The 43382-nt window shown below is 74.2% G+C and carries 35 protein-coding genes; 13 read left to right on the top strand and 22 right to left on the bottom strand.

Annotation, left to right across the window (positions count from 1 at the left end; genetic code table 11):
- The first annotated feature begins 305 nt into the window (after window positions 1-305).
- Entirely contained in the window at window positions 306-590 is a 285-nt protein-coding gene (locus tag ACVUH9_RS21300) for a DUF2277 domain-containing protein (protein ID WP_475760688.1), read from the top strand.
- Window positions 591-635: 45 nt separating this feature from the next.
- Here ACVUH9_RS21300 and ACVUH9_RS21295 read toward each other — a convergent pair whose 3' ends face one another.
- Window positions 636-1292 (bottom strand): phosphoribosyltransferase, encoded by a 657-nt coding sequence (locus tag ACVUH9_RS21295; protein ID WP_475760687.1) that lies wholly within the window; start codon window positions 1290-1292, stop codon window positions 636-638.
- Window positions 1293-1611: 319 nt separating this feature from the next.
- Between ACVUH9_RS21295 and ACVUH9_RS21290 the strand changes: the two genes are divergently transcribed.
- Window positions 1612-1788 (top strand): hypothetical protein, encoded by a 177-nt coding sequence (locus ACVUH9_RS21290; RefSeq protein ID WP_475760685.1) that lies wholly within the window; start codon window positions 1612-1614, stop codon window positions 1786-1788.
- Between the two features lie 63 nt (window positions 1789-1851).
- Here the strand turns inward: ACVUH9_RS21290 and ACVUH9_RS21285 are convergent, their stop codons facing one another.
- Window positions 1852-2703: an alpha/beta hydrolase gene (locus ACVUH9_RS21285; RefSeq protein WP_475760683.1), complete on the bottom strand. Its 852-nt coding sequence runs from the start codon at window positions 2701-2703 to the stop codon at window positions 1852-1854.
- A 32-nt stretch (window positions 2704-2735) separates the two neighbouring features.
- On the bottom strand, window positions 2736-4280 hold the full coding sequence (locus tag ACVUH9_RS21280) for an ABC1 kinase family protein (protein WP_475760681.1): 1545 nt from the start codon (window positions 4278-4280) through the stop codon (window positions 2736-2738).
- A gap of 99 nt (window positions 4281-4379) precedes the next feature.
- Between ACVUH9_RS21280 and ACVUH9_RS21275 the strand changes: the two genes are divergently transcribed.
- Window positions 4380-6227: an ABC-F family ATP-binding cassette domain-containing protein gene (locus ACVUH9_RS21275; RefSeq protein WP_475760679.1), complete on the top strand. Its 1848-nt coding sequence runs from the start codon at window positions 4380-4382 to the stop codon at window positions 6225-6227.
- An 82-nt stretch (window positions 6228-6309) separates the two neighbouring features.
- Here the strand turns inward: ACVUH9_RS21275 and ACVUH9_RS21270 are convergent, their stop codons facing one another.
- Together ACVUH9_RS21270 and ACVUH9_RS21265 are read right to left on the bottom strand one after the other, a co-directional pair.
- Window positions 6310-6546 carry a hypothetical protein gene (locus ACVUH9_RS21270; RefSeq protein WP_475760677.1) on the bottom strand — a complete coding sequence of 79 codons (237 nt, stop codon included), beginning with the start codon at window positions 6544-6546 and terminating at the stop codon, window positions 6310-6312.
- Between the two features lie 117 nt (window positions 6547-6663).
- The gene (locus ACVUH9_RS21265) at window positions 6664-7191 is read right to left on the bottom strand and encodes a cupin domain-containing protein (RefSeq protein ID WP_475760675.1); all 528 of its coding nucleotides are present in this window, start codon (window positions 7189-7191) and stop codon (window positions 6664-6666) included.
- A 72-nt stretch (window positions 7192-7263) separates the two neighbouring features.
- On the opposite strand from ACVUH9_RS21265, the gene ACVUH9_RS21260 reads away from it, so the two are divergent.
- Together ACVUH9_RS21260 and ACVUH9_RS21255 are read left to right on the top strand one after the other, a co-directional pair.
- Window positions 7264-8028 carry a TetR/AcrR family transcriptional regulator gene (locus ACVUH9_RS21260; protein WP_475760673.1) on the top strand — a complete coding sequence of 255 codons (765 nt, stop codon included), beginning with the start codon at window positions 7264-7266 and terminating at the stop codon, window positions 8026-8028.
- A 343-nt stretch (window positions 8029-8371) separates the two neighbouring features.
- On the top strand, window positions 8372-8935 hold the full coding sequence (locus ACVUH9_RS21255; RefSeq protein ID WP_475760671.1) for a PadR family transcriptional regulator: 564 nt from the start codon (window positions 8372-8374) through the stop codon (window positions 8933-8935).
- 51 nt (window positions 8936-8986) lie between these two features.
- Here the strand turns inward: ACVUH9_RS21255 and ACVUH9_RS21250 are convergent, their stop codons facing one another.
- The 4 genes from ACVUH9_RS21250 to ACVUH9_RS21235 all read right to left on the bottom strand — a co-directional run bounded on the left by ACVUH9_RS21250 (window position 8987) and on the right by ACVUH9_RS21235 (window position 17724).
- A complete protein-coding gene (locus ACVUH9_RS21250) occupies window positions 8987-9592 on the bottom strand; it encodes a class II aldolase/adducin family protein (protein WP_475760669.1) in 606 nt (201 codons plus the stop codon).
- A 293-nt stretch (window positions 9593-9885) separates the two neighbouring features.
- Window positions 9886-12075, bottom strand: coding sequence for a PKD domain-containing protein (locus tag ACVUH9_RS21245; protein WP_475760667.1), 2190 nt, complete (start codon window positions 12073-12075; stop codon window positions 9886-9888).
- Window positions 12076-12391: 316 nt separating this feature from the next.
- On the bottom strand, window positions 12392-15370 hold the full coding sequence (locus ACVUH9_RS21240; RefSeq protein ID WP_475760665.1) for a hypothetical protein: 2979 nt from the start codon (window positions 15368-15370) through the stop codon (window positions 12392-12394).
- Entirely contained in the window at window positions 15367-17724 is a 2358-nt protein-coding gene (locus tag ACVUH9_RS21235; RefSeq protein WP_475760663.1) for a hypothetical protein, read from the bottom strand. The genes ACVUH9_RS21240 and ACVUH9_RS21235 overlap by 4 nt, the downstream gene beginning before the upstream one ends.
- Window positions 17725-18353: 629 nt before the next feature.
- On the opposite strand from ACVUH9_RS21235, the gene ACVUH9_RS21230 reads away from it, so the two are divergent.
- Window positions 18354-19259 carry a dipeptidase gene (locus ACVUH9_RS21230; protein WP_475760661.1) on the top strand — a complete coding sequence of 302 codons (906 nt, stop codon included), beginning with the start codon at window positions 18354-18356 and terminating at the stop codon, window positions 19257-19259.
- Window positions 19260-19396: 137 nt separating this feature from the next.
- Window positions 19397-19705, top strand: a complete 309-nt coding sequence (locus ACVUH9_RS21225) for a hypothetical protein (RefSeq protein ID WP_475760659.1) — start codon at window positions 19397-19399, stop codon at window positions 19703-19705.
- An 89-nt stretch (window positions 19706-19794) separates the two neighbouring features.
- Here ACVUH9_RS21225 and ACVUH9_RS21220 read toward each other — a convergent pair whose 3' ends face one another.
- The gene (locus ACVUH9_RS21220) at window positions 19795-21312 is read right to left on the bottom strand and encodes an APC family permease (protein WP_475760657.1); all 1518 of its coding nucleotides are present in this window, start codon (window positions 21310-21312) and stop codon (window positions 19795-19797) included.
- A gap of 4 nt (window positions 21313-21316) precedes the next feature.
- Window positions 21317-22957, bottom strand: a complete 1641-nt coding sequence (locus tag ACVUH9_RS21215) for an amidohydrolase (RefSeq protein WP_475760655.1) — start codon at window positions 22955-22957, stop codon at window positions 21317-21319.
- Window positions 22958-23052: 95 nt separating this feature from the next.
- Here ACVUH9_RS21215 and ACVUH9_RS21210 point away from each other — a divergent pair, with 95 nt between their 5' ends.
- Window positions 23053-24081, top strand: coding sequence for a LacI family DNA-binding transcriptional regulator (locus ACVUH9_RS21210; protein ID WP_475760653.1), 1029 nt, complete (start codon window positions 23053-23055; stop codon window positions 24079-24081).
- Window positions 24082-24543: 462 nt separating this feature from the next.
- On the opposite strand, the gene ACVUH9_RS21205 is transcribed toward ACVUH9_RS21210, so the two are convergent.
- From ACVUH9_RS21205 to ACVUH9_RS21165, 9 genes are all read right to left on the bottom strand, one after another.
- The gene (locus tag ACVUH9_RS21205; protein ID WP_475760651.1) at window positions 24544-25218 is read right to left on the bottom strand and encodes a response regulator; all 675 of its coding nucleotides are present in this window, start codon (window positions 25216-25218) and stop codon (window positions 24544-24546) included.
- Entirely contained in the window at window positions 25215-26405 is a 1191-nt protein-coding gene (locus tag ACVUH9_RS21200) for a sensor histidine kinase (protein ID WP_475760649.1), read from the bottom strand. Before ACVUH9_RS21200 ends, ACVUH9_RS21205 begins: the two co-directional genes overlap by 4 nt.
- Window positions 26406-26455: 50 nt before the next feature.
- Window positions 26456-27298 (bottom strand): ABC transporter permease, encoded by an 843-nt coding sequence (locus tag ACVUH9_RS21195; RefSeq protein ID WP_475760647.1) that lies wholly within the window; start codon window positions 27296-27298, stop codon window positions 26456-26458.
- Window positions 27295-28239 (bottom strand): ATP-binding cassette domain-containing protein, encoded by a 945-nt coding sequence (locus tag ACVUH9_RS21190; RefSeq protein WP_475760645.1) that lies wholly within the window; start codon window positions 28237-28239, stop codon window positions 27295-27297. Before ACVUH9_RS21190 ends, ACVUH9_RS21195 begins: the two co-directional genes overlap by 4 nt.
- A 118-nt stretch (window positions 28240-28357) precedes the next feature.
- Complete coding sequence (locus ACVUH9_RS21185) at window positions 28358-29164, bottom strand: family 1 encapsulin nanocompartment shell protein (RefSeq protein WP_475760643.1); 807 nt, start codon at window positions 29162-29164, stop codon at window positions 28358-28360.
- A complete protein-coding gene (locus ACVUH9_RS21180; protein WP_475760641.1) occupies window positions 29164-29595 on the bottom strand; it encodes a ferritin family protein in 432 nt (143 codons plus the stop codon). The genes ACVUH9_RS21185 and ACVUH9_RS21180 overlap by 1 nt, the downstream gene beginning before the upstream one ends.
- A 188-nt stretch (window positions 29596-29783) precedes the next feature.
- Window positions 29784-31400, bottom strand: a complete 1617-nt coding sequence (locus ACVUH9_RS21175) for a purine-cytosine permease family protein (protein WP_475760639.1) — start codon at window positions 31398-31400, stop codon at window positions 29784-29786.
- Window positions 31401-31769: 369 nt separating this feature from the next.
- The gene (locus ACVUH9_RS21170; protein WP_475760637.1) at window positions 31770-33794 is read right to left on the bottom strand and encodes a hydantoinase B/oxoprolinase family protein; all 2025 of its coding nucleotides are present in this window, start codon (window positions 33792-33794) and stop codon (window positions 31770-31772) included.
- A 1-nt stretch (window position 33795) separates the two neighbouring features.
- Window positions 33796-35853 carry a hydantoinase/oxoprolinase family protein gene (locus ACVUH9_RS21165; protein ID WP_475760635.1) on the bottom strand — a complete coding sequence of 686 codons (2058 nt, stop codon included), beginning with the start codon at window positions 35851-35853 and terminating at the stop codon, window positions 33796-33798.
- Window positions 35854-36100: 247 nt separating this feature from the next.
- Here ACVUH9_RS21165 and ACVUH9_RS21160 point away from each other — a divergent pair, with 247 nt between their 5' ends.
- On the top strand, window positions 36101-37687 hold the full coding sequence (locus tag ACVUH9_RS21160; RefSeq protein ID WP_475760633.1) for a helix-turn-helix domain-containing protein: 1587 nt from the start codon (window positions 36101-36103) through the stop codon (window positions 37685-37687).
- Here ACVUH9_RS21160 and ACVUH9_RS21155 read toward each other — a convergent pair.
- The gene (locus tag ACVUH9_RS21155; protein ID WP_475760631.1) at window positions 37684-38481 is read right to left on the bottom strand and encodes an ABC transporter ATP-binding protein; all 798 of its coding nucleotides are present in this window, start codon (window positions 38479-38481) and stop codon (window positions 37684-37686) included. The two genes, ACVUH9_RS21160 and ACVUH9_RS21155, sit on opposite strands and share 4 nt — an antisense overlap.
- Window positions 38478-39608, bottom strand: coding sequence for a FecCD family ABC transporter permease (locus ACVUH9_RS21150; RefSeq protein WP_475760629.1), 1131 nt, complete (start codon window positions 39606-39608; stop codon window positions 38478-38480). The genes ACVUH9_RS21155 and ACVUH9_RS21150 overlap by 4 nt, the downstream gene beginning before the upstream one ends.
- 52 nt (window positions 39609-39660) lie before the next feature.
- Between ACVUH9_RS21150 and ACVUH9_RS21145 the strand changes: the two genes are divergently transcribed.
- The 4 genes from ACVUH9_RS21145 (at window position 39661) to ybaK (ending at window position 43213) form a co-directional block, all read left to right on the top strand.
- The gene (locus ACVUH9_RS21145; protein WP_475760627.1) at window positions 39661-40908 is read left to right on the top strand and encodes an MFS transporter; all 1248 of its coding nucleotides are present in this window, start codon (window positions 39661-39663) and stop codon (window positions 40906-40908) included.
- 104 nt (window positions 40909-41012) lie between these two features.
- On the top strand, window positions 41013-42113 hold the full coding sequence (locus tag ACVUH9_RS21140; protein ID WP_475760625.1) for an ABC transporter substrate-binding protein: 1101 nt from the start codon (window positions 41013-41015) through the stop codon (window positions 42111-42113).
- 149 nt (window positions 42114-42262) lie between these two features.
- The gene (locus ACVUH9_RS21135; RefSeq protein WP_475760623.1) at window positions 42263-42745 is read left to right on the top strand and encodes a YflT domain-containing protein; all 483 of its coding nucleotides are present in this window, start codon (window positions 42263-42265) and stop codon (window positions 42743-42745) included.
- 3 nt (window positions 42746-42748) lie between these two features.
- A complete protein-coding gene (gene ybaK / locus ACVUH9_RS21130) occupies window positions 42749-43213 on the top strand; it encodes a Cys-tRNA(Pro) deacylase (protein WP_475760621.1) in 465 nt (154 codons plus the stop codon).
- The last annotated feature ends 169 nt before the right edge of the window (window positions 43214-43382 follow it).

Raw genomic sequence — 43382 nt, 5'->3', positions numbered from 1 at the left:
GCGGCAAGCACGGCATCATCGCCACCACGACCCCGCTCTGCGGGGCCAAGCTGACCGGCAAGGTCACCTTCGCCGGCCAGAACGGCGCGGCCACGAAGGCCAGCAACAAGATCACCACGGCCTGCATCCCGGGCACCAAGCCCAAGAAGGCCAGCAGCAAGAAGTAGCCCGGCCCGGACCTCGAGCTCGCCGACGCGGCGAGCTCGGGGACCGGCCCCCGGCCGCCCCGAAGCCGGCTATCGGCACCGACACGGCGATCGGGACGACGGGTGGCGCGGCCCGACCGTCGGGCGTACGCTCGGAGCATGTGCCGCAACATCCGCACGCTGTACAACTTCGAGCCGCCCGCCAGCGAGGAGGAGATCCACGCCGCGGCGCTGCAGTACGTCCGCAAGGTCAGCGGCTCGACCAAGCCCTCGCAGGCCAACGCCGCGGCGTTCGAGCAGGCAGTCGTGGAGGTCGCCGCGATCACCGCCGAGCTGCTCGACCGACTGGTCACGAACGCCCCGCCGAAGGACCGCGAGGTCGAAGCGGCCAAGGCTCGCGAGCGGACCGCCAAGCGCTACGCCACGACGCCCTCCGCCGCCTGACCGGGCGGCCGGAGCGGAGGACCGCAGGCGACCCGACCGCGCTGGTCAGTCGGCCGGCCGCCGGTCGGCCTCCGCCAGCAGTGCGATGACCTCCTCGTCCTCGGTCTGCCCGAAGTCCGCGTACCAGTGCCCGACCGCGCCGAACAGCTCCGGCGTGGACAGGCAGACCAGGGCGTCGGCCTCCTCCTCCACCAGACCACAGACGCTCGGCGCCCCGACGGGCACGGCCACGATCACCGAACGGGCCGCCCGCTCGCGCAGGCTCGCGATCGCCGCTCGCATCGTCGCCCCGGTCGCGAGCCCGTCATCGACCACGACCACGTCCGCACCCGCCACCGCCAGCGGCGATCGCCCCGCCCGGTAGCGACCCTCACGGCGCTCGAGCTCCCGGAGCTCGTGTGCGGTGACCGCGGCGATCGCCGCTTCGGCATCGGCGAGCTCCTCGAGGATCCCCGCGTTGAGGACCCGTACGCCCCCCGACGCGATCGCGCCCATCGCCAGCTCCTCGTGGCCGGGCACGCCGAGCTTGCGGACGAGCAGGACGTCGAGCGGCACCCCCAGGCCCAAGGCGACCTCGAAGGCCACGGGCACCCCACCGCGCGGCAGGCCGAGCACCAGCACCGGACCGGTGACCAGGTCCCGCAACGACGCGGCCAGGCGACGCCCGGCGTCCCGTCGATCGGCGTAGATCGCGATCGCCATCGTGTCCTCCGTCTACCCGGCCCGTCGCCGCTGCACCGCCGTCCTCCGGATTTCGCCCGCCCTGTCCCGCCGGCCTGCCGTCTCGGTCCGACGTCGCCCTTCGCCGCCCTCCGGATCCCGACCCCACGCCGTCCCGACGCCCTGACGTCCCGGTGGATCCGATGGTCGCCCGACCCAGGCGTACGATGTCCACATGAACCGTTTGACGCGCGCGTGGATCGGGTAGGGGCAGCCGCGGATGCCATCGGACAACGCCCACTGCCCGCACTGCCGCCGGCTCATCGCCCAGCGCGCACCTCACCCGTACCCACCGCGACCGATGCGCTGCCCGCAGTGCCGGTTGATGGTCGGCCCCGGCCGCTCGCTGACTGCCAAAGGACGACCGCGGCGACTCGGCGCCCGCGTCGACGCGCTGCCGGTCGACGCCGTGCTCGACGTCCTCCGCGACGCGCAGGGCGCCACGCGCTCGAGCCCGCACCACGACTACGGACCGTAGGCCGTTGACCGTGCCCGGCCCCGACCTCCCCCGGGGCCGCACCGCTCCACCCCCGGGTCGCCCCTAGCCGTCGTCGGCGAAGCGGCGGACGAACGCCAGCGCCACGTCGCAGACCTCGCGCCAACCGCTGTCGATCGTCAGCGAATGGCCGCGGGCGGGGACCTCGGCGATCTCGGTCACCCCCTCGTTGTGCTGCTGGTGCTTGTAGGCCGCGTGGGCAATCGCCAGCGGCGAGGTGTTGTCCTCCTCGCCGGCGATGATCAGCAGCGGGCCGCGCTCCGGGTTCTTCGCGTCGACCTTCGCCTCGGTCCACGGGTTGAGGTTGGCGGCCGCGGCCTGGAAGATCGGCGTGCCCGAGGCCGGGACCGCGAACTCCGCGTACAGCTCCCGGGCCTCGTCGTCGCCGAGCACGTTGGCGAACGCGAAGCGGAACTGCTCGTACGTCAGCGGGACCGCGCGGTGGCGGTTGGCCGGGTTCCCGAGCACCGGACGGGACGCCTTCAGGGCCGAGATCGGCAGCGGCAGGACGCCCCGGAACGGCGCCGTGTCGATCGCGACCGAGACGGCCGAGAGCCCACGGCCGGCGACGATCTGGGTCAGCAGGCCGCCGAACGAGTGGCCGATCACCGCCGGCTTGCGCTCGAGGCCCGCGATCACCTCGGCGTAGTGATCCGCGACCTGGCCGACGCTCTTGCCGGCGAAGACCTCCGGGTGGGCCTTGGCCTCCTCGACGGTCTCGGGATCGTCGGGCCAGCCCGGGGTCAGCGGCGCGTAGCCCGCCTCCGCGAAGACCGCCGCCCAGCGGTCCCAGCTGCTGGGCAGCAGCCAGAGCCCGTGGATGAAGACCACCGGGCGCTGCCCGCTGGCGTTCGCCTGCTCGACCTGCTGCCGTTCGTCGTCGGTCACCGTGGACATGGCCCGACCCTACGCCCGCCACCGCGGGCCGCTCAGCCGGGCTCGCCCGCGGCGGCCGCCACCACCGCCGCGATCCCCGCGTCGCGGGTGAAGAGGTCGCCGAGGATCCGCTCGACCACGGCCAGCACGTCGGCCTCCGGCGCGACCGCCGCCGCGAAGCTCGACAGGTACAGCAGGTTCTTGAAGAAGAGCACCAGCTCCTTCGGCATCCGAAAGCCGCCCGCGGCGAGCGTTCGCAGCAGCCGTCCGAGCGTCTCGCCGAGCCGGTCGAAGGTGACCTCGCCGTCGGAGCGGGCCTCGAGCCGGGTCATCTCCTCCTGGAGCCGCTCGACCAGCCGCTCGACGTCGGCGTCGGCGTCGATCGCCCCGAAGGTCCGCATCGCCTCGACCTGGATCCGGGCGTCGGAGGCCGCGAAGCCGACCAGGAACCGGACCAGGCCCGCGCGTTGGGTCGCGTCGAGCCGGCCGCAGATCCCGAAGTCGACCATCGAGAACCCGGGCCCCTCGACCAGCACGTTGCCGGCGTGCAGGTCGCCGTGGAACAGGCCGTGCACGATGGTCGCCTCGAGCACCCCGCGGACCCCGACCTCGAACAGCCGGTCGCCGTCGACCAGCGTGCCGTCGTCGAGCGAGAGCCGCGCGTACGAGACCCCCGGCACGTGCTCCATCACCAGCAGCCGCTCGCTGACCATCCCCGGCACGGGGCGCGGCACCCGCACGTGCTCGGCACCGAGGTCCTCGAGCACGGCGAGGCTCTCGACCAGGTTCGCCGCCTCCAGCCGGAAGTCCAGCTCCTCCAGCGTCAGCTGCGCGAACAGCTCGACGAAGGCCGGCAGGTTGGCCGAGCGGGCCCCGGTGTGGAGCCGGTCGGCGGCGGCACAGACCAGCGCCAGCGTCTCGATGTCGGCCCGGAAGCGGGCCCGCAGGCCGGGCCGGCGGACCTTCACCACCACCGCACGGCCGTCCCGCAGGACCGCCCGGTGGACCTGGCCGATCGAGCCGGCGGCGAGCGGCTCGGGGTCGAACGAGGCGAACGCGTCGAGGTCGCCGCCGAGCTCGCGGCCGACGATCTCCTCGGCGGTGCCGGGAGCGAACGGTGGTGCCTCGTCACGACACCACGCGAAGGCCGCGACCCACTCGTCGGGCAGCAGCCCGTCGGCGCTGGCGATGAACTGGCCGAGCTTGACGTAGGCCGGGCCGCCGGCCCGGACCAGCTTCTGGGCGCGGGCGATCAGGCCACGATCGGCGGCGGGCGGCGAGATCGAGAGGCCGACGGCGGTCGCCCCGGCCGAGAGCAGCGCGACGGGCGCCTCGGGCGCGGCGGTCCTCGCGACCCGCCAGGTGGTCGCGGCGAGCGCCCCGAGCGTGTCGGTCCAGACGCGCGGGCTGGAGATCCGGACCGCCTCGCGCACCAGCGCCGCGCGATGGTCGATGGCCTCGGCCTGCCAGACCAGCGCCTGCGCCGTCAGCCCCTCGACGGCGGCGAGCTGTGCCGACCGCCGCAGCAGCTCGACGCGCGGCGGCAGCGGCGGCGCGGCCGAGGAGCCGGGAGGCGATCCGACCGCGTCTTCGAGCATGCCGCAGTATCTCAGCGGTCAGATCGAGCTGTGTGACGTTGCGCATCCCCGGGCAGCGGGCCCGCGTCGTTCGCCGGTTCCCGGCAACATGGAGGGCAGATGGCCCCCGCTCCCCGCAACCTGGTCAACCTCAAGTCGGTCGACAAGGGCTACGGCAGCCGGTCGGTGCTGCACGACGTCACCCTCGGCATCAACGCCGGCGACCGGATCGGGATCGTCGGCCGCAACGGCGACGGCAAGTCGACGCTGCTGCGGTTGGTGGCCGGCCTGGAGGAGCCCGACGCCGGCGCGGTCACCCGGCTCGGCGGCCTCGACATGGCCGTGGTCGCCCAGGGCGACGCGCTCGACGGCAGCAAGACGATCCGCGACGAGCTGATCGGCGGCCGCGCCGACCACGAGTGGGCCGGCGACAAGACCTTCCGCTCGGTCCTCGACGGGCTGCTCGGCGGGGTCGAGATGCGGCGGTTCCCGAACGGCCTCGACACCGTGATCGGTCCGCTCTCGGGCGGCGAGCGGCGACGGATCGCGCTCGCCCAGCTGCTGCTCGACAGCCCCGAGCTGCTGCTGCTCGACGAGCCGACCAACCACCTCGACGTCGAGGGCGTCGACTGGCTCGCCCGGCACCTCGCCGCGCGCCGCGGCTCGATGGTCGTCATCACCCACGATCGCTGGTTCCTCGACGCCGTCTGCACCCAGACCTGGGAGGTCACCGACGGCACCGTCCACCAGTACGACGGCGGCTACGCAGCCTATGTCCTGGCCCGCGCCGAGCGGGACCGCCAGGAGGCCTCACGCGAGGACCGCCGCCAGCAGCTGATGCGCAAGGAGCTGGCGTGGCTGCGGCGGGGTCCGCCGGCCCGGACCTCGAAGCCGAAGTTCCGGATCGAGGCCGCCAACGCCCTGATCGCCGACGAGCCCGCCGCCCGCGACGGGGTCGAGCTGCTGCGGTTCGCGTCCCAGCGGCTCGGCGGCAAGGTCCTCGACGCCGTCGACGTCTCCGTCGCCTACGGCGAGAAGACCCTGCTCGACCACGCCACCTGGCGGCTCGGCCCGGGAGACCGGGTTGCGCTGGTAGGAGTCAACGGCTCCGGCAAGACGACCCTGATCGACCTGCTCAGCGGCAGCGTGACGCCGTCGACCGGGGCCGTCGAGCGCGGCACCACCGTCCGGCTCGCGCACCTCTCGCAGGACACGGCCGAGATCCCCGGCCACCTGCGCGTGCTCGAGTCGTTGGAGGAGATCCGCGGCGCGACGACCACCAGCGACGGCCTCGAGATGACCGCCGGCCAGCTCTGCGACCGCTTCGGCTTCCGCGGCGCGAAGGCCCGCACGCTCGTGCGCGAGCTCTCCGGCGGCGAGCGCCGCCGGCTGCAGCTGATGCGGCTGCTGATGGACGAGCCGAACGTGCTGCTGCTCGACGAGCCGACCAACGATCTCGACATCGACACCCTGACCGCGCTCGAGGACCTGCTCGACGGCTGGCCGGGCACGCTGATCGTCGTCAGCCACGATCGCTACTTCGTCGAGCGCGTCTGCGACGACGTCTACGCGCTGATGGGCAACGGCGGGATCCAGCACCTGCCGGGCGGGATCGAGGAGTACATGACGCTGCGCCGGGCGGCGCACGCGGCCGAGGCGGAGACCGCGACCGGAGCCGCCCGTCCCACGGCCAGCGGCGGCCCCGGCTCCGCTGGCGGCACCGCCACGGCGACCGCCCCCGCCCTCACCGGCGGCGCCCTCCGCAACGCCCGCAAGGAGGTCGCGCGGCTGGAGCGGGCGATCGAGAAGCTCGACGGTCGCGAAGCCGCGCTCCACGAGCAGATGGCCGCCGCGGCCACCGACCTCGGCCGACTGCGCGAGCTCCAGGCCGACCTGACCGCACTGGGCGAGGAGCGCGAGCAGCTCGAGGCGACCTGGATCGAGCTGTCGGAGTCGATCGAGGGCTGAGGCCGGCGGCGACGGGTCTCGGTGAGCTCGGCGCGGCGCCGATCCCGAGCCGCGTCGCGTGATCGAAGCGCCGCGCGCGCGACTACCCCTCGCGGGCGACCAGCCGCTTGCGAGCCCGATCGAGCGCCTCGAGCACGACCAGCCCGACGGCGATCACCGCGAACGACACGATCCACCACCATGGGCCCGGTAGGTGGGTGGTGGCCGCCAGGCCGAAGTCCAGTCCGCCGAGCTTGACCGCGAACGGCAGCACCCCGGCGTAGATGCCGAGCAGCAGCACCGCCCCCGACGCCAGGTCGTAGTCCTGTGGGTCCTTCATCGTGCCCCCAGGGTGCCAGCGGGGGCCCGCGTCCTCTACGGGCTTTGGTCTATGCCGGCCCAGACCGAGGTCGATCCCCGGGCCGCCGGTCGTCCGGACCGGGCCGTCGCATCCGGGTCAGCCCCTTCCGCCCCGGGAGCCCCCGAAGATCGCGATCATCGCCGACTGGACCGGGCGCGGCGGGAAGCGCATCACCACGTCCTCGCGGTGCTGGGCGAGGAAGCTCGCCGCCCAGCGTGCGCCACGCAGGCCGCGCGGGATCCCGCCCCGCCGGAAGAGCCCCTCGCGGGCCGCGGCGGCGCTGTCCTCCAGGAACGCCTGGAGCCCGAGCCCGGGGCGGACGACGCAGTGCAGGTGCGCCTCGCGGTCGCCGCTGCCGGCCAGCCCGTGGACCGTCCCCGCCGGCACGATCTGCTCGCCATCGGCCGGACCGATCGTGCGGGTCGTCCGGCCCAGCCGGAAGCGCACCTGGCCGTCGAGCACCGTCCAGCGCTCCTCCTGGCGGGGATGGAGGTGGGGCGGCAGCGCCCCGTCCGGCGCCAGCCAGGCCTCGACGATCAGGTCGTCGCCGTCGGTCCGGAACGTGTAGCGGGCGCGGTGGACGGGGTCGTGGGTGGCGTCGGGGTCGGCGGCGGTGGTGGACACGGGGCTCGTACTCCTGGGCGGTCTTGTTACCGGTCGGTAACAACATACGCCGCCCGCTACGATTCGGCAACCGTGTCACCCCCGGACCCGCCGTCGACCTCGCCTCCGGACCGCCGAGCCGACCCCACGTCGACCCGGCCCACCGCGTCGCCCGCCACCGCGCCGCCCGCGACCGCGCGGCGCGCCGCCACCCGCCGCGCACACCCCGACCCGGCGACGACCGAGCCGCGCCGAACCACCGGCGGACCGCCCCGCGTCCGGATCCCCGCCGACCAGCGGCGGTCCCTGATCGTCGCCGCGGCCGGCCGCCTGTTCGCCCGCGACGGCTATGCCGGCACCCGCCTGGAGGACATCGCGGCTGCGGCCGACGTGACGAAGCCGATGGTCTACCGCCACTTCGCCTCGAAGAAGGCCCTCTACCTGGCGCTCCTGACCCGCCACGAGGACGACCTCGGCGGCTTCTTCGACCCGCCCGACGGACCGCCCGCCCCGCCCACCCCCGCCGGGCGGGTGCGCGCGATCCTCGAACGCTGGCTCGACTACGTCCACGCCAACCAGCACGCCTGGCTGATGCTCTTCCGCGACGACTCCGGCGACGCGGAGATCCGCGAGGTCCGGCTGCGGGTCAGCCGCCGTGCCCGCCAGGTGATGGCCACGTTCGTCGCGGAGCAGGCCGGGGAGCGGATCCCGCCCCCCGAGGTCGAGCCGACCGCGGAGCTGCTGACCAGCGGCCTGGCCGGGCTGGCGCTCTGGTGGATCGACCACCCCGACGTGCCGAAGGCCGTGCTCGTCGAGGCCGCGACGCGACTGACGGCACCGATCGCGGCCCCGCGCTAGCCGGCCGGCGCGCGCTGCGACCGCACGAGCTCCGACCGGCGCGTCCGCGGCGCTCAGACGACCGCGGACAGCCGGGACAGTTCTCGTACAGATGTCCACCTTTGTCTCGGCATCCGACACCGCCGACATCCCCTTTCGTGCACACACCCGTCACACCGGCCGGACAACCACGATCCCAGTTTCAGCCGTACGCTACTGGGCGCAGCGGCCGGGGATCCACTCGTTCGGCCCCCACTTCAGGCCGCCTCGCGGGCCACTCTGGACCCCAGGCCGTGCGGTACGAGAACGCATCGTGTGTAACGGCGATCGCCTATGCTCATGCCTCCAGGTCCGGCCCGAGCAGATGAGCACCCCGACACGAAAAGCCGTACTCGCCGTCGTCACCCGGCGGCCGACCTACGGCGCCGCGGTGGTCGAGCAACTACGGCGCTGGTCGGTCGACCCCGAGCTGTTCCCGAAGTCGTCGGTCTACACCGCTCTGACTCGCCTGGAGCAGGGGGGCTTGATCGAGCCGCGCGGGCCCGCTCCGGCCAGCACCGACCGCCAACCGCGGATGACCTACGGAGCGACCCCGGCCGGCGAGCAGGAGGTCGATCTCTGGCTCTCCGGGCGTCCGGCCTCCTACGCCGACCTGCGCCTGCGGATCGCCCTCGCGCGGCCACACGACCTCGAGCGCCTGATCGGCTTCGTGACCGAGGCCGAGAGCAACTGCCTGGAGCAGCTGGCCGCGGCGGGCCCACCCTCGCTCGAGCGACTCGTCGCCCGACGCGCGCCGTGGGAGGCCCTCTGCGGCGTGATCCTCGGCACGATGGACGCCGCCGAGCTGGCCGGGCGAGCGAAGTGGCTCCAGGCGGCCCGGGTCGCGCTCGTGTCGATGCGCGACCACCCGACCCAGCTCCGCGGCTGAGCCTGGGCCCACCGATCCCGAGGGTCGGCGGACCCAGGCGAAGAGCCCGCTCTACGCCGGCGGGGGCGTCGTCGCGGACCCGCGCAGCAGCCAGGCCAGCTGGGCCTGGTGCTCGACCGCCTCGGCGACCGTGACCGCCTCGCGCAGCGTCCGGCCCCAGGCGACGAGGCCGTGCCCCCCGAGCAGCACCGCCCGCGACGTGCCCAGCCCCTCGACCGTCGCCGCGGCCAACTCGGGGGACCCCGGCCGGGCCCGGCGGGCGGTCGCGACGGTCCCGATCCCGAAGTACTCCAGCTCCTCGGTCGCCGGCTCCAGCGGCTCGCCGAGGAAGCTCCAGGCGGCCGCGTGCGGGCTGTGGGTGTGGACGATCGCGGCGGCGGTCGGGTGCGCGGCGTAGACCGCCAGGTGCAGCGCCGATTCCCGCGACGGCGTGCGGTCGCCGGCGAGCACGCGGCCCCCAGGGCCGACCGTCACCAGGTCGCGGGCCGCCATCTGGTCGTAGTCGAGGCGGCTGGGCGTGATCCGGGCGCCGCCGGCGACCCGCACGCTGACGTTGCCGACGCTGCCGACGACCAGGCCGCGCTCGTGGAGCGCACGCGCCGTCGCCACGATCTCCCGGTCCCGTCGCCGTCCGGCGACCCACTCCCCGACCCGCACCGTGGCCTCAGACGGTCGCGTCCGCGCCAGCCCGGGTGACCGGCGGCCGGCCGATCTGCCCTGCACCACCACCTCCGCGCACGATCGACCGCCGCGTCGACGACGCGCTCCGGGGCGGTTGCGGCACGGCACCGAGAGCGCCGGTGCCGCCAACGATCGAGACGGGGAATGCAGCCATGCGTAACGCTCCAGGAGAGAGGAAGGCCCGGAGGCGAACAGTACCCGCGACGCGGCAGGGCGGGGCGGCCGCGCCGTGGTCCTCGGACCCGGCGCGGCCGTGACGATCGACTGCGCTAGGGCGCGGTCACGGCGATCGTCAGCGTCACGGTCCGCTTGCCGTCGCGCACCCGGTAGACCATCGCCGGCGCGCCCTTGGCGTCCGAGCCGGGCGGCGCCAGGACGACCTGGAAGCGACCGCGGCGGTCGGTCCGGATCCGCGCGGTCGTCGACGGCCCCGTGCCGCAGACCGGCTGACCGAGCACCGTCAACGTGGTCGGCTTGCGGATCCCCGCCACCCGACCACGCACGTTGCGGCCGCCCCCGGCCTGGACCTGCTGACCCGTGACCTGCGCCTGACGGGTCGCCTTCAGCGCCCGCGAGCGGACGTTGTCGACGCTCAGTCGGTAGCGCGAGCGCGCCCGCAGCTTCGCCTGCTTCGGGGCGCTGACGGTCGCGCTTACCGCACCGTCGGCAGCGATCGTGGCCTCCGCCACCCGGGTCTCGTCACGCAACACCGTCAGCTTGCGGCCCGCGAGCTTTCGCGACGCGACCCCGGTCAGCCGGACGCGCGACCCGCGCGCCTCGATCCCGGTCAGGACCACGAACGGCGCGTCGCAGACCACCGGCAGTGCCAGCGGCGGGGGTCCCGAGGCCGCCGGTCCGGTGATCGTGATCGTCCGGCGCTCGACCGTCTCGTTGCCGAACCGATCGCGGCTCCGGATCGTCACCGTGTAGACGCCCGGCGCGGCGTAGACGTGCGAGACCGAGGTCCCGGTCGCGGTCCCCCCGTCGCCGAAGTCCCACGTCGTCTCCCCCGTCCCCGACCACAGATCGCGCGGCGAGACCGAGAACGCCACCGGCGCCCCGGCACCCGCGGTCACCGGCACCGTGACCTCGCCCAGCTGCGGCCCGCCCCCGTCGAGCAGCGAGGCGTACACGCGCTCGTCGGTCTCGTCGGGGCCGGCGCCCGCCCAGACCGCGGCCACGGTGCCCCCGCCACCGGCGGCAACCGCCACGTCTTCGGCCTCGTGCTGCTCCGTCGAGAGCAGGACGGGCGGGCCCCAGGCCGATGCTCCCGCCGCCAGCGTTCGTGCGAAGACCCGGTCGATCTCCTCCTCGTCGTTCTCCCAGACGACCGTGGTCGCCCCGTCCGGAGCGACCGCCACCACCGGATTCTCCGTCTCCTCGCCGTCCGCGGACAGCTGGACGACCGGACTCCACGCCGACGCGCCCGCGGGCAGCGTCCGGACGTACGTCGGCTCGACGTCGTTCCCGTCCTCGCCTTCCCAGACGACGGCGACCGTGCCGTCGGCACCCGCGTCGATCTCGGGATCGTCGACGTCCTCGTCGATCAGGTCGACGACCGGCCCCCAGCTCGAGGAGCCGGCGGCACGCGTGCGCACCTGCCCCCGCGAGTCGTCGTCGTCGTGGTAGCTCTCCCAGACGGCCGTCACCCGCCCGTCCGGCGAGACCGCGAGCTCCGGATCGGACGCCCCCACGCCCTCGGCCGAGAGCGCGACAGCCGGCCCCCAGCTCGACGAGCCGGCGGGGCGGGTCCGCGCCCAGACCCGCTCGGTGTCGCCGTTGGCGACCCAGATCGCGGTCGCCGTCCCGTCGGCCGCGAGGACCACGCTCGACGAGTAGCCGTCCTCGTCGGTCTCGGAGAGCAGCTCGGCCGGCGCCCAGCCCGCCGCGCCCGCGGCCCGGGTCCGCGCCCACACCTGGTCGCGGTCGCCGTCCCAGGTCGTCCAGGAGACGATCGCCGAGCCGTCCGCGCCGACGGCGATCGACGGGGCGTAGTTGGATTCGCCGGCCCCGGAGAGCGCCACGGTCGGTCCCCACGCCGACGAGCCTGCCGGGCGCGTTCGCGCCTGCACCACCTCCAGCTCGCCGACCCAGGAGACCCACACCGCCGTCGCCGTCCCGTCCGGGGCGATCACGACCGTCGCGGCGGAGGCGCTGTCCTCCTCCGCGAGCTCTTCGACTGGCCCCCACGCCGACGCGCCCGCGAGCCGGGTCCGCGTCTGGACCGCCTCGCCACCCTCGGCGACGTCCCGCGTCCAGACCGCGACCGTCGTGCCGTCAGCTCCGACGGCGACGTCCGGGTCGTTGCTCTCCTGACCGAGGGCCGCCAGCGGCTCGTGGCCCAGCCAGGTCGGTGCGGCGGCAGCCGGGCCGGCGGTCGCGCCGAGGCTGATCGCGCAGACGGCGATCACGCCGCCGGCCGACAGCAGGGAATGTGAACGTGAACGACCAACTCGCATCGCGCCATCATGCCAGCGCGTTAACGGCGTTCGCTTCGAGGTCCACCACGCTCCTGGTGGGCACACACAAGCGCTGAACGGGGACACCCCGGAGCGCCCCACCCCGTTAGCACCCGCGAACACCCGACAACACAAGTTTCGAAACGTGAACATGGACTTCGGGGCGAGCCGGGAACTACGCCGCCAGCCGTGCCATGGCGGCCGCCGCGCGGTCTCCCACGCAGCGGTCGGGCTGCCCGGCGGGGCGGCGGCCGCCCTGCCGGGCAACCCGCCTGCGGGGCGGGGCGACCGACGGCCGCCACCACCCCGCAGGCACCTACCGCGTGCCGACCTTCTTGCCCTTGATCGTCACGGTCTTGGTGAACGAGACCGGCTTGGCCGCCTGACCGGCGGCGGTCGTCGCGCCGGCCTTCGGCGCGTAGGCGACCCGGACCGCGACCGTGACCGCCTTGCCCCGCCGCAGCTGCGCCACGGTCGCACGCGAGAGCCGGACCCGGACCAACGTGCTGTCGCCGCTCGCGACCGAGGCCGTCGCACGGGTGATCCGGGTCCCGCTGAGCGTCAGCTTGCCCGCACCGACCCCGGCCACCCGAACCGCCAGCCGGTCGCTGCCGCTGCGCGTCGCCGTCAGCACCTGCGGGACGCAGGAGGGCGCCGCCAGCTCGATCTTGCGGACCGTGCGGGCGCCGTTGTGCCCGGTGAGCTCGACCGTCGTGCCCTTGGCCGCGCCGCAGACGTCGTTGGTCGCCTTCAGGATCCCGCGCTTGCCGTTGTTGATCGTCAGCCGGAAGTCACGCACGGGGACGTCCGGGACGCCGGTGAACGTCGTCGTCAGCCGCTTCTTGGCGTCGACCGACGAGTCGGCGTGGAGATCGACCTCGACGCCCTCGCCGCTCAGCTTCAGGAACAGCTTCGGGAGGGTCGGGATGACCTTCCCGTTGGCGCCGATCCGGGTGCCCTTGACGAAGTAGACCGGCCCCTGGATCGGGACGTGGAGGGCCGGGGTCGTCGCCGTCGCCCAGCCGATCTGGGAGGCGGCCGGGCAGTTCCGCGCGGCCGCGCCGGCGGGCTCGCAGAGCGCCTCGGCGTTGTCCGGATCGAGCGCCGCCGTCAGCGGCAGGGTGACCTTGATCGACTGCATGTTGGCCTGCCCGAAGCTGTCGGCGAGGTTGGCGACGATCCCGGGGTGCTTCCCGGTCCGCATCTGGGTCTTGCCGGTGTACTCCAGCGACAGCTTCGGGTCGAGCACCAGCTGGTCGCAGCCGCGCGGCTGGTACGGCACAGTCGCGGTCGAGACCGTCCCCGCGGTGCTGGCGAACGAGCCGGCGACGGCGGACGCCGCACACGACGTCGCGTTGAACGTGAAGCCGGGACGGTCGAGCGTCACGTCGACCGTCCGCATGTGCAGCGGCACCCCGCCGACGATCGTCGGCAGCGGGTCCGAGACCGCGGTCGCCTGCGCCTTGTTGGCGTCGACGTGGAGCGCGATCCGGACCACGACCAGCCCGAGGTCGAACGGCCCCGCCTTGGCCGGGACGACGACGCTCATGCTGAACGGCGCGCCCTTGTACGGCCCCGCCAGGTAGACCTGGCCCGAGAGGCCGAACGGCGCGCCGCCGGAGCCGACCGCGACCGTGGTCGAGCCGACCCGTGAGACCGCGCCGCAGCTGCCCGCGGCCGCGTTGACCTCGGGGCAGAGCGGCACCGAGCCGAGCGCGGCCAGCAGGCCGGGCGGCAGCGCGACGTCGATCCGCGAGAGGTCCTGGTCGGCGTCGGCCCGGCCGACCGTCATCGTGAACGGCGAGAACGTCCCCGCCAGCGCGCCGGTGGTGCCGGCGCTCAGCGTCGGGGCGAAGCGGCCCGTCGGGCAGCCCTGGTCGATCGCGAACGAGCTCGACGGCGACGTCGACTGCCCGCCCCACGACGCGAGCGTGGTCGTCGCGGTGTGCGTGCCGCAGACCGTCGGGTTGACCAGCGGAGCGCGGTCGCCGCCCTTGAACGTCAGCGACATCTTCGAGAACGGCAGCTGCGGGTTGTCGAGGAAGCTGGCCGTGATCTGGCCGGTCGCCCGGTCGATCCGGATCGCCCCGCGGAGCTTGATCCGGACGCCGGATCCCTCGGCGGTCAGGAACAGCCGGTACATCTCCCCCGACTCGGGGTCGTCGGAGCGCTGGCTGCCGACGTAGAGCGAGCCGCTCATCGGCGCGTCGAGCACCGGCGTGTCGATCTTGACGGTGCCGATCCGACTCGCCGCAGGGCACTGCTCGGCGTCGGTCGAGTCGAGCGCGAGCTGCCCGTCGGTGCAGGCCTCGAGCCCGCTGGCGACCGCCGGCGACAGTGCCACGCCGGCCGGCAGCCGCACGATCGCGTCCTTCAGGCTCGGCGTCGCCAGCCCGTCCGGGTCGTCGCTCTGCGGGACCGAGAGGTCGACCGCGTAGGCGGACGGTTGGCCTGCCTCGCGGCTCGCGGGCGTGACCGCGATCGACGGATCGAACCGGAGCTGGTCGCAGCCGCTGATCCCGTGGGCCGGGGTGTAGCTGTCCTCGGCGTGACTGTTGACGTCCTGCCACGAGCTCGCGCTGATCGTCGTGGTCAGCGGCGGACCGCACTGCGACGGTGCCGAGAGGAACGGCAGGCGCGGGCCCGTGCCCCGACCACCGTAGGTCAGCCCGGTGCCGTAGAACTCGTCCGGGCCCGGGCCGTTCCTGTCGGCCGGAACGCCCCAGAGCGTCAGCTTCGAGCCGTGGATCTGGAGCAGCGTCGCCAGGTCGCGGAGGTTGGCGACGAGGTGGTAGTCGCCGTCACTGGCCACGCGCACGTCGATCATCACCACCACCACGGAGACCTGAAACGCGAACCGCGCGGCCACACCCTCCGGCGGGACCAGGTTGTAGACCGGGACGGTCGCCTGCCCCACCTTCGCGCCGGCGATCGCCGCGTAGCTCAGCGTCTCGGCCCCGACGATCGTCTCCGGCGAGCAGGTCGTGGCCTTGAACTCCTGGTGCCGGCAGCGGGGCGTCGCCAGCGGGTTGCCGACCAGGCCCCGGGGCATGTCCACGCGGACGTTCCGCAGCGACTGGTCCGGGACCACGGCCCCGGCGCCGTTCTTGGCCGTGTTGAGCATGAAGTCGACGGTCGCGTCGGGATGCGCGCCGGCCTGGGTCACCTCGACGCCGGCGGCGTCGTGGATCGGGGCGGTGAAGCTGTCCGGCACGAAGCCGAAGTCGGCGGCGGCCGGGCTCGCGAACGCGAGCGCGGCGATGACACCGACGAGTGCTGTGGTCAAGCGCTTCATCGCGCACCTCCGTTGGTCTGCTTGGCCGACGTCGAGAGGAGCGTCAGCGTGGTGCGCTTCGTGCTGCCGCCCCGCGAGTGGCGGACGGTGATCGTGAGCTTCAGCGCGTGGTGCCGCGCCAGGTACGTGCGGGCGTTCTTCGAGAGCCGCAGCGTCAGCTTCGCGTTGCCGGCCTCGGTCAGCTTGCGGCTGGCGCTCGCCACGCGCACGCCGCGCTTGCCGAGCCGGCCGGCCACGGTCGCGCGGACGGTGCCCGCGGCGGAGGCCCGCACGCTGAGGGTCACCCGACCCTGCTTGGCCCAGGCCGTCCGCTGCTTGGCGGAGACCTGCGCCGCGCGCACGCTCGGCTTCGGGGCGGGCGCCAGCTCGTTCCCGGGCGGCGGAGCGACGACGTTGCCAGAGCCTCCGGGAGTGCTCGACGCGGTCCCGAGCGGCACGAACGGCGCCGGCGCCGGGCCCTGGCAGTCGGTGCCGCAGCTCGGCGGGTCCTCGGGCGGCACGAAGCCGCCGTCGATCCGGGCGCTGTACATGTCGGCGACGCCGCTGTCGGTGTCCTGGGGAACCAGCCGCTCGGCGGTGATCAGGAAGACGTCGGTGCCGTCCTGCGACGCGCCGGCGAAGATCGCCCCGGCCGGGTCCTTGCCGGTCGAGATCAGCGTCAGCTTGCCGTCGCGGTACTGGTAGACGTCGGCGGCGTCGTTGGTGTCCTCCGGCACCAGCTTGTCGGTGCTGGAGAAGAAGACCCGGCCGTCGGCCCCGACCGCCCCGCGGGGCGCAACCCGGCTGGGAGGCGTCCACGCATCGACCTCCACGTTGCGGAAGTTGGCCAGCCCCTCCGACGTGCTCCCGTCGGTACGGCAGGAGACGCAGGTCACCGTGGTGTCGGCCGCGTTGGCGTCGGCCGCGTAGACCTGGCTGAACCCACCGGCGTGCGGATCGAGCTGCGCCACGGCGTCGAAGGCGATCCGCGACCCGTCGGGCGAGAGCGCCGCCCGGAAGCCGAAGATCGACTCGTACTCGGTGTTGGCGACGAACGAGAAGCGTCCGTCGTGCAGCACGTAGAGGTTGTTGCCGCTGGGCGACGCCCCGTCGGTGAGGACCGCCGAACTGGAGAACCAGAGGTAGTCGACCTCCGCGTCGGCGGCCACCGGCCTGATCTGCTGCGCCACCTCGCCGGTCGTGCCGGCGGGCGTCGCGACGTAGTCGAGACCGTCGGTGGCGCGGTCGTAGACGTAGATGCCGCCACCGGCGGGCGCGTCGTCGGTCAGCTTGGTCGGGCAGGCGAACCACATCCGCGAGCCGTCGCGATTGGCCGCGAGGTAGGTGGCGCTGATCTGGCAGCCGGCGCCGAGCGAGTCGGCGGCGTGCGAGCGCGTGACCTGCTTGGTCGCCGCGCCGGACCCGAGCGCGTCGGTCCGGACGTAGAGCTGCGGGTTGGCGAGGTTCTTGAAGGTCTTGAAGTAGACCGTCGTGCCGTCGGCGGAGAACGCCGAGGGGTAGGTCCCGCCCATCTGCGAGCCGCCCGCGTTGCTCCAATCGTTGTCGCCGAGGGTCGCACCGCCGGGCAGCGCGCCGCCACCCGGAGCGACGCTGACCAGCCGGGTCGTGTCGCCGTCGCGGACGTAGACCTGCTGGGTCGTGGTCGCCGCGCCCCCGTCGGCGGTCAGCGGCTTGGTGCTGTTGAAGGCGATCCGCTCGAGGTCGTCGGTCGCGGCGACGAAGTAGGTCTCCTTCGGCGAGAGGTCCGGCAGCAGCGGGGGCGCCGAGAGCCAGGTGAAGCTGCCGTCGCCCTCGAACCGGTAGTCGTCGAAGTGGCCGAGGTTGGCGCCGACGCCGGTCCCCTGGTCGTTCGGGTCGACCGGGTACTTGGTCTCGATCACCGCACGCGAGAAGTCCTTGGACATCGCCGAGACGTAGAACTGGTCCATCAGGATCGGGTTGCGCCCGAGCGTCGGCGGATTCAGCGACGTCGTCGTCCAGCCGCCGGCGCCACGGAGCGCCCGGTAGCTGCTCGAGATCGAGCCCGGCGAGTTGGCGAAGGTCCCGGACGACCAGAACGTGATCCCCCCGGCCTCCTGGCGGGCGCCGAGCCCGGAGGCGATCGTGCCGCCGTTCTTGTCGACCGGCGAGACCTGCTCGTAGGCCCGGCAGTCGGGCAGCCGGGTCGCGCCCTGCTGCTCGCGCAGCGCCTGGTTGGCGCAGCCGTCCGCGGCGAGGGCGGCGGGCGCCCCGAGGCCAAGGCCGGCGGTCGTCGTCGCGCAGACCGCGGCCGCCAGCAGCAGTCGCGACGTGCCTCCGTTCGCGCGTTCTCGCCGCCGCCCATGTGATGCGTTGTTGCCGACCCGATAGCTCATCTGTTGGCTCTTCCCTCTCGTGTCCCGTGGGTGGCCTCGGGGACGCGCCGTCGCCACGGCACGGTGGTTCCTGGTTCCACCGGGGCGTCGGAGTCGGCGGTGGGTGACTCGCCGGTCGCTTCAGACCGACGACGCACGCCACCTACCGATCCTTTGGATTACCCCAGTCTCTTCCCGGCTATGGTCGGTGGAGACCCCCCTTCCCCGAGGGCCGCCGCGCAGCATACACAGTCTGTGACAGCTGCACGGAAGGTCCATGCAATCGAACGGCTGGTCGGCGTTCTTGGGCTGGACAAATGGCTTGGATACTGGGTATCTGACCTTCTTACGGAACTCTTCGACAACCCGATGCGCAGCCGTCGAAGCCGCGCTCGTCGGCAGGAACGTGCGCGGAAGGGACGAGCCCCGCTCCCGCACCGGCGAGCACGACCGCCCACGACCGCCTTCCCAATGCTCATCCCCATTACCTCTATTGAGACTCGCCCGGCGGCCATGCCCCTGGCCGTGGGTGGCCCCGGCCCGCAGGACCGCGCCGACCGCGGCCCAGCGGAATCCGGCCCGCGGAGCGGATCTGACAGCGTGTGGCCCGGTTCGATCGCTCGGCGGCCGGACCCGCACCGCCCATGACCATGACCGGCGACGGACACGACCTCGGGCTCAGCGAGGCCCAGGAGCAGCGAGCCGCGGCGCTGAGCGCCTCGTGCGTGGTCGTCGACCTGCTCGGGCCCTCCCCCACGGAAGCCGATCCGGCGCCGGCAGCCGCCCGCGCGCCGGACGCGCCGCCCACGGGCCCCACCGCCCGCCGGGTCGACGTCGATCCCTCATCGCTGGGGCGCGCGCCGAAGCCGCCCGGCGCCTGGTCCGCGCTGCCGGTCGCGCGGACCGTCGGCGAGATCCGCGCCGCCGCGCGGGACGGTCGCCGCGTCGTCTTCCTCGGGACCCGGGCCGCGACCGACCTGGCCGGGCTCGACGCCCTCCACGGACTCGGGCTGCGGATGGTCGGGCTCGGCGATCGCCCCGCCGAGGTCCCCGCCGACGGGAGCCCGGTGACGGACGCGAACGGCCTGACCACCAGCGGGACCCGGCTGCTGCGACGGCTCGACCAGCTCGGGATCGTGGTCGACGTCGCCGGCGCCGACCACGCCACCGCCTTCGACGTCGCGATGCGCTCGGCCCACCCGATCGTCGCGTCCCGCGCCCTCGTCTCGGGACGGCGACCCGGGGGATCGGCCGCGGGCACCGACGAGCTCCGGGCGATCGCCTCGACCGACGGGGCGATCGGCATCGGCATCGCCTCCGGTCCGCCCGGCGCGCAGGCACCGATCGAGGCGGTCCTCGACCGGGTCGACCAGGTCGCCGGCCTGGTCGGCTCGCGCTACGTCGCGCTCGGACTCGGCAGCTCGCTGACCGCCAGCGGGCCGCTCGACGGCCCCGCGCTGACCCGCGGCCTGGTCGCCCGTGGCTACGCCGACGACGAGATCCGCGGGATCCTCGGCGAGAACGCCCTGCGCGTCTTCGCCGCGGTCTGGGGCTGAACCCGCCGCCCGGCGGTCGGGAGGCGCGACCGGCGGGCCCGCGCGCGGGTGTCCAGCCCCCTCGATCGGGCCGAGCCGGCGGGCGCGCACGACCTGGCGGCGTGTCGTCTCCGTCCCGAACGGGTAGCGGTCGAGCGATGCCCTCGTTGCCGCATCCCCACCTCCACCGGCCCCGGCGGCCGAGCCTGTTCGCCGTGCGGGTGCTGCTGCCCGCGGCGATCCTGCTCGCCGCGCTGGTGGTCGCGATCGTCGGCCCGCGCGAGCTCGCGCCGGGGCTCGTGGTCGCGGCGCTGCTGGTCGTGGTCGCCGACTTCCTGATCCGGTTCGCGATCGGCAGCGAGCTCGACCGCGACGCCGAGCAGGGCGCCCGCCGACGCTTCCGCCGCACCGGTCACTGGCCGGACGAGGACGACGACCGCGATCCGCCGCGGCCGCCGTCGGCCTGAGCGAGCCTCCCGCCCGGCCGCCCGCCCGCCCCGCCAGTCCGCCGCTGGTCGGCCGGAGCCACCCGGAGGAGCCGGCCCGGCCGCCTCCCTCAGCCCCCGGCCGAGGACACCGCCACCGGGGCCGGAGCGTCGTCGTCGCCCTCGATCCGGGTCGTCGCCAACGCCCCGTAGACCTCGGGGCGACTGCGCCGTAGCCAGATCGCGACCCCGATCCCGATCAGGAAGACGACCGCCGCGCTGCCGATGATCGCGGCGTTGACCGTCGAGTCGCGGGCGGTCAGCAGCGACATGTTCTTGGTCACGAAGACCAGCATCGTCACCAGCCCGATGATCGCCAGGACCGGCGCGATCGTCGTCGACCAGCGGCTCTCGCCGCGGGCGTTGCGCCGGAAGAAGCCGATCACGGCCAGCCCGGCGAGGATCTGGAGGGCGATGATCCCGATCAGGCCCGGCGAGTTGACGAGGATGAAGAGGTCGTTGTAGGGGTCGAGGCCGGCGATCGCGAACGCGGCGCAGACGACGGCCGAGACGATCGCCATCACCACGCCCGCGACCCACGGCGAACGGTGACGCTCGTGCGTGCGGGCCAGCGCCCGCGGCATCGCGCCCTCGCGGCCGAGCGCGAACAGGTAGCGCGAAGCAGCGTTGTGGAAGGCCAGGATCGCCGCGATCGCGCTCGTCACCAGCAGCACCCGCATCACGTCGACCGCCCAGGCCCCCACGTACTGGTCCGCCATCGCGTAGAACATCCCGGTGACGTCCGAGGCCGCTGCGGCCTGGGCCTTGTCCGGCCCGAAGGCCATCACCGTCGACCAGGTGATGAAGGCGTAGAAGATCGCGAGGAAGGCGATCGCGCCGTAGGTGGCACGGGGAATCGTCCGGCGCGGGTTCTTCGACTCCTCGCTGAAGATCGCCGTCGCCTCGAAGCCGAGGAAGGCGGCGGAGCTGAGTGCGAACAGCGCCCCGGACGAGCTGGTGAAGGCGTTCGACGGCTTGAACGGCTCCAGCGAGAGCCCGTCGGCGCCGCCCTGGACGACGACCGCGACGGCGACGATCAGCAGGATCAGGGCCTCGAGCGAGAGCGCGACCCCGAGCACGGTGGCCGAGAGCGCGATCGAGCGGTGGGCCAGGTACCAGACGACCACGAGCGCGATCGCCGTCCAGACCTGCCAGGAGAGGTGGATCCCGAAGAGGTCCTGGAAGGTCCCCTCCGCGGTCAGCCCGAAGAAGCCGTAGAGCCCGATCCCGATCACCGCGTAGGCGAAGGTCGCCAGGTACGCGGAGCCGAGGCCGAGGGTGCGGTTGAGCCCCCGCGAGACGTAGACGTAGAACGCGCCGGCGTTGGTGATGTGCCGGCTCATCGCGGTGTAGCCGACGGCGAACAGCGCCAGGATCATGCCGGTCAGCGCGTAGGCGGCGGGCGCGCCGATCCCGCCGCGGGCGATCGCCAACGGCGCGACGCCGGCCATCACGGTCAGCGGGGCCGCGGCCGCGACCACGAAGAAGATCAGGTGCCCGGTGCCGAGGACGCCCTTCTCGAGGGTCCGGTCCGCGCCTGATTCGGCGGTGGGCCGGGGCGCGTTGCCCCGGTCGGTGGTGGTGCTCACTCGGTCAGCTCTCGTTGCGGTGGACGATCCGGCCGTCGACGACGACCAGCCGGACGGGAAGCGCCCCCAACCGGTCGGGGTCGACGGTCGTGGGGTCGGCGGCGAGGACGGTCAGGTCGGCCTGGAACCCGGGGGCGATCCGTCCCGCGCGGTCCTGCTCGCCGACGGTCGCCGCGTTGTGGGTCGTGTAGCCGTGCAGGGCCTCGAGCGGCGTCAGCGCCTGCTCGGGGTCGAGCACGTACTCCGGCCCGCGCGCCGGCAGCCGGCGCGTGATCGCGTAGTGCAGGCCGAGCCGCGGGTCGAGCTGAGCGACCGGCCAGTCGGAGCCGAGCGGGACCAGCGCCCCGCTGCGCAGGACGTCGGCCGTCCGCCAGGCGCGGGCGGCGCGCTCGGGCCCGAGCCGCTGCGTCCACTCGTCGCTCCGGTCCGGCGCCCGCCACTGGCCGTGGAGCGGCTGCATCGAGCAGGCGACGCCTTCGGCCGCGAACCGCGCCAGCAGCGCGTCGGGGAGCGTCTCGGCGTGCTCGATCCGGTGGACGACACCGGGCGCGGCGCCGGCCTCGCGGTAGGCGTCGAGCACGAACGCCACCGCCGCGTCGCCGATCGTGTGGGTGACGCACTGGAAGCCGGCCCGGGCGAAGCGGATGATCGCGGCGCGGAAGCGGTCGGTGTCCGGCCAGAAGCAGTCGCTGCCGCCGCCGCGGGTGTCGGGCTCGGCGAGCCAGGCGGTGCCGCTCTCGACGACCCCGTCGGCGAAGAACTTGGCGACCCCGCCCCGCCACAGGCGGCCGTGCTCGTCGCGCAAGCCCAGCCACTGCTCCTGCTCCGTGTCGCTGACGCCCGGCGCGACGAGCAGCGGCACGACCAGCCGGGTCGTCAGCTGGCCGGCGGCCTCCAGCTCGCGCAGCAGCACGAAGGTCTCGGGGGTCCCGTCCATCACGTGGCCGCCGGTCAGGCCGACGGCGTTCATCCGCCGCTGGGTCCGCGCGACCGCCTCCTGCCGGTCCTCGTCGACGGCGGGCAGCCGCCGGACGACGTGGTCGTAGGCGGCGCGCTCGCGCAGCTCGCCGGTCGGCCGCCCGTCGCGGAAGACGATCTCGCAGCCGTCCTCGAACGCGACCGGCGCGTCGACCCCGGCGAGGTCCATCACCGACGGCGTCGCCAGGTGGGTGTGGAGGTCGAAGAAGGCGATCAGGGCGGGGCCCTCGGCGTCGGCCTCGAGCTCGCCGCCCTCCATGTCGTGACCGCCGTAGATCCCGTAGTCGGTCCCGAACGCGCGCACGATCGCGTCGGGTCCGAGCCGGGCCCGCTCGGCCCGCAGCTCGGCGCGGACCTGCTCGCGGTCGAGGACCCCGAGCAGGTCGACGCCGGGGGCCATCTCGTGCCCGGAGATCGCGTGGATGTGCCCGTCGACGAGCCCGGGGACGACGCAGGCGCCGTCGAGCTCGACGACCTCGGCGGTCGGCCCGGCGGCGGCGCGGACCGCGGCGTCGTCGCCGACGACGGCGATCGAGCCGTCGCGGACCAGCAGCGCCGTCGCCCGCGGCCGAGCGTCGTCCAGTGTCAGCACGTCGGCCCCGACGAGGGCCAGCTCTCGGGGCGGGGCCACGGCGTCGACTGCCGCGTTCGGAGGGGTCTGACTCATCGACCCACCGTACGCCAAATCGATTCGTCATGTCAACTCGGACGTGACGGCGGGCACAGAACGGCGGGACGGAGCGGCCCAGTAGGCTGGCTTCGATGGCCACGCGGCGCCCCACGATCAGCGACGTCGCCGCCGCGGCCGGGGTCTCGCGGACGACCGTCTCGCACGCCCTCAACGGCAAGGGCCGCGTCGACGAGGGCACCCGCGAGCGGGTCCGCGCCGCCGCCGCCGAGCTCGGCTACCGCGCCAGCCCGACCGCCGCCGGACTCCGGCTCGGACGCACGATGACGCTCGGGATGATGCTGCCCAGCGGCGGCATCCCCCCGGGAGGCGAGGCCGTGCTGGTCGAGCGCGACCTCTTCGGCGTCGAGTTCTACCTCGACGTCGCCGTCTCGGCAGCGCGGACCGCGTTCGGCCGACAGCACGCGCTGACCCTGTTGCCCGACGCGCTCACCACCGACGACCTGCGGCAGTTCCCGCTCGACGGCGTGATCGTCAACGACCCGCAGATCGGCGACCCCCGGATCGCCGCGATCGAGGCACTCGGACTGCCGTTCGTGACGATCGAGCGGATGCTCGACCGCCCCGACCACCGCCGGTGGGTCGCGACCGACACGATCAGCGCCACCCGGGCCGTCCTCCACCACCTCGCCGACGCCGGCGCCGAGCGGATCGCGCTCGTCTCCGGCGACCTGCCGTGGGCCTGGTACCGCGACACCGAGGACGCCTACCGCGACTGGTGCGCGCAACGCGGCGTCGAGCCGCGGGTGGTCTCGCTGACCCTCGCCCGGTTCCGCGACCACGGGGCCGCCGCGACGGTCGACGAGCTGCTCGCCGGCCCGACCCCGCCCGACGCGATCTTCACCGGACCGGACATCTACGCCCGCGCGCTGGCCCAGGAGCTCGACGCCCGCGGGATCGCCCTCGGCGACGACCTGCTGCTGGCCTGCGGCGTCGACAGCACCCACGTCCGCGCGCACCACCCGCCGATCACCGCGATCGACCTCTTCCCCCGCCAGCAGGCGCAGGCCGCGGTCGAGCTGCTGCTCGACGCGGAAGCGCCCGGCCCGCGGCTGCTGCCCTCGCAGCTGCACCTGCGGGCCTCGACCCGCGCCGGCGGCTGAGGGGGCCGGCTGGGGGTGTAGCCGGGTCGGGTGGCCGGGCCGCAGGCCGGGTCGCAGGCCGGGTCGCAGGCCGGGTCGGGGGTGGGCGGGCCGGGTCGCGGGTGGGCGGGCCGGGTCGCGGGTGGGCGGGCCGGGTCGGCGGGCCGGGCCGGGTCACGGGTGGCCGGCAGGCGAACTGGAGTCATTTTGCGTCGCCGTTCCGAGCTGGAGTCATTTTGCGTCGCATAGCGAGGCGAAATGACTCCGGTACAGGTGCCCGACGCGAAATGACTCCCGTCCCGCGGCGCAGCCCCCGTCTTCAGTCCCGCCGCCGTCCCGCGGCCCAGCCTCCGTCTTCAGCCCGCGCCCCAGCCCCGCGCCCCGTCCCGCGACCCTGCCTCCGTCTTCGGTCCCGCGCCGCCCGCCCCGCGCCCCAGCCCCGCGACCCAGCCCCCCGCCCATCCCGCGCCCCCGCCCCACGGATCACCCCGCCGGCGCCACCAGCCCCCGGTCGTAGGCGAAGACCACGATCTGGACCCGGTCGCGCAGCTCGAGCTTGGCCAGGATCCGGCCGACGTGGGTCTTGACCGTCGCCTCGGACACGACCAGCCGCGCGGCGACCTCGGGGTTCGAGAGGCCCCCGGCGACCGCCAGCAGCACCTCGTGCTCGCGCGGGGTCAGCCGCGCGAGGCGGGGATCGACGGCCGCGGTGACGTCGGCGGTCGCCTGCGGCAGCCGGTCGGCCATCGCCGTCAGCAGCCGCCGGGTCGTGCTCGGGGCGACGACCGCGTCGCCGCTGACGACCGCCCGGATCGCCGACAGCAGGTCGGCCGACTCCGCGTCCTTGAGCAGGAACCCGCTCGCGCCGGCCCGGAGCGCGGCGTAGGCGTACTCGTCGAGGTCGAAGGTGGTCAGGATGATCACCCGCGAGGGGCTGCCCGAGGCCACGATCTCGCGGGTCGCCTCGACCCCGTCCATCCGCGGCATCTGGACGTCCATCAGCACGACGTCCGGCCGCAGCCGCGCGACCAGCTCCAGCGCCTCGCGTCCGTCGCGGGCCTCGCCGACGACCTCGAGGTCCGGCTGCGCGTCGAGCACCATCCGGAACCCGAGCCGCAGCAGCTCCTGGTCGTCGACGAGCACCACCCGCGCGGTCACGACGGCCGCTCCTCGTCGGCGACGAGCGGGAACCGCGCGCGGACCGTCCAGCCGCCGGCGACGTCGGGGCCCGCCTCCACGCTCCCCGCGTAGAGCGCGACCCGCTCGCGCATGCTCCGCAGCCCGCCGCCCTCGACGATCGGCCCCGGCGCCCGGACGCCGGTGTCGGCGATCGTGAGGTCGAGGCGCTCGCCGGAGAAGGCCAGCGAGACCCGCGAGCGGGCCCCCGGACCGGCGTGCCGGAGGGTGTTGGTCAGGGCCTCCTGGACGATCCGGTGGGCGGCAAGCTGGAGACCCGCCGGGACCGAGGCGGTCGGCGAGCCGGAGACCGCGTAGTCGACCGGCACGCCCGCCGCCCGGAGCTGCGCGACGACCTGATCGATCTCGGCCAGGCCCGGCTGCGGCGCCCGCCCGCGCGGGCCCGGATCCTCGCGCAGCACCCCGAGCAGCGCGCGCATCTCCCGCAGGGCCTCGCGACCGGTCCGCGAGACCCGCTCGATCGCGAGCTGGGCCTGGTCGGGCGTCTCGCGCAGCGCCCAACCGGCCCCGTCGGCGAGCGCCACCATCACCGTCAGGTTGTGGGCGACGACGTCGTGCATCTCGCGCGCGATCCGGGCCCGCTCCGCGGCGGCCGAGAGCCGTCCCTGCTGGTCGCGCTCGCGCTCCAGCCGGACCGCCCGCTCCTCCAGCGAGGCCAGCAGCTGGCGCCGTTGGCGGGCGTTGGTCCCGAGCACGCCGGCCACCAGCACCAGCGCCGACAGTCCGACGAACCGCTGGACCTCGAGGTCGGTGTCCATCCGCCACAGCCAGGCGACGATCCCGACCTCGACCACCAGCCCGGCGAGCCACAGCGTCCGCGCGGGCCGCCGCACCGCGACCGCGTAGAGCGCCACCAGCACGGCGACGAGCCCCGGGATCAGCGCCGTGTCCCCCGGCACCCGCGCGTCGCCGAGCAGCCGCGCCCCGATCACGACGGCGACGGCCGCGAAGGCCGCGACCGGGTAGCGGCGCCGGACGACCAGCGGCAGCACCAGCGCTACCCCGTAGACCAGGCCCCAGGGACGGCTGTGGACGGCGGCCGCGGCCGCGACGAGCAGCACCAGCGACGGCCCGACGTCGCCGACGATCGGCCAGCGGTCGCCGAGCGCGACGATCCGGGACGGCGGAGATGGAGCGGCGGTCGCCACGCGCCCCACAGTACCCGCGCTCCCGCCCGGATCACGGTCGTCGCCGTCGTTCACGCGTCCCGGCGGCGCAGCAGGACCGCCGCGACGAGCAGCGTGATCGCAACGTAGCCGACCATCACCAGCGTCGCCGGCAGCCGCTCGAGCAGCTCCTGGGTCGGCGTGTTGGTGGCCATCGCGGTGCCGAGCCGCTCGGGCAGGTAGATCGCGATCGCGTCGCGGGTGGCGCCGGGCAGCAGGTTCAGCAGGCCGGGGACGACGAACAGCAGCGCGGCGAAGACCGCGATCCCCCCGGCCGCGTTGCGGAGGATCGCGCCGATCCCGACCGTCAGCGCCGCGACCAGGGCCAGGAACAGCGCCGCGAAGCAGATCGACCCGACGGCTCCCGGGTCGGCGAGCCCGACGTCGACGTGGTGCTGGGCGAGGATCGGCTGCGCGAGCAGGAACCCGAGCAGCGAGGCGACGAGCATCAGCACGAAGGTCACGGCGGCGAAGACCGCCACCTTGGCCGCGAGCACCGGCAGCCGCTGCGGCACCGCCATCAGGCTCGAGCGGATCATCCCGGTCGAGTACTCGCCGGCGATCATCAGGACCCCGAGCACCCCGATCGCCAGCGGCGCGAGGTGGAAGCCGACCAGGGCCTTGTCGATCCCGTCGAGGTGCCGCTGGTCCTCGACGCCCATCGTGTCCCAGCGGCCCATCAGGATCAGCGAGAACAGCGGCCCGATGCCGATCATGATCAGCGCCGCGACCAGCAGCGACCAACGGGTCGAGCGCAGCGTCCAGAGCTTCGTCCACTCCGAGCGGGCGACGCGGCCGAAGGTCACGCCGGTCGCGGCCGGCTCCGGGGCCGGCGTCGGGCGCGGCGCGAGGCCGGCATCGGCGACCGTGCTCATGCGACCGCTCCGGTCGCGGCCCGCCGTCCCGGAGCTGACCCCGTGCGGTACTCGACGACGTCGCGGGTCAGGCCCATGTAGGCCTCCTCCAGCGACGCCGTCTGCGGGGTCAGCTCGTGCAGCACGATCCCGTGCTCGGCGGCCAGCACGCCGATCCGGTCCGCCGGCAGGCCGCGGACCTCGAGCAGGCCCCGCTGCGGGCTCGTGACCTCGACCGTCGCCCCGGCCAGCTGCTCGCGCAGCCGGCCCGCCTCGGGCGAGCGGACCAGCACGCGGCCGCCGGACGATGCCTCGCGCACGACCTCCGCGACGGTCGTGTCGGCGATCAGCCGGCCGCGGCCGATCACGATCAGGTGCTCGGCGGTCACCGCCATCTCGCTCATCAGGTGCGAGGAGAGGAAGACCGTCCGGCCCTCGCCCGCCAGCCGCTGGAGCAGGGTCCGGATCCAGAGCACGCCGTCGGGGTCGAGTCCGTTGACCGGCTCGTCGAGGATCAGCGTGCGCGGATCGCCGAGCAGGGCGCAGGCGATCCCCAGCCGCTGCCCCATCCCGAGCGAGAAGCCGCCGACCCGCTTGCTGGCGACCTCCTGGAGCCCGACCGTGTCGATCACCTGCTCGACCCGGGCCCGCGGGATCCCGTGCGTCTGGGCTAGGGCGAGCAGGTGGTGGTAAGCCGAGCGACCGGTGTGGACCGAGCGCGCCTCCAGCATCGCCCCGACCTCGTGCAGCGGGGCGCTGAAGCTGGCGTAGTCGCGGCCGTCGGTGCGGACCCGGCCGCTGGTCGGCGCGTCGAGGCCGACCATCATCCGCATCGTCGTCGACTTGCCGGCGCCGTTCGGCCCGAGGAAGCCGGTGATCGTCCCGGGCCGGACGACGAAGCTCAGGTCGTCGACGGCGAGCCGCGGTCCGTAGCGCTTGCTGACGTGCTCGACTTCGATCATGCCCTGACGGTAGGCCCGATCGTCGCCGCTGCCTATGCGTCGCGAGGATGGACTTCGCGGCCCGCCGGGGGCCCCAGGTCGCAGGCGCCGTCATCCTCGAGGATGACGGCCCGGCGCCTCAGTCCGCCGACAGCTCGATCGCCGCCTCCGGCGTCGCGACCCGGAACGTGAACGACTCCTCCAGGTGCAGGTGGACCGTGTCGTGGTCGTGGTGCTCGTAGCCGACCGAGAGGTCCTGGCCGGAGGCGAACAGGAAGTCCCCACCCCGCACGCTCAGGACGATCGCGCCACGGACACCGGGGGCCCGCACGACCGGCCCCTCGATGATCTTGCGGAGGTGGTCGAAGAGCGGGTATCCCCCGTGCTCCGCCGTCTCGGCCACCGCCGTGTGCCGACCCGGCCCGAGCACCAGCGCGTAGGGCCCGTCGACGCCGCCCTCCCGTAGCCGCTCGACGCCGCCGGCGACCTTGCGCGTCCAGCCCTCGATGTCGTCCCCGAGCGGGATCGCCGGGTACGGGGTGGCCGTGGTCATGCCGACGATCCCGGCCGCCTCCCAGCCGTGGAAGACGGCCACGTTCTCGGCGGCCGCGATCCGCAGCGCCGCGTCGTCGAGGCTCTCGTAGTCGACGTCGACGGCCCCACGGTCGGCGTTCAGCAGCTCCTCGCGGTCGACGGTGAACGAGGCCCGCAGCTCGGCCAGCGGCAGCACCCGCCGCAGCCGCCCGCTGACCCCGTCGATCGGGCCGTCGTCGAGCGACATGGCCCGCCCGAGGTTGACCGACGAGCGCTGCCAGCCCCGGGGGCCGTCGAAGTCGACGACCCGGCGGGCGGCGAGCGAGGCGACCAGCCGCTCGGTTGCCTCGGCGTCGATGTCGGCCCAGCCGGCGTCGGTGATCGGCGCGTGTCCGCGCAGCAGGTGGTCCATCACGCACCGCCCTTCAGGCCGCCGATGCCGAGCGATCCGCCCGAGCCGCTGGCGGTGACCGGCGCCGCGCTGCTGCTCGGGACCCCGCCGGGAACGTCGACCGGGCCGCCGGCGCCGAGCGGCACGCCGCCCTCCGCCTGCTCGCCGTTCTCGCTGATGTCGCCGTCCTTGAACAGGATCCCGCGGGCGATCTGCCCCCACTCGGGCTTGCGCCGGAGCAGGAACTCGAGGTCCATCGCGAAGTGCTTGTACTCCTCGTGGACGGCGCTGGCCATCACCGAACGGGCCTCGGCGTCGGGTTCGATCGCCAGTCGCTGCTCGTACCAGCCGATCGCCTCCGCCTCCTCCGTCAACGAGGCGCAGAGGCGCGCGAAGGTCCTGGTCTCGGCCGGCAGCTCGTCCGGCGGCTCGTGGTACTGGTCGAAGCCCATCGGTGCTCCTCGGACGCGGGTCGAGGCGACGTGCGGTCACGCCGCCGATCACGCGCCATCCTCTACCCCGCCGCGCATGCCGCCAAGCACCGCGGGGCCGTTCGCGTTCGGCGGGACGGCGCCGCTCCCCCGTCGATCCGCTCCCGAACGTGGGGATCAGAGCGGATCGACGGAGGGCGCGGCCCGGCTCAGTCGCCGGTGGTGCCGGCCCCGACCGCGTCGCGCCGGGCGGCCCGGTGGAACGCGTTGGTCGCCGCGCACGCCGCGCAGGCGGTCGCGTGCGGAGCCTCGGGCGAGCGGTCCATCTCCCGCGCGAGGTAGGAGCGGTCGCAGACGTCGCAGCGCACGCGATCGACCCACGGATCGTCGACCTCGTCGATCGGGTCGTTCGGACGCGACATCGCGAACCAGGTCGGCCGCTCAATCGTCGTGACCACCGCGTAGACGCCGAAGGCGAGCACGAAGGTCAGCGGCAGGCCGATCAGCTCCCAGGTCTGCGACGTGGTCGAGTCGCCGATCTTCAGCGCCAGGCCGACCGCGGTCGCGACGCCCCAGGCGAGCACGCCCGCCGGGTTGATCCGCGGGATCCGGCCGGGACGGAACTCGATCTGGTCGAGCGGGATCTTGCGCCGCCGCAGGTAGGCGACATGCGCCAGCGCCACGCCGACCCACGAGACGATCGCGATCCCCTGGTAGGCCAGCGCGTCGGCGACGTAGCCGAAGACGTTGGTCAGCATCAGCGCGTAGCCGAGCAGGCAGGCGACGATCACCCACAGCGTCCGCGGCAGCGAGATCCCCGTCAGCCGCGCGAAGAAGCTCTGGAGGTTGGTCGACGCGACGTAGAGGTTGACCGTGTTGATCCGCATCTGGGTCAGCACGATCAGGAGGAAGCCGAGCATCCCGGTCAACCCGACGATCTTCACCGGCAGCGCGCTCTCCTGGCCCGCCAGCTGGTCGAAGGTGATCCCGAACGTCGAGACGAGCAGGATCCCGATCAGGCCGTTGACCCCGAACGTCAGCACGTAGTAGAGCCAGCCGAAGGTGACGTTGCGGTGGTAGCGCTCGTCCTCGGGACGGGCCAGGCGGGCGAAGTCCATCGTGTAGAGCATCAGGACCCAGATGCCCATGTAGGCGACGAACGCCTGCAGCCACGGCAGCGTCGTGCCGGGGGCCGCGGCCGAACCGGGCAGGAAGCCGTGGTAGCCCTCGCTGACCAGCGCCCAGACGACGACGCCGACCATCGCCACGATGTAGAACGGCAGCATCCAGCCGTTGACCTTGTCGAGCCGCGAGCGGATCCCGCGCCAGACCAGCGGCGCGGTGCTGAAGACCACGATCGCGTACCAGAGCTTGAGCGGGCCGCCGATGTAGGTCTGGGCGGCGACGGCGACGACGGCGCCCTCGAAGACGACGTAGTAGATCGCGGTCGCCGCGAGGATCAGGGTCGGGATCGCCGCCCCCGCCACGCCGAACATCGAGCGCGAGAACAGCGCCACGGTCAGGCCGCTGCGCGACGCCGTCCGCAGCAGTACCGCGTTGACGGCGGTGTAGGCGACGATCGTCAGCCCGATGCCGATCAGCGCGTTGGTGGTGCCGTAGGCGAGCGCGATGAAGGCCGCGAAGTAGACGTAGAAGAACGCCGTCATCACGCCGTACCAGGCCATCGTCAGCTTGCCGCGCTGCAACCGCCAGCTGCGCGGTACGACGTGCAGTGAGTAGTCCTCGGTCGCCGCCTCCTCGACGACCCGCGGGTCGTCGGTCTGCGAGATCTGGAGCGCAGGACGCTCCGGGGCGATGGTGCCCATGGTTCTCTCTCCTCGAATAGGGGTGCGGCTCCCGTACGGGGACGACAGTCGCGGTATCGGGCGCACCGTCCGTGGTCGGTGCGCGAGGCTCGTGCCGACCCGGGCGATCGGCGGTGCTGCGGGTACTACGGGTGCTGCGGGTACGTCAGGGGAACTGCGGGTGCTTCGGGAACTGCGGGTACGTCGGGAAGTCAGGTGCGTCGGGTGTTCGAATCACACCGCCGCGCGGATGCGTGCGAGGGGATGCGGAGGCCGAGCAGGTCGGGGCGGACGGTGCGAGAGCTGTGCGCCAGCACTGCCGAGCGTCACCCGGCCCGAGATGCGAAGCGCTACGCGCGCCTCGCACCATCCGCCCGAGATGCGCAGCGCCTACGCGCCGCTCACGGCATCCGCCACCTCCGCCCAATGCGCCGCACTGCGGCGCTGGAGCAGGCCGCGGTACTGCTCGGTCGTGCGGGTCAGCAGCTCGCCGCTGCCCCAGTCGAGGATCACGCCGTGGCGGCGGACCAGGTCGAGCACGTCGAGCTCGCCGTTGCGATAGCGGGTCGCGACCTCCTCCGGGTCCTCCTCCAACCAGCCGAGCCGGGCCGCGGCGTGCTCGGTGCGGGCAAGCGCGGTCGCCTCGACGTCGACCTCGTACTCCGACAGCTCCTCGTCGAGCGTGCGGACGACGACGCCGTAGTCGCGCTCGGCGCGGCGGACGCTGACGTAGCCGTCGATCACGTCCTCGACGACCTCGGCCGGATCGCGGGTGAGCGGATCGCCGAGCCCGCCGCCGCCGGCCGACGGCCGCTCGAAGCGGTCGCCGCGCTCGACCGCGACGTTCGAGAAGTTCGCGCCGAGGTACTTCTCGCGGTCGGTCCCGCGGTTGAGCCAGACGCCGTGCGGCAGCGACGGCAGGCCGCCGCCGATGCCCCAGGTGACCGAGCGGCCGCGGTCGCAGCAATAGCTCATCACGCTGTGCTCGACGTCGGTCAGGGTCCCGCCCTTGCGGACGCCGCAGCCGCCGCGGTGCTGGCCGGGGCCGCCGGAGTCGGTGATGATCTCGTGGACCGAGGTCAGGACCGGCGTCAGCCGCTCCTGGCCCTCGAGCGGCTGGACGGCGAGGCCGACGCCGAAGACCGGCGACGTGGCGTTCTGCCCGTCCTTGCCGTGGCGACCGCCCCAGCCCCCGGCCATCCAGTCGTACCACATGAAGAACGGCCGATCCTCGCGCCGGGCGTCGCGCCCGCCGACCAGCAGGTACTCGAGGTTGAAGCAGCAGGCCAGGGCCCGCTCGGGCAGCAGCTGCGACCAGAGCTCGAAGCCGGCGCTCATGATCTTCTCGTAGGCGCCGGAGACGCAGCCGGTGACCGCGATCGGCCAGCCGGCGTTGACGACGGTGCCCTCCGGCCCGACGTCGACCGAGATCGCGCGGTAGAAGCCGGAGTTCAGCGGGATGTCGGGCAGGAACGTCTTGGCCGAGGCGATCGCCCCGGAGAACGCCACCCCCGCCCCCGAGTTCAGGAAGCTGCCGATCGCCGGGTCCGAGCCGGACAGGTCGTAGGCGATCTCGTCGCCCTTGATCGTCATCTTCAGCCGGACGGCGACCAGACCCTCCTCGCCGGCGGGGTCGAGGTCGAGGTGGTCCTCGGTCTCCCAGACGCCGTCGGGCAGCTCGGCGATCCGGGCGCGGGTCAGGCGCTCGACGTAGTCCTGGACGGCGCCGAACGCGGCGGTCACCGTGCGGCTGCCGTACTTGTCGATCAGCCGGAAGACCTCCTGCTCGGCGACGCGGGTCGCCTCGACCTGCGCGTGGCAGTCGCCGACGATGTCGCCGGGGGCGCGGGTGTTGTGCGCGACGAGCCCGATCACGTCGTGGCGGACGACGCCGCGGTCGACGATCCGGACCGGCGGGATCCGCATGCCCTCGCCGAAGTGGTCGGTCGCGCTGATGTCGAACGAGCCCGGGACCGAGCCGCCCATGTCGGCCCAGTGGCCGTTGGCCTGGGCCATCGCGACCAGCACGCCGTCGGCGAAGATCGGCCGGATCACGGAGACGTCGCTGAAGTGCGTGCCGCCGCGGTAGGGGTCGTTGACGGCGAAGACGTCGCCCTCGTGGATGTCGTCGCCGAAGTCCTCCAGGACCGCCTTGGCCTTGAGGTGGAGGGTGCCGACGTGGACGGCGATGTCCTGGCTGCCCTGCATGATCGTGTTGCCCTCGGCGTCGCAGAGCGCACACGAGAAGTCACGGGCGTAGATCACGAACGAATGACATGTCCGCAGGATCTGCTCGGCCATCTCGTCGACCAGGGTCACGAACGAGTTCTTGAGGACCTCGAAGGTGACCGGATCGAGGGCCACCTGGCCGTCGGGGACGACGTGGGCGGCGGTGGGGGTCGTGGTCGGGGGCATCTCAGCTCACCTCGGTGATGTGCATGCGGATGTTGCGCCACTCGTCGATCTCGACGAGGACGCCGGGGGGCACGAGGGTCGTGCTGTCCAGCTGATCGATGACCGCCGGGCCCACGAACTGGAGGCCGGCGGGAAGGCTGTCGCGGTGGAAGACCGGCGTCCGGCGCGGGTCCTCCTCGCCGTCGAACCAGACGTCGCGCTCGACGACCGGCTCGGGCAGGGTCGCGTCCTCGCGCTCGTCCTCGCGCGGCAGCTGGACCCGCTCGGTCTCGCCGATCACGGTCAGCTGCAACCGGTACAGCTCGACCGGGGCGTCGTCGCGGCGGTACGAGAACTCACGCTCGTGCTCGGCGTGGAAGCGCTCGACGGCCGCGTCGAGATCGGCCAGCGGGCGGTCGACCTCGACGTCCATCGAGCGCCACTGGCCGAGGTAGCGCATCGCGATCGAGCGCTCGAGCCGGACCTTGTCGGCCGGCACGTTCTCGTCCTCCAGCAGCTCCCGGCCCTCCTCCTCGAGCTTCGCGAAGGCGGCCTCGATCTCGTCCGGGTCGGCGTCGTCGACCGAGGCCAGGAACATCGTCGAGAGGTCGTGCTTGATGTCGACCATCAGGCAGCCCAGCGCCGACCAGGCGCCCGGTCGCGGCGGCACCACGACGGTCGGGATCGACAGCTCCTTGGCCAGCGCCGCGCCGTGCAGCGCGCCGGCGCCGCCGAAGACGACGAGCGCGAACTCGCGCGGGTCGTAGCCGCGCTGGAGCGACATCAGGCGGACCGCGTCGGCCATGTTCGCGTTGGCGACCTGCAGCATCGCGTCGGCGGCGGCGGGGACGGAGAGGCCGAGCGGCTCGGCGATCCGGGTCCGGATCGCCTCCTCGGCGGGGGCGTGGGCGAGGGTCATCTCGCCACCCGCGAGCTCGGCGCCGAGCCGGCCGAGGACGACGTTGGCGTCGGTGTTGGTCGGCTCCGTCCCGCCCTGGCCGTAGGCGGCCGGTCCGGGGATCGAGCCGGCCGACTGGGGGCCGTTGCGGAGCGAGCCGGCGGCGTCGATCGTGCCCAGCGAGCCACCGCCGGCACCGATCGTCAGGACCTCGATCGAGGGGAAGCAGATCGGGTAGCCGTACTCGACGAACCACTCGTTGGTCGTCCGCAGCTGGCCGTCGTGGACGAGCGAGATGTCGGTGCTCGTCCCACCCATGTCGAGCCCGATCGCGTTCGGGTAGCCGCAGAGGCTGGCCGTGTGCTGACAGGCGACGGCACCGGCGGCGATGCCGGAGGCGGCCAGCCGGACCGAGAGCTTCTCGACCGCGGCCGGGGTCATCACGCCGCCGCCCGAGTGCAGGATCAGCAGGTCGCCGTCGTAGCCGTCCTCCTCGAGCCGCTGCCCGAGCTGGTTGACGTAGCCGGAGACCAGCGGCGAGAGGACCGCGTTGGCGACGGTGGTCGAGAACCGCTCGTGCTCGAAGATCTCCGGCAGCACGCCGCTGGAGGTCGAGATCGCCACGTCGGGCAGCGCCTCGCGGAGGATCTCGGCCATCCGGTCCTCGTGCTCCGGGTTGGCGTAGGCGTTGATGAAGCAGACGGCGACCGCCTCGACCCCGCGGCGGGCGAGGATCCGGGCGACGTTGCGCGCCTCCTCCTCGTCGAAGGCCTCGACGACGTTGCCCTCGCAGTCGATCCGCTCGGTCACCTCGAGCCGGTCGCGGCGCCGGATGTACGGCGAGGCGTTGTCCTTGTAGGCGTCCCAGAGGTCGTCGCGGGTGCCGCGGCGGATCTCCAGCACGTCGCGGAAGCCGCGGGTGGTGACCATCGCCGCCTGCGGAAGCCGGCGGGTGATCAGCGCGTTGGTGGCGACGGTGGTGCCGTGGCAGAACAGCGCGACGCCGTTCAGGTCGACCCCGGCGTGGGCGACGCCGGCGAGCACGCCGTCGATCGGGTTGGGGGTCGACGGGACCTTGGCGACCTCCAGCTGGCCGCTGGTCTGGTCGAGCACGCAGACGTCGGTGAAGGTCCCGCCGACGTCGACGGCGACGACGGTACGGGCGTCTCGTTCAGGGTTCATGCTGCCTCTTCTCGTCGGGAGCGACCGATGGGTGCCGCTCCGGTCGGGACCAGTCTCCGCCCGGGGGGTTCCGTAGAACCGACGAACGATTCGTGGGGTTCACGATCCCGAGCCGTGGACGGGGCACCCACCGAGCGATCAGACTGCGCACGGATCGGTCGCCGGCCGACTCCGCCCTCCCCCACCCGCCCCACCGCTCCGCTCGTCCGTCGCCCGGGCGCTCGGGACGACGGGCTCCTCGCCTCCCGTGATCACGCTCCACGACCTCCTCGCCCGCCGCGACCTCGGTCTCCGGCTCCTGTCCGACACCGGCAACCCGAGCGCGGTCCGGATCGAGAGCGCCGAGGTCTGCGACCTACCCGACCCGCGGGCGTGGCTCGACGACGGCTCGATGCTGCTCACGACCGGGGTCGCGATCGGGCCCGGGGCGCACATCCAGCGGCTGCTGGTCGAGCGCGCGTTCGAGGCCCGCGCGGCCGCGATCGGCTTCGCGGTCGGGCTCGTCCACCACGACGTCCCGCGCGGGATCGTCGAGACCTGCGAGCGGCTCGACGTGCCGTTGGTGGCGATCCCCGCCGCGACCCCGTTCCGGCTGGTGGTGGCCGCGGTCGCCGAGCAGGCGGTGCCCCACGAGCTGCAGGTCGCGCAGCGCGCGCTCTCGGTCCAGAGCCACCTGATGGAGGCGCTGTCGGCCCCGGAGCCCGAGGCCGAGGTGCTCCGCCGGCTCGGCTCGCTGCTGACCGGCACCGCGCTGATCGCCGACGAGGCGGGCACCGTCACCGGTGCGCCCGACAGCGCCGTGCCCGACGAGCTCTGGGGCCCGCTGCGGGGCGGCAAGGGCGTCGGCCTCCACCACATCCGTGGCCGCCGCTACGTGACCGCACCGATCAGCGACCGGGTCGGCACCCGCCGCTGGCTGGTGGTCGTCGGCGTCGGCGCGTCGCTGCCCGACGCGCTCGCCCGCCAGGCGCTGCTGAGCGCCGAGCGGCTGATCCGGCTGATCGACCGCGCACGGCCGCCGCGGGCCGTCGACGCCCGCGCGGTCCGGGCGGAGCTGGCCGAGGAGCTGCTCGGCTGGCGGCTGCCGACCGGCGGCCGCCGGCACGTCGCCCAGCGGGCCGCGGCGCTCGGGCTCGACGTCGACGCCCGGCTCCAGGTCGCGGCGATCCACGCCCGGCGGCTGCCGGCCCCGACCGGTCTCGGGCCGTCCGGACCCGCCGCCCGCGAAGCCGGCCCGCAGGTGCTCGGGCGGGTCCGGGCCGAGCTCGAGGCCCACCTCACCAGCACCGACGTCCCCTTCGTCCTGACCAGCCGCGAGCTCGACCTGGTGGTGATCGCCCCCGAGCCGCTGGAGCGGGTGCTGGAGGCACCGCTGCACGAGCTGGCGTCGGCCGGCGGGCCGCTCGACGGCGGGATCGGACGGTCGACGGCGACCGTCGACGGGCTCCCGCGCAGCTACCTCGACGCCCGCTTCGCGCTCCACCAGCTGGCCGCGACGGTGCCCGGCGACGGCCGCTCGCGGGTCCTCCGCCACGCCGAGCTCGACCTGATCACGACGCTCGTCTGCGACGCCGATCCCGCGCTGCTCGGGCCGCGTCGCCGGGCGCTGGTCGAGACCCTCGGCGGCCCGCCGCTGGAGGAGACCCTGCGGGCCTACCTCGACCACCGGCTCGACGTCTCGCGGACGGCGGCGGCGCTGCACCTGCACCCGAACTCGCTGCGCTACCGCCTGACCCGGATCGAGGACCGGCTCGGCCGCTCGCTGCGCGAGCCGTCGACGATCGCCGCGCTGCACGTCGCCTTCGGCTTCGGCTGGGCGCTCGACGAGGACTAGCCGCTCGGCGACGTCCCAGCGAGCCCCCCGAGGGTGACCCGCGGCCGGCCGGTCAGCGGGTTGCGGTCGACCACCGCCTCGACCCCGAAGACCTCGCGGATCAGGTCCGGCGTGAGCACCTCCGCGGTCGGGCCGGCGGCGTGGATCCGCCCCTGACGCAGGACGTGCAGCGTGTCGCAGATCGAGGCCGCCAGGTCGAGGTCGTGGAAGACCGCCACGACCGAGCCACCGAACCCGCGCAGGAACGCCAGCAGCTCGCGCTGGGCGCGCAGGTCGAGGTGGTTGCCCGGCTCGTCGAGCAGCAGCAGCGCATCGGTCTGGACGATCGCCCGGGCCAGCAGCACGCGCTGGCGCTCGCCGCCGGAGAGCGTGCCGAGGTAGGCGTCGGCGCGGTGCTCGATGCCGAGCGTCCGCAGCGCCGCGCGCGCCTGACGGTCGCGCTGCTCCCGCGACTCGCGACGGGTCCGCTGGTGGGGCAGGCGCCCGGTCCGTACGACGTCGAGCACCTGGAGGTCGAAGTCGAGCGGCGGATCCTGCTCGAGCACCGCCAGCCGCCGCGCGACCGCGGCCCGCGAGAGCTCGTCCCAGACGTCCTCGCCGTCGAGCAGGACCGTGCCGGCGGACGGCCGCAGGGCCCGGTGGATCGTGCGCAGCAGCGTCGACTTGCCGCTGCCGTTGGGCCCCAGCAGCCCGACGATCCCGCCGGCCGGCACGACCAGCGAGACCCCGTCGACCAGCGGCTCCGCGACGCCGCGGACCGTCACCCGCAGCTGCTCGATCCGGAGCGCGCTCACGCCAGCGCCCCCGCCCCGCCGCGGCGCAGCAGCAGCACGAAGAACGGACAGCCGACGACGGCGGTCAGGATCCCGATCGGGAGCTCCTCCGGTGCCTGCACGGTCCGGCTGAGGAGGTCGATCAGCGGCAGGTAGATCGCCCCCAGCAACGCGGTCGGCAGCAGCGTGCGGGTGTGCGAGCCCCCGCGGAGCAGGCGCACCACGTGCGGCACGACCAGCCCGACGAAGCCGATTCCCCCGGCGACGGCGATCGCCGCCCCGGTCAGCAGCGCCGAGCAGAGCACGAGCAGGATCCGGGTCCGGGTCGGGTCGACCCCCAGCGAGCCGGCTGCGACGTCGCCCTGCGCCAGCGCGTCGAGCCGACCGGCCTGGGCCACGATCACAGCCGCGGTGACGAGCACGATCGGCACCAGCCAGGTCAGGGCCGCCCAGCGGGCGCCGGCGAGCGAGCCCATCAGCCAGAAGACGATCGCCTGCAGGCGATCGGGGTCGGCCCGGAACTGGAGGTAGCTGGTGACCGCGGTGAAGAACGCCGCGATCGCGACCCCCGCCAGCACCAGCCGGGCGGCGTCGATCCCCCGCCGGCTCGCCCCCAGCGCCAGCACCAGCACGAGCGCGACCGCGGCCCCGGCGAACGCGCCGACCGAGAGCCAGGCCAGGCCGCTGGTCCCGACCACCGTCAGCACCAGCACGGCGCCGGTGCTGGCCCCCGCCGACGCCCCGAGCACCTGAGGATCGGCCAGCGCGTTGCGGACCGTGACCTGCAGCGCCGCTCCGGCCAGCGCCAGCGCAGCGCCGACGAACGCGCCCGCCAGCGCCCGCGGCGTCCGCAGATCCCAGACGATCTGGTCGACCAGCGGCGCCGGTCGGTCCCCGGTCAGGTGCAGGTGGTAGCCGAGCACGCCCAGCGTGTCGCTCAGCCGCAGCGGCACCGACCCGACGGTCACGGACAGCAGCAGGACCACGACCAGCAGGACCAGTCCGCCGAGCACCACGGCGGTCTCCGTGCCGACGCCCGCCGCCGTTCGTCGTGGCCGCCGGGGACCACGGACGCGGGACGGGGTGGGCGTGGTCGGCGGGGTCGGCGACCGGGCCTCCTCAGGCTCGGTGACGGGGGTCTGGAGCATGGCGGCAGCATGCCACAGTTAATAAGATTGAGTCTTGTTACTATCATCGGCCGTGCCGCTCGCCCGCCCCACGGAGGCCCTTCCCTCCGCGTTCGTCCTCGCCCGGGCCGCGGCCTGGCTCGGCGCCGCTTCGACCTTCGTCGCGGTCCCGATCCTCGTCTACGGGCGCACCGGCAGCCCGCTCGCGACCGGCCTCGCCGCCGCCCTCGAGGCCACGCCCTACCTGCTCGTCGGGCTCTGGGCCGGTGCCCTGGCCGATCGGCGCGATCCGGTGGTCCTGATCCGGCGGACGGCGCTGCTCTCGACCGCCGTGCTGACGGCCACCGTCGTCGGCGTCCTGCTCGCCCCGGGCCCCGCGGGCACGCTGATCCTGCTCGCCGGAACCGCCGCGACCACGGCCCTCTCGGCGTTCGCCGACGCCGCCGGCTTCGCCGTCCTGCCGCGGCTCGTCGACCGCCCCGCGTTCGCCCGCGCCAACGGGCGGCTGGCGACGATCGGCCTGACCGCGCAGCTCGCGGGTCCGCTGCTCGCCGCCGCACTGCTCGCCACCGGCGCCGACGTCGGCGCGCTGCTCCCGCACGCAGCGCTGATGCTGATCGTGGCCGCCGCCATCGGCCGGGTCCGACCCGGCAGCCCCACCACGGCGGCTCCGTCGTCGCCGGCCACCGGGGCCACGATCGGCGAGGGGCTGCGGTTCGTCCGCGATCACCCGGTCGTCGGCCCGCTGACCCTGGCCGGCGCCGCCAGCAGCCTCACCGTCGGCGGCGTCCTGGGGCTGCTCGCGGTCTACGGGCACGAGGCGCTCGGCTGGGACCGCGACTCCGGACGGACGGCCGCGCTCTACGTCGCCGTCGCCGGTGGCGGGCTGCTCGCCAGCCTGCTCGCGCCGCGCCTCGTCCACCGGCGTAGCCCGACCGCCGTCGGCGTCGGCGGCCTCGCGTTGAGCCTGGTCGGCCTGGTCCTGCTCGCCGCCGCTCCCAGCCCGTCGCTGAGCGCGGTCTGGCTGCTCGGCTGGCAGCTGGCGATCGCCGTCGTCGTGCTCAACGGGATCGTCGTCCGCCAGCTCTCGACCCCGCTCCCGCTCCAGGCCCGGGTCGGCGTCAGCGGCCGGATGCTCGCCTGGGGCACGCAGCCGATCGGCGCCCTGGCCGCGGGCGCCGCGACCGAGCGCTGGGGCGTCCAGACCGCCTTCGCCCTGCTGACCATCGGCAGCCTCGTCGCGATCGCGACGCTCGCGATCGCCGCGCTCGCGCGCCCCGAGCTACGGCGTCCGACCCCGGCCGTCGTGCCCGACCGATGAGTCCGTCGCCTCCGGTCCCCGTCACCGGCGGCCACCGCTGCGGACGCCACCGACCCACCACCTTCCCCCTTCCCTGCCCGACCCCATCCCTTCGAGGAACCCCCGTGCCCAACCGTCGCTCCCGCCGTTCCGCGGGCCCCCTGCTGACCGCCGTCGGCGTCACCGCCGTGCTCGCCCTCGCCGCCTCCGGCTGCGGGAGCGGGAGCGACAGCGCCCGTGATACGCCCGACGACGCCGGCCCCGGCCTGCGCGTCGAGCAGCTCGCCGCGTCCGCCCCGCCGCCCTCGTCGACCGCCGTCGCCGGCTGCGACGGCACCTGGATCACCCCCGGACGGCCAGCGCAGCGCGTGCTCTCGCTGCGCAACTACGTCACCGAGCTGCTGGTCGGCCTCGGCGCGGCCGACCAGGTCGTTGGCCAGGTCAACGCCGGAAGCTTCACCCCGCTGCCGCAGCTGGCGCGGGCCTACGCCCGGGTGCCGGTGCTCGCCACCCGCGCGCCGTCCCAGGAGCAGGTGCTCGCCGCCCGCCCCGACCTGGTCGTCGGCGACGGCAGCTGGGCGTTCGACGGCAAGGGCGTGCCGACCCAGAAGGAGCTGGTGGCGTCGGGCGTGGCGCCGTACGTGATCCCGCCCGCATGCCTCGACGCCCGTCACCCGTCGCCGCGGCTGGACGACGCGTTCCGGACGATCGAGGACCTCGGCCGCCTGACCGGGACCGAGACGCAGGCCACGGCCCTCGCCGGATGGGGCCGGGAGCGGATCGCGGAGACCCAGCGCTCGCTCCCGGCCGCCGCACGGCCGACCGTCCTCGCCGGCGGGGTCTCCGAGGGGGCGTTCTACGCCTACGACCGCGGGTTCTACGCGCCGACGCTGAACGCCATCCGGCTGGACAACGTCCTGCCCCGCGGGACGGTCACCGGCACCGCGACCTTCGCCCCGGTCAGCGTCGAGCAGGTCCTGCGCTGGAATCCGGACGCGCTGGTCCTCACCTACCTGACCGAGGAGGACCTGACCACCCAGCGGGAGTACGTCCGGCGACGGCTCGGACGGCTGACGGCGGTCCGCGCCGATCGCGTCTCCTACGTGCCCGAGTCGTTCTTCGCGGGCGGGCTCGGGGCACTCGCACGACTCCCGGAGGTGGCGTTCGCCGCCCGCGGGCAGGCGGTGCCCGCGAGCCTGCGGGACGCGCGTCCGCCGGTCGGGTGAGCGCGGGCGGCGAGCGGGTCCGACGCGGGCCTCCGCCGCCGGGGCCAACGGCCCGGCTGACAGGCTCCCGGGCAGGGCATAGGCTGGATCCGGTGGTCGCGGCCCGGCCACCGGCCGTTCCCGTTCGCTCTTCCCTGGAGGTACCACCCATGAGCACCGCTCCCGCCCCGCCGGAGGGCCCGCGCCAGACCGTCGCGACCTTCGACGACTACGCTGGCGCCGAGCGCGCCGTCGACTACCTCTCCGACCAGGGCTTCCCCGTCGAGCGACTGGCGATCGTCGGCACCGACCTGCGGACGGTCGAGCAGGTGACCGGGCGCGTCACGACCGGCCGCGCCGCGATCATGGGCCTCGGCCAGGGCGCGTTCATCGGCCTCTTCTTCGCCCTCCTCTTCGGCATCTTCTTCACCGGCCCGGAGTTCTTCGGTCTGCTGGTCTACGGGATCGTGCTCGGCGCGCTGCTCGGGGCCGCGTTCGGGGCCTTCGGCCATGCAGCCCAGGGCGGCGGGCGCGACTTCGCGACCGTCGGCGGCCTCCGCGCCCAGCACTACAACGTGGTCGCCGACCACGAGGTCGCGGCCCGCGCGAGCGAGCTGCTGGCCCAGCAGGGCGCGGGCAGCGCCGGCGCCTGAACCGTGGCCGCACGTGAGACCCCGGCGACCCGGGCCGCCCGCAAGGCCGGGGTCGCCTTCACCCTCCACGAGTACGACCACGACCCGGCGGTCGCCTCCTACGCGCTGGAGGCGACCGAGCGGCTCGGGGTCGCGCCCGAGCGGGTCTTCAAGACCCTCGTGGTGAGCCGCGACGACGCGCTCTCGGTCTGCGTGGTGCCGGCCGACGCGACCCTCGACCTGCGCGCGCTCGGCAAGCGGGCGGCGCTCGCCGACCCGACCCGGGCGGAGCGGACGACCGGCTACGTCGCCGGCGGGATCAGCCCGCTCGGCCAGCGACGGGCGCTGCCGACGCTGATCGACGAGAGCGCGCTCGAGCACGAGACGGTGCTCGTCAGTGCCGGCCGCCGCGGGCTCGAGATCGAGCTGGCCCCGCAGGACCTGGTTGCCCTGACCGGCGCCGAGACCCGCCCGCTGCGGCGCGGCTGAGCGCCGCTCCGGCGCCAGGACACGGACGTCCGCGGTCGCCGAGCGGCGTCGACCGCCCGTCTGCCGCGGGCACGAGGGCGCCTAGGTGTAAGGGCTAGGGAGGTTGTTCCGGTCTAGGTGCCGGGTCCCGGAGGGACCCGGCAGGCCGGAGGCCTGCCGTTCAACGAGG

Source organism: Patulibacter ginsengiterrae, from assembly GCF_056269115.1.
This window is presented reverse-complemented; position numbering and strand designations above follow the sequence as displayed.

Bases quoted from the DNA above. Each gene is read 5' to 3' on its own strand.
- ACVUH9_RS21300 (WP_475760688.1), top strand. From the start codon at position 306: ATGTGCCGCAACATCCGCACGCTGTACAACTTCGAGCCGCCCGCCAGC.
- ACVUH9_RS21295 (WP_475760687.1), bottom strand. From the start codon at position 1,292: ATGGCGATCGCGATCTACGCCGATCGACGGGACGCCGGGCGTCGCCTG.
- ACVUH9_RS21290 (WP_475760685.1), top strand. From the start codon at position 1,612: ATGCGCTGCCCGCAGTGCCGGTTGATGGTCGGCCCCGGCCGCTCGCTG.
- ACVUH9_RS21285 (WP_475760683.1), bottom strand. From the start codon at position 2,703: ATGTCCACGGTGACCGACGACGAACGGCAGCAGGTCGAGCAGGCGAAC.
- ACVUH9_RS21280 (WP_475760681.1), bottom strand. From the start codon at position 4,280: ATGCTCGAAGACGCGGTCGGATCGCCTCCCGGCTCCTCGGCCGCGCCG.
- ACVUH9_RS21275 (WP_475760679.1), top strand. From the start codon at position 4,380: ATGGCCCCCGCTCCCCGCAACCTGGTCAACCTCAAGTCGGTCGACAAG.
- ACVUH9_RS21270 (WP_475760677.1), bottom strand. From the start codon at position 6,546: ATGAAGGACCCACAGGACTACGACCTGGCGTCGGGGGCGGTGCTGCTG.
- ACVUH9_RS21255 (WP_475760671.1), top strand. From the start codon at position 8,372: ATGAGCACCCCGACACGAAAAGCCGTACTCGCCGTCGTCACCCGGCGG.
- ACVUH9_RS21245 (WP_475760667.1), bottom strand. From the start codon at position 12,075: ATGCGAGTTGGTCGTTCACGTTCACATTCCCTGCTGTCGGCCGGCGGC.
- ACVUH9_RS21240 (WP_475760665.1), bottom strand. From the start codon at position 15,370: ATGAAGCGCTTGACCACAGCACTCGTCGGTGTCATCGCCGCGCTCGCG.
- ACVUH9_RS21235 (WP_475760663.1), bottom strand. From the start codon at position 17,724: ATGAGCTATCGGGTCGGCAACAACGCATCACATGGGCGGCGGCGAGAA.
- ACVUH9_RS21230 (WP_475760661.1), top strand. From the start codon at position 18,354: ATGACCGGCGACGGACACGACCTCGGGCTCAGCGAGGCCCAGGAGCAG.
- ACVUH9_RS21225 (WP_475760659.1), top strand. From the start codon at position 19,397: ATGCCCTCGTTGCCGCATCCCCACCTCCACCGGCCCCGGCGGCCGAGC.
- ACVUH9_RS21215 (WP_475760655.1), bottom strand. From the start codon at position 22,957: ATGAGTCAGACCCCTCCGAACGCGGCAGTCGACGCCGTGGCCCCGCCC.
- ACVUH9_RS21210 (WP_475760653.1), top strand. From the start codon at position 23,053: ATGGCCACGCGGCGCCCCACGATCAGCGACGTCGCCGCCGCGGCCGGG.
- ACVUH9_RS21195 (WP_475760647.1), bottom strand. From the start codon at position 27,298: ATGAGCACGGTCGCCGATGCCGGCCTCGCGCCGCGCCCGACGCCGGCC.
- ACVUH9_RS21190 (WP_475760645.1), bottom strand. From the start codon at position 28,239: ATGATCGAAGTCGAGCACGTCAGCAAGCGCTACGGACCGCGGCTCGCC.
- ACVUH9_RS21185 (WP_475760643.1), bottom strand. From the start codon at position 29,164: ATGGACCACCTGCTGCGCGGACACGCGCCGATCACCGACGCCGGCTGG.
- ACVUH9_RS21180 (WP_475760641.1), bottom strand. From the start codon at position 29,595: ATGGGCTTCGACCAGTACCACGAGCCGCCGGACGAGCTGCCGGCCGAG.
- ACVUH9_RS21175 (WP_475760639.1), bottom strand. From the start codon at position 31,400: ATGGGCACCATCGCCCCGGAGCGTCCTGCGCTCCAGATCTCGCAGACC.
- ACVUH9_RS21170 (WP_475760637.1), bottom strand. From the start codon at position 33,794: ATGCCCCCGACCACGACCCCCACCGCCGCCCACGTCGTCCCCGACGGC.
- ACVUH9_RS21165 (WP_475760635.1), bottom strand. From the start codon at position 35,853: ATGAACCCTGAACGAGACGCCCGTACCGTCGTCGCCGTCGACGTCGGC.
- ACVUH9_RS21150 (WP_475760629.1), bottom strand. From the start codon at position 39,608: ATGCTCCAGACCCCCGTCACCGAGCCTGAGGAGGCCCGGTCGCCGACC.
- ACVUH9_RS21135 (WP_475760623.1), top strand. From the start codon at position 42,263: ATGAGCACCGCTCCCGCCCCGCCGGAGGGCCCGCGCCAGACCGTCGCG.